Origin of the sequence: Leptolyngbya cf. ectocarpi LEGE 11479 (assembly GCF_015207065.1) — a bacterium.
In the GTDB taxonomy this organism is placed as follows: domain Bacteria; phylum Cyanobacteriota; class Cyanobacteriia; order Phormidesmidales; family Phormidesmidaceae; genus Leptothoe; species Leptothoe ectocarpi.
In genome coordinates this window covers 1-48,928 of the sequence record NZ_JADEXP010000006.1, presented here as the reverse complement: position 1 = coordinate 48,928, position 48,928 = coordinate 1, and the positions used below count along the sequence as shown (strand labels likewise).

Genomic DNA, 48,928 nt, shown 5'->3' with positions numbered 1-48,928 from the left:
CGCCCTAGTCAATCATCCCAAACTGATCCTGGCCGATGAACCCACTGCGGCCCTCGATAAAAAATCAGGTCGAGACGTGGTGACCTATTTACATAATTTATCTCGTGAAGAAGGCTGTACCGTTTTAATGGTTACCCACGACAATCGCATTCTGGACGTGGCCGACCGGATCATCAACCTGGTGGACGGTCGACTGGAATCGGACAGCAGCCCCAATGCCTTCGTACAAAGCAAAACCCAAGCCCTAACAGACGTCAGCGCCGACATGTTTATTATGTAGTGCCAGGTCCCAATAATAGGCTCTGATGAATAGCTTCAACCACTTGCTCAATAAAGGTTACCGCTTCATTAACTAAGATTTCATCAATAGGCCAGCGGTTACCAATACCGTAGGTCACATCAATATCAGCCTCATGGGCAATCTTATTCCTTCGCTCCACAATAAGAGTTAATTTCTGTTTCACAATTTCGGCAGATGTATTTAACCTCGCAGCTACATTTGTCCATAGCGAAATATCCGAGATTAGTCGAATCGCATCAGCAATATTGTTAGGAGTTTGAAAACTTTTATAGCTCAGGCTCTCGCGGATTTCATCCTCCAGCCAGGGACTGCTATTGAGACGATTAGCGATACTACTTGTAACCGCAGGGAGCAACTCATTCAATCGGCAAGATTCTGCGGTGAAGTCCGACCCCATAGACTGCTGGATATCCTGCTCCAGCCAAGTGGCAATATCCAATGCAATCAGCCGCTCTTGACGAGCATTACCCAAAGATACTTTGAACCGGGAAAAGGCGGACTGAGATGTATTACGAGAAAGGGCTGGCTCTGGTCGCTGTCCCCGATGGATCTCTAACATGCCCAAGGTTGCCACCTCATGGATGTAATAATCCAGAGCACTAACGGACATCACTAAAGCAGCTCTGAGAATATCGGTTAGGTCAAGCACTGCCGTAGCTTGCGTTTGCACAGAACCATGGATGGCGATCAAATCTCGAACACGGGCAATGCTGATACGAAATTGATCAAGCGCTGACTGCATAAACAGAAGACGTAAGACCGATGATTTTATCTGCTAATTCTTCAAACGTTTGTCGAAACTCAGCTTGCTTATTTTGATTATTTTCTAAAACTTGTCCAGTTTGCTGTAATTGCTGCTGAGTTAAGGCATATACTGGCGTCGAATGTTCTTGAGATAGAGCGATCAAACTGTTAAAGTCAGGAATTTTGACAAGACAGAAGGATTCATCAATGCCATTTTCTCTATAAATCTGCCCAGACAGAGTCATCCCATTATTGTCAAGAACAGGAACTAGCTGATCAGAAACTTGATTTTCGATTTTAGTAACCCATTGTTCAAACGCAACAGTCACTCTGCCCTTTCTGACGCGATAATTCTGAACGATAATTCCCATGAAGCGCGGGCTGGTATCAGGAAACGGATAGGCTGCTTCTCGAAGAGTTGGCAGTGCGCTTGCCCTTTTTGCCCAGGCTGCCCACTTGGGCAGAATTGTACTTAAAGAATTTATTGCCATTAGAGAAAAGAAATCAGCCGCAGTAGGCACTAGGAAAAAATCGCTGGTCATCAAAAGGTTTTGATTTATAGAACCTAAGCTAGGACTCATATCAATAAGGATGTAATCTGCTTGCAGCTGCTCAGCGGTTTTCTCTAAAAGAAAATTGATGGAGCCAGGAACATTTCTAAGGGTCTGAATTGAGCCGCTCAGTTCCTGGGCAATGCCAAGAGTTACCTCATATTCAGCTAAACCAACATGCCCCGGTAGCAAAAATAATCCTGCTTGTCCTTCAACAGGAATGCAGTCTACAGCTTCAATAATCCGTGGCTGGGATTCGAAAGCTGGAGCTAAAGCGGTCTTTATATTATTAGGAAGATCGTAAAAGGATGCTAGATCTGATTGGTCATCCTCAGTGTCTGTACCCAAAACCATTCCCGTCAAATTACACTGTGGATCGGTATCTACAAGAATTACTCTTTTACCTTTTGATGCCAGCATCCAACCCAAATTAAATGTGGTGGTAGTTTTACTCACCCCACCCTTGTGATTAAAAAGAGCAATTTTCTGAACCACGGTACTGATGGCCTCTTAGAAGCTAAATCGCCTATAGTATAGCGCTGGTTTATTCGTTGAATAACAGTAGTTTAACTCTATATGAAGTTTGAAAATTCGGCTCAAGAGCTGACCTATGAGCGGGTGCAAGATTACCTGCAGAGCAGTTTGTTTAAGTCAACAGTGCGAGCTAGTGAGGAGCAGCCGTCCTTTGACTTGCTCTATCAAGACACCACGCTAATTGAGCTACAGGTACTACTCTGGAATACCCATCCTTACCCTGATCGGGAGCTGGCCATTGTGCGGGCTAGTAGCTGTGTGGCCATTGGCTGTGGTCCAGAACTAGAGCTGCTGCGGTTTTTGCTAGACGAAAACCGTAAGATGCGGTTTGGTTCATTTCAGACCGGTGAGGCAGGTACCGTATTTTTTGCTAATCGCATTCTAGGCGGCAAGCACATGGACCCGACGGAACTGGAGGTGTGTCTGCTTTCGGTGGGTGCGATCTCAACCCGCTACAGTGACATCATCATTGACAAATTCGCAGGGCAGCGTGCCCTCAACACCCCACAAGCCTCTAAACTATAAAAGTAAAAAACGAACGTCGCCCCATGGAAGACCTCTCAGCTTACGACGGCATTTTTGCAGTGCTCGCCATTATCATCTTGATCAGTGGCTTCATTATGCTGTTTGGCAATCTCATCGGCGTCAATAACAACTGGAAATAGCTTAGTCGAAGCAGATGCTGGCAAATGTGTTGGCCGTAATTATTGGGGCAGGCAGTTTAGCCTTTTATTTGGTCGCCTTTATTCTGCCAGAGGTGCATCGCCGCTCAGATTTTTTCTGGAGCGGTGTTGGTATGTTTTATGCCGTGGTGCTGTGGTACTGCGCCAGACAAATGAACGGTGCCGTGCTGCTGGGGCAAACCGCCTCGGTGGGACTGTTGCTGTGGCTAGGGTATCAAACCCTGCTGCTGCGGCGAGAAACTACCCCGGCGGCTCAGCAAACCCCGATTCGATTGGGTAAGTCTGAACGCGATCGCACCGCCAGCCGTCCCATCGCTAAGGACTATGAATTTGTAGAAGACGGCGTGGAAGATGCGCTGGATCAAGACCCAGATCCCGACAGCCCCATCTTGCTCAAGTCGGCGGATGAGTTTGCCCCCACAATGGTCGTTCCAGCAGCGATGCCGACACCCACGGCTGAAAAAGACGAGCCAGAAAAGTCACCCCCTGAAGATATACCAGCAGAGATACCAGCCCCCCTCCAACCCTCTGAGTCCCGTGAACAGCCCAATCCCCTCGCGGCTGTTGGCATTTTTGTCGGCTGGCTCAAGGATGTGATCACTCCTCAAAAGAAGGAGCCCAAGCCGATGATTGAGCTACCACCCAGACCACCGTCCATTCCCAAACCAGATACCGCACCTAAATCAGATACGACCAATGCCGCAGACAGCACCGCCAAAATTTCCGATGAACCACCAGAGATCGCGGTAGAAAAGTCAAAGGTGTCAGCAGCAAACGTCAGTATATCGTCTGCCAAAGAACCATCGCCCACTAAAGATCCAGCACCTAATACCGCTCCCGAGGCTGTCCACACGCCCTCACCAGCTGTCGCCCAGAAGGATGAAGATAGCAACTGGCCTGACGATGAATTTTGGGATTAATTAGGACTAACCCATGTGCCATTTCCCTACACTGGTGGCTGCCAATGCGGCCAAGTCCGGATTAAGCAACACCCCACATCTGAGGAGTCTGTGGAGATGTGTAGGAAATTTAAGAAGACGCCGTAAAGTCTCTTAAAGAAATCTAGTGGTCTATAAAACTTGATGAACCGTCAGAGAAAAATACGCCTATACGCGTATTTTTTGTTTAAGGAAACTTAAATGCGGACACTCACTGGGTTTTTGTGACCTAATATACAAGTTGTTTGTAAGCGTTGTTTGTAAGCACAATTAGCGAGTAAGTCAATTGCAAACAATAGGAGCCATGAGAGCTGAAGTTGCCACGTCAAATGTACTGATTTCTGAACTGGATCAAAGGATCCAGTTTGCTAAGCAGAAACAGCTGACAGGCATTCTAGCGATCAAAAGTGGCCTGATTCATCAGTGGCGCTTATATTTTTTGGCAGGGCAGCTGGTATGGGCCAATACGCACACCCATACGAGACGTCGCTGGTATCGTCACCTCCTACAACATCGGTCTGACTTACTTAAGCATGGTCTGAGTGCCTATTCTGACTTGACCTATAATCGACTGGCTCGGTTGGTTATCTGTAAGCAGTTTAGTCGACAATTATTCTCAGATATCGTGACCGGGTGTATCTCAGAAGTATTGTTTGATCTGCAGCGACAGGGGACCCTAAGCTTCCAAGAAACCGGGCAGGGATTAACTTATCGCATTAAGTCTCAAAAAGCCTGTGATTCTTCCTACATAAATTTACAAAATATTCGACTATGGGCCCAGGCTAAGCATGAGTGGCAAGCTTGGGAAAACGCTGAGCTAGCCCAGGTGAACCCTAACGATGCTCTGGTGATAAAAGATTTAGCATCTCTAGAAGATTTGGCCTATCCACGTCTCTTCAAATTGTTGAGTGCGCTGGTCGATGGTGACCAAACCCTGCGAGATCTGGCATTAAAGATCAACCAGCCGCTGATTCCATTTGTGAGGTCGGTTTTACCCCATATCCACAGTCAGGCGCTGCAGCTGAAGCCTGTAGAAGATAAGGTAACTAAATCGGTCATCACAGCTCAAAATGACATAGTGGTTAAGCTAGCGCAGGCAACAATCCCTAAGGATGCCAGGATTGTTTATGTGAATGACAGTCTGGCTGATAATCATAAAATGGCAACAATTATTGAAGCGGCAGGCTATCGCTATAGCAACATTGCCGATCCGCTTGAGGTGTTGAAACAGTTAGCTCAGCTAAAGCCGAAGCTAATCTTTTTGAATTTAATGATGCCTGTGGTCAATGGCTATGAGCTGTGTGCCCAAATTCGGCGGATGTCGGATTTTAAGAAAACACCCATTGTCATGGTGGCTGGTAGCAACAGTGTTACCGAAAGGATGCGCGCCAAGATGGTAGGTGCATCGGAATTTGTGAGTAAGCCCATCAAACCGAAAAACGTGCTCAAGACATTGATTTTGCTAGGTATGATTTGAGCAGTCATTTTATTTTGTTGCTCCCAACTAATGCCTAGAGCCCCGATTATCCAACCCGATCAGTCCTATAGCTTTGCCGACTATTTCAAACTCAACTTTGCCCCCCAAGATATCTTGGCCTACTTCGATGTTTCCCTGCAGCGTCGTTCTCTAAACCTTCCACATCATGCTTGCGCTCTCGATCGCCTCAACGATCTCAAAACTCGTATTGAAGAGAGTTTGCCCCGCCTCAGTCTCACGAGTGAAATGGCTCGTCGTGAATTTCTTATTGCCCCGGTGCTTACCGATGTGCTGCATTACACTCAGGCTACCCTCAATGTTGAATACCCCGTTGCTGTTAATCATCAGCTCAAAGGTTCCCTGGATTATCTTTTACAAAACCAACAAATATTTTTGGTTATAGAGGCTAAAAACGAAGATCTGGAGCGGGGATTTATACAGCTTGCCATTGAACTCATTGCCCTAGACCAGTGGATTGAATCCGATCAGCCTGTTTTACCAGGGGCCATTTCCACTGGCAATATTTGGCAGTTTGGCCAATTTCATCGCCAAAACAGAGCCGTTACACAAGATCTAGATCTATACCGAGTACCTGCCGATCTCGAAGATTTGCTGCGAATTTTAGTGAAAACCTTGGCCCCGTGATCGAGTGTACCTAGATAGTAAAAAAGCTAAAACTATTGAACCGATAGGAACTTCTAAGGCAGAATGACGGGAGCGTAGTAAATTCCCATACTTTTCCCCTGCACCGTGACTGACCCCAAGAACGCCGACGCCAAGAGCTATAAGGACACCGTCCTGCTGCCCAAGACCGACTTTAGTATGCGGGCCAACGCGGTCAAGCGTGAGCCAGAGCTGCAGGCATTCTGGGACGACAGCAAGATTTATGAAACGCTTTCCCAAGAAAATTCGGGGGATGTGTTTGTGCTCCACGACGGGCCGCCCTATGCCAATGGCAACCTCCACATGGGCCATGCCATGAATAAGGTGCTCAAGGACATTATTAATAAGTATCAGCTGCTGCGCGATCGCAAAGTTCGCTACGTTCCCGGTTGGGACTGCCATGGTCTACCCATTGAGCTGAAGGTACTCCAAACCATTGACCGCAAAAAGCGAGCTAACCTCACACCGCTGGAGCTGCGCCAAAAAGCCAAAGAATTTGCCCTGGAGACCGTTGAGAACCAGGCCAAAGGCTTTCGCCGCTTTGGCGTCTGGGGCGATTGGGAAAAACCCTACATGACCCTGCAGCCCGAGTACGAGGCCGCTCAGCTCGACGTATTTGGTCAGATGGTGCTCAAGGGCTACATCTACCGAGGGCTGAAGTCCGTCCACTGGAGCCCCTCATCCCAGACGGCCCTGGCCGAAGCTGAGCTGGAATACCCCGAAGGTCACACCTCCCCCAGTATCTATGTAGGCTTCCCCATGGTGAGCGCATCGGATACCGCTAAAGCGGCCTTAGCACCCTACATGGATAACCTGGGTGTCGCCATCTGGACCACGACGCCCTGGACCATTCCCGCCAATGTGGCCGTCGCCGTCAATTCAGACCTCACCTATACCGTTGTAGAAGTTGCCTCTGGTGCCTCCTACAAATATCTGATTGTTGGTAAGGACCTGATTAAAACCCTGGCCGCCTCCTTTGACACTGAACTTACCCCCAAAGTGGATATCAAGGGTGCGGACTTAGCAGGCTCCACCTATCACCATCCGCTCCATAAAAAAGAAGACACCTTTAACCGCGAAAGCCCCATTGTCATCGGCGGTGACTACATCACCACCGAGTCGGGTACTGGCCTGGTACACACCGCCCCTGGTCATGGTATAGAAGACTTTGGCGTCGGTCAGAAGTATGGGTTACCCATCCTCTGTCCCGTAGATGCAAGGGGTTACTTTACCGCCGAAGCAGGCAGTTTTGAAGGTCTAAACGTTCTAAAAACGGCTAATGAAGAGCTGATCAAGGCCCTGACCGAAGCTAATACCCTACTTAAGCACGAACCCTATCAGCACAAGTATCCCTACGACTGGCGTACTAAAAAGCCCACTATCTTCCGTGCCACTGAACAGTGGTTTGCCTCAGTCGAAGGCTTCCGTGATGAAGCCCTCAAGGCGATCTCCGATGTGCAATGGATTCCGGCCCAGGGAGAAAACCGTATCACCCCCATGGTGGGTGACCGCTCTGACTGGTGTATTTCCCGTCAGCGCAACTGGGGTGTACCCATCCCGGCCTTCTATGACGAAGAGACCGGCGAGGTTCTCATGAATCAGGAGACCATCGCCCACGTGCGCGATATCTTTGCCGAGCACGGTTCCGATGCCTGGTGGAGCATGTCTGTAGAAGAACTGCTGTCCGAGACCTATCACAACAATGGCAAAACCTACGTTAGAGGCTTTGACACCATGGACGTATGGTTCGACTCTGGCTCCTCTTGGGCGGCAGTGGCCGACCAGCGCGACGCTCTCAAGTATCCGGTGGATCTGTATCTAGAAGGTTCAGACCAACACCGAGGCTGGTTCCAGTCCAGTTTATTAACTAGTGTCGCTACCCACGGCTGTGCCCCTTACAAAACTGTTCTCACCCATGGGTTTGCCCTGGATGAAAAGGGACGCAAGATGAGTAAGTCCATCGGTAACGTGGTGGACCCCTACGAGATTATTGAGGGGGGTAAAAACAAAAAACAGAAACCGCCCTATGGCGCGGATGTATTACGTCTGTGGGTCTCGTCGGTGGACTATTCGTCTGATGTACCCATCGGTGACAACATTCTCAAACAGCTGGCGGATGTGTATCGCAAGATTCGCAACACATCGCGATTTTTGTTGGGTAATCTCTATGACTTTGATCCAAAAGAGAACGCTGTGCCCTACGAGCAAATGCCCTCGCTGGATCAGTACATGCTGCATCGCATGACAGAAATCTTTGCTGAGGTAGAGTCCGCATTTGATACCTATCAGTTCTTCCGGTTCTTCCAGACGGTGCAAAACTTCTGTGTGGTGGATCTGTCGAACTTTTATCTAGATATTGCTAAAGATCGTTTGTACATCAGCGACGCCGACTCTTTTCGCCGACGCAGCTGTCAAACTGTGCTGGCGGTTGCCCTGGAGAACCTGGCTAAATCTGTTGCACCGGTACTGTGCCACATGGCCGAAGATATCTGGCAGTTTATGCCCTACGACACCGGCACCAAGTCAGTGTTTGAGGCGGGCTGGCTAACGATCGATTCGCAGTGGGCAAAGCCGGAACTGGCGGATACTTGGAATCAGCTGCGGGAGCTGCGGGATGAGGTGAACCAGGTGCTGGAGCAGGCCCGCTCGGCCAAGGATATTGGCTCGTCGCTGCAGGCAAAGGCGTTGATCTATGTGGCGGATGCTCAGCTACGAGACCAACTTAAGGCGATGAATCCGGACGATGCTGTGGCGGCTGGGTCTAGCCATGTGGATGAGGTGCGGTATTTGCTGCTGGTGTCCCAGGTAGAGATTTTGGACAGTGCCAACGGACTGAAGGATATCAAGTATCGCAGCGAGTCCGACGCCTTTGGTATCGGCATTGTGGATGCAGATGGGAAAAAGTGCGATCGCTGTTGGAACTATTCCACCCATGTGGGCGAGTCAGCAGAGCATGAAACCATTTGCGAGCGGTGCGTAGATGCCTTGAATAGCAAGTTCTAACAGACGACCGGCTGATTACAGAAGATCATCAATGCCTATACGGGAGGCGGTATTTTCCAACGGGGGCTGGCCAAACAATTCGGAGTGGCTAAGAGTTTTATCCAAAAACTGCTCAAGCAGTACCGAGAGACCGGTTCGATAGCGCCCAAGGTTAGAGCGGACTATAGCTTGATGGGGGCAACCGATGGACTGACCTTTGAAGCCTTCATTAGTCAAAAACTGGTCCCACAGTTGTGGAAGGGCACTTGTGTGCTTATGGATAATTGTTCGGTCCATCTGGGCGAGACCGTCCGCGAACTGATTGAGGCTGCGGGGGCTCGGTTAATTTACTTACCTCCGTACTCACCAGATTTCTCGCCTATTGAGAATTGTTGGTCTAAAATCAAGAGTCGTCTCAAGAGCATCGGTGCAAGGACCTACCCTGACTTGGTCAAGGCGATTGAATATACCTTCTCAGAAGTCTCTCTTGACGATATTCGGTCTTGGTTTACGCACTGCTGCTACTGTGCCTCAGAAGACTAGAAAACGCTGTACTACATTCGCTAATGGTATGGGTAAGGATCTAATTCTCACCTAGCTAGCATATAAGCTTTAGCCATTCTTAACCTCGACAGTGTCGAAAGTTCTGCCCTTATTTTACTACGCTGCCCATGATGAACTCCTACGCCAAGATAATTGGGTAATCGATGGATTTGGCTCTCTGGATACGGTATGGGAACGGTTATATACCGCTGATACTCTGGTGTATCTTGATCTGCCTGTGGTACGCCATGATTGGTGGGTGACGAAGCGATTTCTCAAAGGAGCAACCCTCGCTGGCTGGCCAGACAATAGCCCCCTAATAAAAGGAACGCTAAACTCCTGTAACACAGTCTGGCTGTGCCATACAAAACTGACACCTAAGTACCGGGAGTACGTGGAGCAGGCTAGGGGAACGAAACGGGTTTATCATTTGAGATCGCTCCAGGAAGTCAACCATTTTCTGCGCATGATTACATCAGAATTCAAGGATAAACAACCATGATCCTAGAACTCGATCACGTTTTTATATTGGTTGAGCCAGAAGCGAAGGTAGCCGATCGGCTGGTTGCACAAGGCTTTCAGGAGGGACCAAGAAATACCCATCCCGGTCAAGGTACCGCCAATCGTCGGTTTTACTTTGCCAATGGCATGCTGGAATTCCTATGGGTGCAGGATGCTGATGAGGCCAGAAATGGACCAGGTCGGGATCTGCGCTTTTCTGAGCGAGATGCAAACCCTACGGCCTCTCCTTTCGGCGTCATTTTTCTACCGCACAAAGATAATGCCAGTCTAGACATGCCTTTCCCTGGCTGGCATTATCAACCAGCCTACTTTCCACCACCTAACGGCTTCCATGTGGGCGCAAATTCTCACAATATAGCTGAACCGCTCTGTTTCTATTTCCCGTTCCAGACGCCAGGAGTTCCTAAGCGTCAGCCCGTCCCCCGCAACCCCCAGACGATTAGTAATGTCACCATTTTTACGCCATCGACGGATACCAAAGGGGTATTGGAACTCGTTTCTCAGGCCGATCGGTTCTCTGTGCAATTAGGTCGCGAACATCTCATGAAAATCACGTTGGATAATCATGCCCTGGGACGCCTTGAAGATTTTCGCCCCGCCATGCCGCTAATCTTATATTGGTAGGTATCAAACGCTTTTTGCTATTCACCAATGACAAAACGACCGGCCAACAACTACGAGCAGTACCACGCCCATGTCTATTTTGATGAAAACTCCGTGGCCAAAGCATTCTCTATATGTCAGGAAGCGGGGAAGCTGTTCGGGGTAAAGGTGGGCCGAGTTCATCAGAAGCTAGTGGGGCCACACCCTCGCTGGAGCTGTCAGCTGGCCTTTGATAAAACACAGTTTGATGGGCTGATCCCATGGCTTGATAACCAGCGGGAAAATTTGACGGTGCTTGTACATGCGCTGACAGGCAGCGATCTTGAAGACCATACCGAACATGCCTCCTGGCTTGGAGATCCCATCCCGCTCAAATTGTCAGTTTTCGGGGAGAACCCATAGTCCCTGCAGTGGATCCCCTGCCCAATCAGTTCAACTCCAAGCCCCCAAACCCTTAAGATTGAGGGCTTGGGGGCAAACAGTGAGACGTTAATCAGCTTATGTGTAGCTTACAAACGATTGAGTTGGCTTACTGAGCATCGCAGCAGTGACTCCAATCAGCTAGCGCACTAGACGTAGGTAAACTGGTTGGTGTCAGCCAAGTTTAGGCTGGCGGCGTTCACGTTTTGGACGATGCCGATGAGGTCACCCCCGAAGCGAATACCGGCCCCAGCAACGCCATTGACCGAGACATTGCCCAGGGTGTAGAAAGCCGCACTGCCGATCAGCTGGATTCTATCAGCAACATCTCCTACGAAGTTGTGAACATCAAAGTCGCGGATAACAGCATGGTCAGTATTACCCTGGTCGTTGTAGAACACACGACCGTTTTCTCCGAGGATAAAGGTGTCGCGGTCACTCATGCTGCCACTGCGGAGAATATCGCGCTCACCGGTTCCCTGCGCAGCGTGAGTAGTACCATTGAGCCGGTCGTTACCCAGACCGCCGACAATACTGTCATTACCACGGCCACCGAGAAGATAGTCGTTACCGTCGTTGCCGTAGATGCGGTCATTGCCGGACCCACCGTAAACGGTGTCTATGCCAGCCCCTGCGGAAATAAAGTCGTTGCCACCCAGAGCAGAAATAAAGTCATTACCACCGTTGGTATAAATCCGGTTAGCGCCATTGGTGCCAATTACAATATCGGCCCCGTTGCCTGTGCGGATGTTCTCAAAGTTGCGAATCTCTTCATTGTAGTATCCAGAGAAGCTAGCAACCTCGGTGGAGAGATTGTAGCTACCACCGCCATTCCAGTGACGATAATCGACGGTATCAATACCGCTGCCGCCATCCATAAAGTCATCACCACTGCCGCCGCTGATAAAGTCATTGCCAGAACCACCCCAGATCCAATCGCGACCGCTACCACCATGGAGAGAATCATTGCCAGCACCGCCCACAATGATGTCGTTACCAGCGTAGCCGTAGATGCGGTCGTTGCCACCGTTGCCTCGCAGATAGTTGTTGGCACTGTTGCCGTAGATGCGGTCGTTGCCGGACCCACCGTAGGCATTTTCAATCAACGAACGGGTATCGCCGTTGTACTGGAGGGCGTTAAATACATGGCCGCGAGCATAGTTACCATCGCCAAGATAGGCCCGCTGGTCATTGCCGCCCACATCGAGATCGCTCCAGCTACCGGGAGCCAGATTTACATTGAGATTGTTACTGTAGTTAGAAAAGTCGTAGGTATCGATGCCATTACCATCCCAGATGGTGCGGAAAATATTGTTTCCACCGGGTTGCCCCTGACCGACGCCATTAACAAACATTTCACCCGTGGTGGTAGAAAAGCGGTAGGTGGTGTTGCCAGAGTTATGGTTAAAGTTAGCCCCATACATTTGTTGAATGGCTCTGATGTCATACATCATTAGAGACTGGGCATATCCCCAAGTTTCATTGCTATAGCCACCAACGAGCGGGTCGCCCTCGTAGGAACGATAGGTCATGATGGAAAATTCCATCGAGTCCCGGTTCGCATTCATGGCGACATTGCGAACTCCACCGGTTTCATGACCGTGCTCTAGACCCAGGGCATGGCCGATTTCGTGGCCAAAGGTGTGAAAGGCGTAGTTACCCATCTGGGGGCTGTTGTAGCTGGTTCTGTTAAAGAAAATATCGCCAGCTTGAACAGACCCACCAGGAAGATAGGCATAGGCGGTGCGAGGGTGGCTAGACTCCGCCATCCGCATGGTGGCATGGCGATCGCTAGCGCCAGAAAGCTCAATCATATTGAGGCCAGAGACACTCTCATACATGGCCATCCAATCACGGGTGGCTGAGCGCTGAGCGGCATTGAGTGGGGAGAATGTCGCGTTGTGGACACCGCTGTTGGGGTAGCCGGATTCGTCTTCGTAGTCGTTGCGAAAGTTGCTAGTAAAGCTGTAGGTGACGTTTCTCGATCTCCAACGTCGGTTAGCCACTAGGCTGTCGATATTATTGTTGCCGGTTGAAGTGTTATTAGTTGTGCTAGTGCCAAATCCGTAGGCCATGATTCAGACTCCAATTTTGGGGATAGGGGGCATCATCCACAGGAGACAATGCTGAAATGGTGAGCAGTGTAAAGCGTCGCGGGATGACCGCGTTGGGGCGCTTGTAAACAGTGTGAAAATACTGTTGAGTAGGTAAACCGGAGAGGACGTTAGGTTGTTTGTTTTTTGTCCTTTCAGTGGGTACTCATGAAGAAAGCTGGGCTTTTATGCAAAAGCTGGATCTTTCTAATGCAACTCAAGCCCAAGCTCAGCCTTGCCGACCATTTCAAGGGTATCGAAGACCCCAGGATAGAGCGTAGCAAAGATCACTTGCTGATTGATATCCTGACCATCGCCATCTTGGCTGTTATCTGCGGGGCCGATGGCTGGGTCGGTATTGTCACGTATGGGAAGGCAAAACATACGTGGCTGAAGACGTTTCTTGCCTTGCCCAATGGGATTCCGAGTCATGATACGTTTGCTCGAGTCTTTGCCCGTTTAGAGCCTGAGCAATTACAAGGATGTTTTCTAAGTTGGGTGCGGTCGGTGAGTCACCTAACGGAAGGTGAAGTGATTGCGATTGATGGCAAGACTGTGCGTCGTTCCTATGATGAAGGTAAAGAGAAAGGGGCCATTCACATGGTGAGTGCATTGGGTTTTGGATGTGGCCTTCCGCGAAGATGAGTGTCGAATTCGCTCGGGACACGCCCCTGAGAATTTTACTCTGCTCAGACATCTGGCGCTAAGTGCCTTAAACCAGGAGAAAACGGCGACGGTGGAGTTAAAAACAAGCGTCTACGGGCTGGATGGGATGATGACTACCTACTCAAGGTGTTGGCTGGTTAAGATGCGATTGCCCTAGCGATTCAGCCTTGAGCAGCGTGCCCTTTATTTGGCCTAAATTTAGGTAGTCACATAACAGCACATCGATCTTGTCGCCGTCTAATAACTTACAGAGAGTAGAGCGAGCGCCTCATAGATTGTATCGATAGGCTCTAATCTCAAATTGGTCAAGCTTCATGGTGCCGGTCAGAAACGTTTGCTCGGTGAGCAGGTAGTTGGGTTCTAAGGCGGCTTGGGCATCTCGATACAATGCCTGAGCGATGTCATCGGTTTTTGGAGTATCCCAGACAGGGTAACGGGTATTGGCAAATAAGATGCGGTCGTAGTTGCCAGTATCAACGGCGATTTCCAGGTCGGCAGCGAGGTCTGCGGGACTACGCATCAAGATATCGACTGGTTTTTGGCTGCCATCAATGTGATACGCCAGGCGACTGACATTGCCCCAGGCGTTGGAGTTGATGACGATCAGCGTACTTTGTCCGGGTTCGATCAGGGTGTCTAGGGTGCGGAAAATGTTGCGATCGCGACCCACAAAACTGCCTACACCCATAACCAAATACAGCGACAACACGCCAGCAATGACCGGCTGCTGCCACCGTTGCAGCGTCATCAGCCAGCTGGCAATCAGCAACAAACATCCCGGCAGGGCCACGATGGTGGACCGGCCCCAGCCAAATCCCACCGTAAATTTGTTGGTCAGAATATCCAAACCTAACGCCACCAGCAATGGGATTAGCCCTAGCACTACCCCAGTTGCTAAAATGCGTCGCTCTCGCCGCAGCTGCCAGAGAATAAACACGAGAAAAATAATCACGCCTACACCCACGGCAACAGCGGCAGGTTTAATACTCTCCCCATAGGGCTTCAACCCAGTGGTCCAGTGCCCTAGCAATAGGTGGTTAGCCAGCGTGTGGGCAATGTCTTGAAAATGTCGCCAGGCGATCTCTGCAGGGCTGCCCTCCACCGAGATTTGATTTAACACATCGGCGCGGTTGTTGGCCTGCTGCCGCGTTCCCCACAGCACCCACGGCAGCGACAGCAAGACGCCCATCCCCAGGGCGCTACCGCACCGCAGCCAGTGTCTTCGCCCCAGCACCAATACCGTAATTCCGAGACTAATCAAACAGTAGGCATAGAGATACTGGGTGAGCAGTCCGCCCGCAACAGCTGCTGCTAGACCTAGCCAGAGAGGTCGCCAGGGCCGTTTCTGTTGATCATAAGCTAATAACAACAGTAACAACCACTGGCTCAGGACAGCCCAAAACGTCAGCAGCGCATACATCCGCAGGTTGAGCGAGTGGGCAAGAAAAAAGGGATTTGTGGCTAACAACGCTGCTAAAATTAAGCCACCGCGAGCCCCCAAGACCAATCGCCCCAGCCCATAACCACAGCCGATGGTGCCAATACCGGTGAGCACCACCAGACTGCGCTGAGCGGCAATCCCGGCCCCAAACAGCCGCATCCAAACATGCTGACTCAGATAAAACAAGGGAGGATGGGCATCGCCCAAAATGCCTTTGAGAATATTTTTAATGGTTTCAATAGTGTCGCCCAGGCCCTGCTCCATTGGTATTTGCAGCAGCTGACTATACTCTTTTAAGGCGATGGGTGCCGCCCCCGGTGCTTGATAAGACAGCCTTTGCCCCGATGACAGCAGCATGCTCAGGGCTTCGTCGTACCAGAGTTCGTGGCGGGTAAGCAGGAAAAAGCGCAGTGCGATCGCAACACCAATCACCCCCATCAAGGCAGGTTCCAATGGCAAAGAAAATGATGGCTCAGAACGTTTCATGGGTAAATTATTGTCTGTTCTCTGGCGGCTCCGAATGCTCTTTTGTGAGAGCCTTTGGCAAAGCTCGCCGTCGTCGATACCAGGTGGCACCTCCCACCAGCAGGCCTATCAAGGTTAACGCTACCACAAGCGGCAACAGGTCTCCCGTTTGGGACAGCGTTAGTCCAGAGCTACCCAACAGAACAAACGGTAACACCCCTGGTAATGTGCCCAACGCTGTTCCTAGCACGTAGTCCTTCCAGCTAATGGAGGTGAGCCCCGCCGCAAAATTGACCAATCCATAGGGAATCACCGGCAGTAGCCGAATGGAGAACATATAAAAAAGCCCCCCATGGCGAATCTCCGCATCAAGGGTTTGCCAGTAGCCGGCCAGTCGTTTTTCGACTAATTCTCGCCCGATAGTGCGGGTAAACCCAAACGCGACCATGGCGGCGACGAGGGCACCAATCGTAGTCCAAAGCGAACCCAGCCATGGTCCAAATAGGGCTCCCCCAGCCAGGTTGAGCACCGTAGACGGGAGTACCAGGACCGTGGCCACCGTGTAGATCACGATGTAGATAATCGGTCCCCAAATACCGGCTTGCTTCAGGGTGGCTTGCAACCAATCAGCATCAATACCCCCCAGGGAGACCATGGCAGCCCCGGTGGCAATAATGCACAGGAGAGCAATGATTAGAACCAGGCGTTTGATATTATCCATTGATTGTCCATACCCCTAATCCATTGTGGGGAGGTTCCATGGAACCTCCCCACAATGGATCATCGGATGTTCACCATCAATCATTTTGCCTTTCCTCCATAAAACTCTCGTACCAGATACAATGGTCGCTGCTTCACTTCCTCATATACGCGCCCCAAATATTCTCCGATAATTCCCAAGCTCACCAGCTGCACACCGCCTAAAAATAGAATGGCCACCATCAATGAGGCATAGCCAGGTACGTCAATCCCCAGTAGCAAAGTACGAATGATTAAAAATGACGCGTATATAAAGGAGATCACAGAAATCATCACCCCCAGATAGCCCCAAACCCTTAGGGGGGTAGAACTAAAGGAGACAATGCCATCAATGGCGAAATTCCAAAGCTTCCAGTAGTTCCACTTGGTATTGCCGCTGTGGCGAGCATCGCGGTCATAAATGATAAAGGTTTGCTTGTAGCCCACCCAGGCGAATAGCCCTTTCATAAATCGGGTGCGCTCTGGCAGCTGTTTGAGGGCATCCACCACCCGACGGTCCATCAGCCGAAAGTCACCCGTATCCTGGGGGATGGGCACCTGGCTCATACTGCCGATGACACGATAAAATCCATTGGCGGAAAATTTCTTCAGCCAGGTTTCACCAGAGCGGGTACGACGTTTGGCATACACCACGTCATAACCCTCACGCCATTTTTCTAGCAATTGCTGGATGCACTCGGGCGGGTCTTGCAGGTCGGCATCGATCGGCACCACGGCCTGTCCCTGGCTATAGTCAATGCCAGCGGTGAGGGCCAGTTCTTTCCCAAAATTGCGGGCCAGGGCCACTACCTTAATGGCCGGGTTGCGTCTGTGGTGTTTAATCAGCTGCAGCAGCGTCGTATCCTGGCTACCGTCATCGACACAGACGATTTCGTAGGTCACGCCCAAATCACAGGCTACGGTTTCTAAACGCTTAAACAAAGGGTCAACGTTGGACTCTTCGCAGTAGAGCGGGACAATGATCGAGAGTTCAGGCGATGGCTCAGACAGTGGCTCAGGAGATAACTCGTCAGTCATGGACTGTATCGGTACTGATGCACTCTGAATAGGCGTCATGGAAACAGCAGCAGTGGCATAGGAGCCAGTATAGATCTCAGGCCGGGCTCTGCCATCAGCTTGCCCAATGACCGATAAAAATCAATCTATTGCTGTTTCAAAGCACCCAATTTAAAGCGCACTATAGCGCTGCTTAATGGCCGTTAACCCATCATATAGTCCACGGGTATCGGGCCAGCCGACAAAGCCTGCAAAGCGACAGCGGTTTTGCTCGTCAGCTAAAAATACATGGTGAATACTCAGGGGATGACGCCAGGTGCAGATGGTAAACCCATGATCAAGATTGGCCCAGGGAAGTGCTCGATCAAAATCGCGGCGGTGGGCGTCGGTCATACCAGGAATAGACTGTAAAGCGGCGATTATGGTGTCTTCTACCGGATCTTCTAGGGTCTTGGCCAGAGCAGTAGGGGCGGCCCAAAAATCCTGAATGGCCGTGATCACAGCTGGATGGTCTTTGGTGTTGTCGTGGCGGATGCCGCTGAGCTGGGTGTAGCGGGCATGGCGAAACTGGGAGCATTGAATCGGTACGGTGCCATCGCTGCCGCCATCGTAGTCGCTGGCGATGGTTTGTATGGGCATATGTTGGGCCAGCTGCTCAGCTATTTGGCGACGGTCGGTGCCTAAGTCTCGGGCAATGCCGATACCCCAGCGATAGGGGTCAAAGATACGGCCCAGGTCAGCGCCGCCGACGGGGGAGCTGACTAAACTGACTGAGGCGACCTGGGGCCACCAGTCGGGGTGACGCTGCAGTAGCTCCAGCCAAATTAGGCCGCCCATGGAGTGACCGACAATGCGCCAGGGGCGATCGGGATGGCGCTGTTGGGCTGCGATCGCAACCCGCTCCACTTCTGCCACCAAAGGTTCCATCCGCCACCAGGTTTTAATCAACCCCAAATTGGGCGCAATCACCTCTGTCTGAGCATCCGCCAGGGAGTGTCCCAGCCGATGGACGCGTCGATTGGTATCGTGCCAGCCATGCTGCACAAAAAGAATATAGGGAGACTGAGAATTCACCATGGCTCCAGTAACTATCGATCCCCAAGGATATTTCTATCCCTTAAGGCCTAATTCAGACAACACTCAGGTTGAACTTCTATCCCTGCGGTATGCTAAATGCGGAGCATTTCTTAACATCTCTGGACGTGGTTTTTAACCTGTCCAAAACGCAACTCAGCAACGCTCTACTACCTTTGAGGACGTCTACGTGTTACGAACTTTTATTGCCGACTTTAAAGTAGTTTTTGAACGGGACCCTGCTGCCCGCAACGCTTTAGAAGTCCTAGTTTGCTATCCGGGGCTGCATGCGTTATCGCTGTATCGCATAGCCCACTCCCTATGGACCGTGGGGCTACCCTTTTTACCCCGGTTTATTTCCCATGTAGCCCGGCTGATCACGGGGATCGAAATTCACCCAGGTGCCACCATCGGTCAAGGGGTATTTATTGACCATGGGATGGGAGTAGTCATTGGGGAGACCGCTATTGTCGGCGATTTTTCCTTGATTTATCAGGGCGTGACCTTGGGGGGAACTGGCAAAGAAACGGGTAAACGTCACCCCACCGTGGGGACTCAGGTAGTTGTGGGTGCTGGGGCCAAAGTTCTCGGTAATATTCAAATTGGCAACAACGTTCGCATTGGAGCTGGCTCCGTTGTCCTTAGAGACGTTCCCTCCGACTGCACCGTAGTGGGAGTACCCGGTCGTGTGGTACATCGCTCTAGTCGTTCGGGTCCCCTTGAGCATGGCCAACTACCTGACTCCGAGGCTGCTGTTATTCGCACCCTATTAGATCGGATTGAAACCCTAGAGCAGCAGGTTGCCCAGCTGCAGTCTCCTCCTCCTGTTCCTGTTGGGATCTCATCAGCTGTTGTTAAAGACCATGACGAGGGTAGCTGTTGTCGATTGCAAGATCGGGCAATTGAAGAATTTTTAGACGGGTGCTCCTCAATTTCCGACTAAGTCCGACTAAGGATTAACAGCGTTAACCCCCCATTCTCCAGACCTGTACTCATAAATGTATCGATCTTGGGGAGTCCCCTTAAGCATCAGGTGATCTACACGATCAGCCTCTAGCAAGAGTACATAAAAGCTATCGGGTGGTCCCTGCGTTGACAGAACAACTGGCTCAAAGGCGGTTATGTCCGCTTTGGGTTGTCCTGGGTGGGGCCAATAAAATTGTTGGCGGGCATTGGCTGACATTGCCTGCCAGGCATTCATACGAATAGGGTCATTCTCCTGTGCCACCACCGTTAATTTGCCACTAATGCGAAATTGTTCGCGGGTAACAGTGAAGTACCAGCACGCCTCTGCCCAAGGTTGGGCCTGTATGTGCTGAACTTTCTGGCTGCGACCATCGGTGACGATTTGCAGCGCCGTGCCAACAAACCCTCGAAAAACCACGGTACGATTAGAGGGTCTCCCACTGGCATTGATAGTCGCTAGCTGTAGATATCGACAGTAGGCTCGGGCACGGTTACGATGCAGGGCACGAGCTAGGATAGGTCGCCATGGGGCTAACGTCATAAATCAAGCAGAATAAGGAACGTATGAAAGGAGATCGCCTGTAAGGCCATGACTGCCACTGTATTTCTTTTGCTGGGGATAGTTTTCCTGGTCGTTGGAGCCGATTTCCTCGTGCGCGGGGCCTCCAATTTAGCAGCCATGGCACGCATCTCCCCGTTGGTGATCGGTCTAACGGTAGTTGCCTTTGGTACCAGTGCCCCTGAGTTGGCTGTGAGTTTGCATGCTGCATTTAACAATCAGGCAGACCTGGCCGTTGGCAACGTTGTTGGCAGTAACATCTGTAACGTACTGCTGATTTTGGGTGTTTCTGCCTTAGTCGCGCCGTTGGTTGTGGCCCAGCAGCTAGTCCGGTTAGATGTCCCCATTATGATTGGGGTATCTGGGTTGGTTTTTCTCTTTAGCCTGGATGGCCGAATTGATACGTCTGACGGTGTCATCTTATTTCTGGGCGGCCTCAGCTATACCTTCTTTCTGCTGTTCCAAAGTCGCCGCGAGACTAACCCTGAGGTACAAAGCGAATATGCTCAAGAGTATGGTCCTAAGGAATTTTCTTGGTCTCGAGTGAGCGTCGAAGTCCTGGCTTTCCTGGGCGGTATGGCCTGTTTGGTGATTGGCTCACAGCTCTTGGTAGAGGGGGCGGTGACCATTGCTAATGCATTGCAGATCAACCCCTTAATTATTGGTTTAACCGTCGTGGCTTTGGGTACATCCCTGCCTGAATTAGCCACATCCATTGTGGCGAGTTTACGGGGGGAGCGAGATATTGCCGTTGGCAATGTGGTGGGCAGTAATATTTTTAATATTTTGGTCGTGCTGGGGATGACCAGTGCCCTCTCCCCCAGTGGTATTGCGATTGATCCGTCGGTGTTGGCATTTGATATCCCGGTGATGATTGGGGTAGCGATTATGTGTTTACCAATTTGTCTTAACGACAATTTGGTGAGTCGGTGGGAAGGGCTAATGCTGCTGGTGTACTATGCAGCGTACACTTTGTACTTGATTATGAAAACGACCGACCATGACAGTACGGTGATGTACGGGGCTGCTCTCAAGTATGTAATTGTGCCGCTGACAATTTTGGGATTGACGATGATTATGTTGAGATCGCGCCAATCCAAACGCACGTAGGGTGGGCACTGCCCACCATCCGAATTCGCCGCATTTAGATTTAATCTATGGCTTGGCACACTTGTTCAAACAAGCCGCCAACGCCGAATTTAAACAACGGGCCAGCTCCCGTGGATCTACCCCCAGCACCGTCCGTCGCTGGTGGGCATATATCCCCGCTTGGGCATGCCACCAAACTGCTCCTAGAACGGCATCGATCATCGCCTGCTCAGCATCCTGGGCAAGCCGCTGCGCCATCAGTCCCCCCATTAGACCCGTTAGCACATCGCCACTTCCCCCTCGAGCCAAGGCTGGAGTACTTTCAGGATTGAGCCACAGACCCTCAGGCGTGGCCATGGCTACCTTGGCTCCTTTAAGCACCACCGTGGCTCCGGTCAACTGAGCCGCCTTAAGGGCTCCCTCATGCCCCACCGTCAGCTCTGGAAATAATCGTCGGAACTCTCCTGGGTGGGGCGTGATCACCGTTGATCCCTGACGCTCGGTCAGCTGCTGGGCCGTAATACCATTGAGGCCGTCAGCGTCTAGCAGTAGCGGTGCGGCACTCGCTAAGACTTCAGGCAGCCAGTCTACCTGGGCTAATCCTGGACCGCAGGCAATGGCATTGTATCGATCGAGCGGCGGCAGGGCCGCAATGGTCCCTGCTGGTGTTTCTTGAGCGCCGATGACTAAGGCCCCTGGCAGCATGGTCACGATGTGCGATCGCAAACTCTCAGGCACCACCAACGTGACCATACCCACCCCGCTGGCCACGGCTCCATAGCCTGTCAGTAGGGCCGCTCCCACATATTGCCTGGAGCCTGCGATCACCAAAAGCTGTCCCACCGTATATTTGTGAGCCACCGGGGAGCGTTTCAGCGGTAGTGCCTGTAGCGCCCGTTCGTGGGTCAGCCGCTGTACCTTGGGCCGAGCACCCACCACCGCGTCGATATTGGCCAGTGGAATATCAAAGTCAATCAGACGAGCGGCGCCTAAATAAGGCTGAGCTGCTTCCTGTAAACAGGCCCGTTTCCATAGACCTAGACAGAGGGTGGTCTGGGCTCTGATGGCTGTGCCGAGCGGTTCGCCGCTATCGGTGTGGATCCCCGAGGGCAGGTCGATACTGACCACAGGCACCGAACTCTGATTAATGGCGGTGACCGCTGCCGCCACCTCTCCTGTCAGGGGGCGACTTAAACCAAAGCCAAATAAACCATCCACCACCAGCGCACATCGGTCCAAAACAGATTCCAGCTCAGCCCAGCTGCTATACCAGGGAATACCCAAGCTGCGGCAGTAGCGGCCATGGTCGGCTGTCAAAGGCTTACACCGCTCAAAGGGGGCATAGATCACCACGTCGTAGCCCTGGAGATACAGCTCACGGGCGATGACTAAGGCGTCGCCGCCGTTGTGACCTGGACCGACTAACACCCCTACAGGTTGCGATCGCTCCCAGTGTTCCAACCCATAGTCCACAATCCGCCCTGCCACCTTTTCCATCAGAGCCGCGATGGGAAATCCTGAGTCAAAAAGCTGCGTCTCAATGGCCTGCATTTCGGCAGCACTGACACAAAAATTCTGAATGCTAGATCTAGGTCTTCGATTGGCCATGGGATATAGATCCAATATCAAAAGTAGCTATGAGCAATCACGGTTTTGTAGTTGGAGTGTTAGCCTAAGTATTGGCATTTTGATACGTGCAGTTATGGGCAAGGTTGTTGTAGGTCTTTCTGGGGGAGTAGATAGTTCGGTAGCCGCGGCGACCTTACACCAGCAGGGGCATGATGTCATTGGTCTCACACTGTGGCTCATGAAGGGCAAAGGACAATGCTGTTCTGAGGGTATGGTAGATGCCGCCCAGCTATGTGAAGAGCTGAATATTCCGTATCACGTGGTGGATACCCGTGAACTCTTCGAAGAAAAAATAGTTAACTACCTGGTGGAAGGCTACAGCCAAGGTATCACCCCGCTACCCTGCTCCCAGTGCAACCGCAGTGTGAAGTTTGGCCCCATGCTGGAGTATGCCCGTCAGGAATTTGGCGTACAGACCATTGCGACGGGGCACTATGCCCGCATTGCCCACAATCCCCAAACAGGGCGCTATGAGCTGCGCCGCGCCGTTGATCGATCCAAAGATCAGTCCTATTTTCTCTACGATCTTACCCAGGAACAGCTAGGGGTGACTCAGTTTCCGCTGGGTGAGCAAACCAAGGTACAGACGAGAGCCATGGCAGCTCAGCTCGGTCTGCACACCGCCGAAAAGCCCGAAAGTCAGGATCTTTGCCTGATTGAGCAGCATGGTTCTATGCAGGCGTTTTTAGATAAATATTTGGCCTCTAAACCTGGCGACATTGTCAATGCCGACGGTCAGGTATTGGGACAGCATACCGGTATTCATCATTACACCATTGGTCAGCGTAAAGGGTTGGGTATTGCCGCTCCAGCCCCCCTCTACGTCGTGGCTTTAGACGTTGCTCGCAACCAAGTGGTTGTGGGTGAACGGGACAGTGTTCATCAGCCTCAGTGCATCATTGATCGGGTCAATTGGGTGTCCATTGAGGCGCCCAATGCTCCGATTGCGACGACGGTTCAAATTCGTTATCGCTCCCCTGCGGTGGATGCCACGGTGGTTCCCTTACTCGATGGTTCCGTAAAACTTGTTTTTACAGAGCCTCAGTTTAGTGTTTCTCCAGGGCAGGCCGCCGTATGGTACGACAGTGACGATCGGGTGCTCGGCGGCGGTATTATTCGACCGTTCGCTTAACTGATGACTCTTGACGCAGTTTCTATAGAAGAAAAGAGGGACTTTTGACATTAACTATTGATGGGATCGCTGCCCACGGCGGCACGCTTATTAACCGCTTAGCATCCGATGAGCAAAAAGCAGAGTTTTTAAGTAAAGCTGATTTCTTACCTCAGGTCACCCTAGACGACCGGGCCTTGTCAGATTTGGTCATGATTGCCATCGGTGGCTTTAGCCCGCTGAGCGGCTTTATGGGCCAGGCTGATTACGAGCCTGTCGTGACTGATATGCGCCTCGCTAGCGGTCTCCCCTGGTCGGTACCCGTGACGCTATCGGTGACCGAAGAGATTGCGGCTCCTTTAAATGAGGGTATGCTCATTCGCCTGAACGACAGCACCGGGCGCTATGTGGGGGTGCTTGAACTGGCTGAGAAATATACCTACGACAAGCAAAAAGAAGCGGTGAATGTTTATCGTACGGATGAAGATAAACATCCGGGGGTAAAAGTTGTTTATGACCAGGGACCGATCAATCTAGCTGGCCCCGTATGGCTGCTAGAGCGTGACGATCATCCCCTATTTCCTAAGTATCAAATTGATCCTGCCGCTTCTCGCGCTATGTTTCGTGAGCGTGGCTGGAAAACGGTTGTGGGTTTCCAAACCCGTAATCCCATTCATCGCGCCCATGAGTACATCCAGAAGTGTGCCCTAGAGACGGTGGATGGCCTATTTCTGCACCCGCTGGTAGGGGCCACAAAAAAAGATGACATCCCCGCTGATGTGCGCATGCGGTGTTATGAAATCATGATGGATCGCTACTTTCCTCAAGATCGGGTAATTTTGGCGATTAATCCATCGGCTATGCGCTACGCTGGTCCTCGCGAGGCAATTTTCCACGCTCTTATTCGTAAGAACTATGGCTGCACTCACTTTATTGTGGGTCGAGACCATGCCGGTGTGGGTGACTACTATGGCACTTACGATGCCCAGCATATCTTTGATCAGTTTGAACCTGGTGAGCTGGGAATTACCCCGATGAAGTTTGAGCATGCGTTCTACTGCACCCGTACCGGGACCATGGCTACTAGTAAGACTAGTCCCAGCAGTAAAGAAGAGCGGATCCACCTATCGGGTACAAAAGTGCGTGAAATGCTGCGTCGTGGCGAGCTACCTCCACCGGAGTTTTCTCGTCCAGAAGTGGCTGCCGAGCTATCTCGCGCCATGCAGGCCTAAAGCTAATGGAGTAGTTGGGTAGTGAAGCGACGGGAGTTTTTGTCAGCGACAGGGGCTATTGTAGGGGGATTGGGATTGAGCCAGTCCCGGCTGCTAGGCTGGCAGCAGGCCTTGGCAGATCCCTCCCGTCGTAAGCTGGCTCTGCTCATCGGGATTAATCAGTATCCCAATGCGACCCTGGGGCAAGGATTAAAATCGCTCCAGGGCTGTCTGACGGATATTGAACTCCAGCGCCAGTTGCTGCTCCATCGATTTGGGTTTGATGCTAGTAATTTGGTGACTTTAGTGGATGGCCAGGCCACCCAGTCTGCCATTTTAGAGGCGCTCTATCAGCTCACCCAAACGGCGAGCGCCAATGATTGTGTGGTGGTGCACTTTAGTGGTTATGGCGGCCAGGTAGAGATCGCGGGTAAACGGATTAAAACCTGGGTGCCGGTGGATGGCTATTTGCCAACGGCGACTGAGTCGATGTCCAGGGATGTGCCAGTATCGTGGGTCAAACAGATTCTGGCTAGGTTAAAGACAAAGCAGTTATTTACGGTGATAGACGCCGGGTATAGTCGGCCCGATGTGCCGTTATCTAGCGGCTATAATTCTCGGGCTCGCTGGCATATGCCGGTGGTGGAAGCCTTCCATTTTCCTGATGTATCTGATGCTCTAGCTGCAGACGTGAGCAAGGTACAAACGTCGACGGAACCTGCATTTTTCCCAGGTGATTTACTGATGGCGGCCCGTGATGGTCAGCCGGTCATCGAGCGGCAGTGGACTGATTTTGGGGCTGGATTATTTACCTATGGGTTGACCCGCTATCTCTGGGCTGCCCAGTTACCGACTAAGCTATCGGCGGCGATGCGCGGTGCCCAGGAGTCGCTTTTGCCCATAGTTCCCAATCAAACCCCTAGCTGGACGACCCAAACCGCTGATGAACATACGCTCTATGGAGACACTGATTTACCCTGTCTAGATGCGGTACTTACCTCAGTGGAGGGCCGCTCGGCTAATTTGTGGCTAGGGGGACTGCCTGCTGATGTGGTGCAGTATAGTGAGCGATTTAGTTTTGGGCGACAGCCTGACGGTGATGCATCACCTGTGGTGATGCGATCGCAATCGGGGCTAACTGGACGGTTCAAGCTACCCGACGGTGAAACCTGGCCCGTGGGTCAGCCCCTGTATGAGGTGATGCGAGTTTTACCCAAGACCCTGCCCCTGACCGTTTCTATAGACTCAAACCTAGAAAGAATTGAGCGGGTTGATGCCACCAGCGCCCTAGCGGCACTGTCGTTTGTGGAATCGACCGATGATTCGCGCCCAGCTGACTGTATGTTGGGCAAATTCCAGACGGACGAGGCTTCAGATTCAGACACACCAACGGCAACCCAGGTTTACGGTCTGTTTACCCCCACTCGGGCTCTGATTTCCGGCTCCTTAGCCAAACAAGACGAAGCGGTGAAGATGGCGGTCAGCCGTCTATCGCCCAAGCTGGAAACTATACTGGCGATGAAGCTGTTGCGGTTGAGTGAAAACCAAGCCTCGTCCCACTTGGCCATACGTCTCAATCTGCTGGTCGTGGGGGAGACTGAAAAGCTGGCGGTGCAGCAGGAGACTCGACGAGCGACCGGTCAAGCGTCAAAAAGTCGTTTGGCTGATGCGGTTAGCCGTCAAAATTATCCGGTTGAATTTTCAAAAGGTGTCCAGGTGCGCTATCAGGCCCTAAACTTTGGGGCTGATCCTGTATATGTCATGCTGCTGGGGTTTGATGCTCGCGATCGCATGCTGGCCTTTTTCCCCCCCAGCGACGGTCAACCCTATTCTATGGAGTCATTACAGGCTGCGATGACATTAGCCCCTGGCACAGCCCTAAGCCTGCCTAACCAGAATACCTGGGTGGTCGATGACACTGAAGGCCGCGTCGAAACCTATCTGGTTTGCAGCACCAGCCCTCTGCTCAACTGCTGGCAAGAGCTCCTATCGGTTGCAAATTCCGCCAGCAATCAGCGGGTAACCTTAGGGGAAAATGCTCTACCACTGGTACAGGCGCTACTCAAAGACTTGAGCAGCCACGCCGCCGCCGATGACGCCGGTAGCTATACCCTGCATACCGCCCACTGGGCAACCCTGGGATGCCACTATCGGATTGCCTAGGACCGCTATTTTGATAGGCTGACCGCTAGTAGTCCAGGATCGTTAACCTAGCCTGTAGCTTCAGCCTGTTCCACCTCTGGCGCAGCGATTTCCTGGTTTGAAAAGCTAAAGGCACGAAAATGCTTGGCCTGTTCCTCAATGCGGCTGGCAATGCGATCGCACACCAAACTGCATAGCTGAAAACTTAAATCGTCAGCTACCCGATAAAACGAAGATGTGCCCTCGGTACGACGGAGAAGAATACCGGCCTGCAGCATCACTTTAAGGTGCTTGGACACATTGGCTTGACTAGTTTCAGTAACTTCCACCAGCTCCTGCACACATTTCTCACCATTCCCTAAAAGATTCAGAAGTTTGAGCCGCATGGGCTCGCTCAGAACACTGAAATAATCGGCCACTTGCTGAATTACTTCAGCAGAGATAGGTTCCATCGCGGGACCTCCAGAACCCTAAGGAAATGAATACAGCTACTATGAGCAAAACCTGTTGGGTATTCTAACAATATATTCATCAATAGCAATAGAGTGATTTAGTTTTTTCACTAAAAAACTAAGTTCAGCCCCATGACAAGCATCATTGTGAAAGAAATATGGGGTTTCACCCTCAACTTGAAATACCAGGGCTAGGATGATACCACCTTCAATGGCTTAACCCAAATATACTTTTTCTCTCAGAAATTCCTTAGATATTGACGCTTTTAGGGTCACCTATGAAAGCAGCTCATTCTGGTTAATCACAACGGCAACTTACGGCATTCAACTATTTATGAATCGTATAAAAATATAAGATTATTTTTAGTTGCACAGAATGTTTCTTAGCCATGGTAACTAAGAATGTCAGACCAATTCTTTAAAGGCAAATGCTGGTTTTATCGTTAAGGAATTGAGTGGCCTCTCATGCCAATGGTATCTTTCTTATGCTTGCCAAACGTCTGATCTATTAGTGGCTACCTTTGCTTAACGATCATATTTTTTGAGCAAACTAAGCTTACTGTTTTTTGAACATAGGATCCAATGAATAAATAAAATAAATGATTAAACCAAAGACATGACAATAACAGTCAATACTAATACCCCCGTGAGAAACATCATCATGGGTATCCCTATTTCGTCTATTTTGTGGCCAGGTCCAAGTTTTTCATCCCAAAAGATGTCAAATAGAGATATTAAATAGCTATGTCTAGCTTCTCTTCAGCTTTAGAATATCAAAGCGTTCCGCGTCATGTTTTTGAACAGTTGCGCAGAAGTCTCCTAGGCTTGCTGGCAGGAGCGATTTCTCATCTTTCTGAGCAGGAGCTAGACGATGGCCAGCTGTTATCTACAGAAGCCAATATTGAGAAATTTTCGCTGTTATCAACAGGCCAAACGAGCTTGTTGTTACTAGCCCAGCCGGACGGTGTTGGTAGCTATTTGGTTTGCCTCTGCACCAACCCACTGGTCATTATTCAGTTTTTGTCTTCGCCTTGGTTGCGCAAGAGCTTGAGTGCCAGTAGTCGGTCCACCTGGGCTCAGTTACAAAAGCAGATGACCGTTGTTGACTCATTCACTGAAAAATCCTCCCAAGAGGTAGCTTTGGACAACCACAATCTGATCAAACTGATCCAGCAGCTAGTTTTGGAGGCTAACGGTTTAGAGATGTTGGCATCAGTGCCAACATCTCTGCCACCAGCGGCCACTATTTTGCAGCATGTGGTTGCTCGCCTACAGCACTCAGCGCCGCTATCATCTGTCATCCAACCAACATTGGATGAAGTTTGTGAATGGTTGTGTCTTGATCGGTTGTTTATCTATCAGATTGTTAATCCTCCCGCCTTGGTCAGTCAATCGCATGGGGAACAACAACAGTCTGAAGAACAGTCTGGAGATAGGAGATGCCCCCATGTTACCTACGAAGCTAGGGGCCATCCGTCTATTGACTCCATCCTACATCACGCCGATGCCCATTGTTTGAACCACAAGCCTTGGCATCAACGCTATCAGAATTTATCAGCCCCAAGATACTATGCCATTGAAAATATAGCGACTTACTACCAGCAGCATGCTTGCTTAGTCACTCAGCTACAGCAGGCCCATGTCATCTCTCAGCTGGTGGTGCCCATATGGTTGGAAGGAAACGTATGGGGCTTATTAATTGGTCACCACTGCCGCCAGCAGAATACAACCATTAAGCCACGCCAGTGGCAGCCTTGGGAAGGTAATTTTTTGGCTCAAATTGCAGAGCATCTGGCCATTGCGGTGCGCCAATCAGATTTACAGGAACAGCTACAGTATCAAAAGTTATGCCTTAAGACCAAGGTGGAAGATCGCACCCAGAATCTCAAAGATGCGCTGATGGCAGCAGAGGCGGCCAACAAAACTAAAAGTGAGTTTCTGGCGACGATGAGCCATGAGCTGCGAACGCCCTTGACCTATATTATCGGCATGTCAGCAACATTGTTGCGATGGTCGTTTGGCGATTTAAGTCCCCGTCAGCGAGACTATCTCAACACTATTCACAGCAGTGGAGAACAGTTGCTAGACATTATCAATGACATTTTAGAAGTTGCTAAAATTGAAGCGGGACGGACAGTCCTGGAAATCAATGATTTTTCGCTATCAAATCTAGCCCGCAGTAGCTTAGAGAGTTTTCGAGAAGAAGCCCAGGCGAAGGGCGTTGATTTACGAATAAATTTACGATTATCGGATACCGATGATAGCTTTAGAGCCGATCCGCGACGTATCCGTCAAATATTGGCTAATTTATTGAGTAACGCGGTTAAATTTACCGATAAAGATGGACGTATTAGCCTACGGGTTTGGCGCGATCCACAGAATGTCATGTTTCAGGTGGAGGATACTGGTATTGGTATTCCTGAGACTCAGCGAGCTAGTTTATTTGAGACATTCAAACAGTTAGAAACGACTCGTCAACGTCAGTATCCAGGCACGGGCTTAGGGTTGGCCCTCACCAAACAGCTGGTTGAGTTGCACAATGGTTCTATTCAGGTGGTTTCCACACCGGGAAAAGGATCTATGTTTACGGTGCGCATTCCCCTGCAGCACTCAGATAGTGTACCGACGTCATTTCAGAGCGTTGAACCGGTTACCGGTCGGATTATTTTGTTGGAAGACGACGAGAATAGTGCCAGCCTGATTTGTGATTTGCTAACGGCTGCCAACTATCAGGTTATTTGGGTGATTGAGGGGTCGCGTATTGTGCACCAGGTGGAAATCTTACAGCCTGTAGCGATTATTCTTAATCACCATCTTGTCAGTGGCAATAGTCACTATATTGTGGATGATCTAAAACGCTATGTGGCCATATCAGGTATTAAGGTGATTTCCTTGATGGATGCTGAAGATCTAGAAGAATTTGACGATGAATCTGCTATGGAAGGGTTTGATGATTGCCTGGTGAAACCGATTGACCCGCCGACTTTGTTAAATACGATTCAGGTACTGGCTCAAGGCTAGTATGGCGTCAAGCTCAAAGTTTTAGATAAGACGGGGAGTAGGGAATGGGGAGTAGGGATCAGCAGCGCTGGCCAGGTAAACTAAACTAGCAATAACGTGGGTCCCATGGTTCAGAACGGCGAATGCTAGGCCAGGTTCTTAAGGAACGCTATCAATTAATCCGGATGCTGGGGTCGGGAGGCTTTGGGCAGACCTATGTGGCTAGGGATTTGTTTCAGCCTCAAACACCTGAGTGTGTGGTGAAACAGTTAAAACCGGCCAGTACCGATGCGACATTTCTTAAGGTGGCGCGACGGCTATTTGAGACTGAGGTGACCACCCTTAGCCGTTTGGGCACCCATAGCTGTATTCCAAAGCTGCTGGATTCATTTGAGGAGCAAACGGAGTTTTATCTGGTTCAGGAGCTGATTGATGGAGAGTCCCTGGGGGATGAACTGCGTCGCCTAGGGCAATTGAACGAGACTCAGGTGATTGCTCTACTGCGAGAGACTTTACGTATTCTCAAGTTTGTCCATGATAATCGGGTGATCCACCGTGATTTAAAGCCTGATAATTTGATTCGACGGCAGCATGATGGCAAACTTTGTCTGATTGATTTTGGGGCGGTCAAGGAAATCCGGACTCAGCTGGTGGATAGTGAACTGACCAGTTTGACGGTGGGGATTGGCACCCAGGGGTACACCCCCAGTGAACAACTAGCGGGGAAGCCTCGGTTTAGTAGTGATATTTTTGCCCTGGGGATGACGGCCATCCATGGGTTAACGGGGCGAAAACCTACGGATTTACCGGAAGATATGTCGTCGCTGGAGCTGCGCTGGGAGGAGTATGTCAATATCAGTCCTGGGTTACGATATTTGCTCAGAAAGATGGTGCGCCATTATTTCTATCAGCGTTATCAAACGGCGGCTGATGTGCTCCATGATTTAGAGCATTTAGATGAGCTGGCGGACAAAGTGGATCAGCTAACCATGGCTGAAACAGTTTTGCCCCAGGCCACAGTGTGGCAACCAACACGAAAGGAAAGTATGCGGGCGGTTGCGATCGCAACCGCCCTAGCTAGCACCCTGACCCTGGGTGTCCGACAGATTGGCGGATTTATGCCATTAGAACTCAGTGTGTACGATGGCTTAGTGGCCTATCAACGGGATCTAGGTCCCGATCCCCGCATTCTGTTAGTGGGTATTAACGAGCAAGACCTCAACAATCAGCAACGTGAAAGCCCGTCTGACCAGTCCATTGCCGACGCCATTGACATTATCCAAAGCCATAACCCCAGCACTATCGGCCTTGATCTGCACCGCAATATTCCCCAGGGAGAAGGGCGTGCGGCCCTGGCCCGTAGCCTGGCTGCCGATAATATCATTGGCATTACAAAGCTAGGAGACTTGGATGGGGAGAGTATTCCACCGCCTCCGGAGCTAAATCCGGAGCAAGTGGGTTTTAATGATATTCCCCTCGACCCAGACGATAAAATTCGTCGTAATCTCTTTTTTGCCAGTTTAGAGAACGAAGCCGATACGACGGTTTATACCTCCTTTGGGCTGCTGGTGGCGCTGCACTATTTCTATGAACAGCATGGCCTCATATCCTCAGGAAGTGCCCTTGACCCCAACACGATGACGGTCGGTGATGTGCACTTCACGCCGATGGAGAGTACGTTTGGCGGTTATCAATCAGTGGATGCATCTGGATATCAAATTCCGATTACCTATCGCTCCCCCGACAAAATTGCCGAGCAGGTCTCCCTGACTGAAATCTTGACAGATACGGTTGATCCTGAGCTGATTACCGACAAGGTGGTGCTGATTGGCAATATGGCCTATATCAGCACCGATAAATTCTTTACCCCCTATACCCTACGCAGCGATCGCTATCAGATGTCGGGTGTGGAGGTCCATCTGCACATGATCAGTCAGTTTCTGGGGGCTGTACTGGACGGCTACCCCCTGCCCTGGGCTTGGCCTGACGGTGTGGAGATTGCCTGGATTGTTGCTTGGGCTGGCGGTGGCAGTCTGATCACCTGGCAGCTACGCCAGCGCCGATATTGGGTCATAGCCTATGGAATCGGTGTAGTTGCGATCGCCAGTACCACTGTAGTGTTCTTCTGGAGCAATGCCTGGATCCCCGTAATTGCTCCTTTAGCCGCCTTTACCCTGGCTAGCGGCAGCTTACTCATGTATCATCGCTACCGACAGCGTCACCGGCAGCGCCTCTGACGTCAGCCCTGATCTGCGCTAGGATCACCCCATAGCTGTAACCGACTTTCTGAACAAAACTATGGTGGAGAAAATTCAAAAAACAGACGCAGAATGGCAAGCACAGCTTACCCCTGAGCAATATCAAGTCACCCGCAAACACGGAACTGAGCGGGCCTTTAGCGGTAAATACCACGACAACAAAGCAGCCGGCATCTACAACTGTATCTGCTGTGGTTCAGAACTCTTTACCTCTGAGACCAAGTATGACTCGGGTACTGGCTGGCCTAGCTTTTGGGCTCCCAGCAAATCTGAGAATGTTGCGACCAAGCGAGATTTTAGTCTCTTTATGGTCCGCACCGAAGTGCTCTGCGCTGTGTGTGATGCCCATTTGGGGCATGTCTTTTCCGATGGTCCTCAGCCCACGGGAGAGCGCTATTGCATGAACTCAGCTGCGCTCGATTTTGTCCCTAAAGAAGACGCCTAGGGTTGGCCCCAATTCCCCATGGAGCTATCCATTGAGCATCAGGGTCAAGGCATGCCCATCCTGTGTCTCCACGGCCACCCAGGCACAGGCCGCTGTATGGCAGTATTCACCGACGCCCTAGCCCCTGATTTTCAAACCCTGGCCCCTGATTTGCGTGGCTATGGCCGCAGCCGGGCAAAGGCTCCTTTTACCATGGAGCAGCATTTAGAAGACTTATCAGGTCTGCTAAGTCAGCTAGACCCGCCCTGTTTAATTTTGGGTTGGTCCCTGGGGGGCATCTTGGCCATGGAACTGGCCCTCAAACATCCCGAACAAATTGCTGGTTTGATTTTAGTGGGTACCGCAGCTAGACCTGCTGGTCGGCACCCGGCCATCACCTGGCAAGATAATATGCTGACGGGCATTGCAGGTGTGATTAACTGGTTAGTTCCCGGCTGGTCCTGGAATATTTCTACGTTTGGCCAGCGGTCATTATTTCGGTATTTGGTTTCTCGGCACAGTGCCCAGGCTTACTGTCGGATTGCCCAGGAGGGGACGCCTGCCTTTGTCCAAACATCAGCTTTAGCAAACCGGGCTCTAAATACCGCCTTGAGGCAAGGCTATAACCGGTTGGAAGAGCTGCATCGTATCCATCAGCCCTGCTTGATGCTAGCGGCGGCTAACGATGTTCACATTACCCCCGAGGCTAGCCGAGAAACGGCGGTTACGCTACCCAATTGTGACTGGGTTCTGTACGACAACGTAGCCCACCTGATGCCTTGGGAAATTGGAGAACAGATATGCAGTGACATTCGTCACTGGCTGCGGAGAAATTGTTTTTTAGACGCTGGCTCTACTGTGGAGCGCAAAGGTGAGTGATAAAGCGCATGCGAGTGATAAAAGGTGTTTGACCCTAGGGTTAAACACCTTTTTCTCAACGTGATTGAGCAACTCTCTATAGAACGTTTGCTGTGGGACGTTGTCAGCCCCTAGACCGTTAGTTGTTATAAACCGGGGTCATTTTATTGCTGGGCTCAGTGTACTCGACGGTGAGCAGAGCTGGCTCAGCACAGCACTTGACCGTAACATCGATCTGTTGAGCCCCTTCCTGTTCTAAATCTTCGATATAGCCCTCTTGATGCTGAATAGCCTCAAGTTCACTATCAAAAGGACCAAAATAGTAAAGGCATCGAGGTTGGGATGTGGAAATCTCAACCCACCAGGGTTTTGAAAATGAGCTGAAAAGATTACTCAAAAAGTTTTTCATAAAATATGTGCCGGTAGTTGTTAAAAGTCTGAACTTATGAGCAGCCTAAAATCGCGCCTATAACATTTATACAGCGTGATTTTGATCCCCGCCAAGCTTAATGGTCGGTAATTTTTCTAACCACCGTTGTCGATAAATTTCATACAACACCATACCGGTTGCAACAGAAGCGTTGAGACTGGGCGTTTTACCCGCTAAGGGAATAGATACTAAGACATCACAAAGATTTTGAATCGATAAACTCAGCCCGGATCCCTCAGCTCCGATCACCAATACGATGGGACGGTCAAACTGAGTAGTATGGACGGTTTGACCAGACTCAGAGGCTGTCCCATAGATCCAAAAGCCATCTTCTTTAAGTTGTTCTAGGGCTCGTCCCAAATTAACCACGCGGGCAACCGATAATGTCTCTAAGGCTCCAGCGGCAACTTTGGCGACAGTAGGAGTGATCCCCACGGCTCTGCGCTGAGGAATAACAACTCCTTGGGCTCCCAATGCTTCGGCGGTGCGGATAATCGCCCCCAAATTATGGGGATCGGTAATGCTGTCGGCGGCAATAATTACGGGCTGACGGCAGGCGGCTTTAGCCGTTGTGACTAAATCAGCTAGTTCCACATAGTCATGGGAGGCGATTTGGGCCACGATCCCCTGATGGTTGGCTCCCTGAGTTAGCTGGTTGAGCCGTTGCGTATTGACTTCATCAATTACGGCTCCATTGGCTTTGGCATCCAATATTAAGGGGCGAAACCGGGCGTCAAACACAAGTCGTGCATTGACCCATAGACGATTAATGGGGCGCTGATTTGCGATCGCAGCCTCCACCGAATGGCGACCATAGACCAGGTCCGGGCGTTCCTCTTGGAGGGCAGCCTCTGGACTGATGGGCTGGGGTTTGATGATATTTTTCTGCGGTCTGCCAGGGCGGCTGGAGTAGGCCGAATCTTTGGCAGGCCAACGTTTTTTGAAAGGCTTTCTGGGCGTCTGTTTGGACGGTGGCTTGGGTTTGCCCTTGCGTTGAGGGTGGGATTTTCCCTTAGCCGGACGTGGCCGATCAGAGGAGGGTTTAACCATGATCAAGAGTAGGAGCGGAGTGGAGTCACATCATACCGCTTAGATGCAAACGCTTTCGGTATGTTTTTAGGATTGTCAGAGTATTGCCAGAATTGTCAGATCGACGGTGAAATGGCCAACCTGTTTAATAATTCCAAGAGGCGGCTTTGATTGGTGATGTAGAGATAGCCCACCAAAGTTTCAAAGGCCGTTGCCTGTCGATATATCTTTGCCGATAAACGTTTTGGAGATTTAGACGTTGCGTTGCGTCCCCGACGCACAATGTCAGCTTCTGCAGGCTCCAAATAGGACATCAGCTGACTTAGATAATCAGCCTGCTGCTCAGCCTTAACCTGACTAACGACCTGCTGATGAAATTGCTGAATCCGCTGGGGAGGCCACAAAAATTTCATGCGGATATAGAGTTCAAACACCGCATCTCCGATATAGGCCAGCGAAATGGGGGAAACAGCCTCTATAGACTGAACCTGCAGATGTCCTAAGGAAAATGCCTGAGATATCTGCTCAGCAGACCATTGGACACCGGTTGCATCACCGCTGTTGATATTATCCACAGCAAAACCCTACGCTTGAGCACCCTGACAAGCAAGCGTACCATTGACCTGCGGGATTCCCCGTCCAGCCCATAGGTGCCTTCAAGAATCCTTTAGATTCTCAAGGGCGGCATCAACGGTGGGCTGGAGTGAAAGAAACTGTTCTAGACGGACTAACTTGACCGTTTGGGTAACCCGAGCGTTAGTGACCACTTGAACACTACCGCTTTCACCCTTTGCTTTTTTAACTAGCTGCACCAGGGCACCTAGCCCCGAGCTATCGACAAAATCGATGGCCGATAAGTCGAGAATAATGTGGGTGGGGCCTTCTTCAATATATCGGTTCAAAACCTTACGGAATGTAGGCTCTGAAAATGCATCCAATAGGCCAGTGAGGCGGAATATTTGACATTTCCCCCTAACATCACGGGTGCCTCTTAAACTTACGGTTAGGGTCAGCGACTCAGCGATAATAACCTCCCGAAGGCAATAGATACGGCAAAAATCAGACGTTTAATTTTAGGTCAGGATCCTTCTGACTGCAAGGGAAATAAGCGAAACGTAAATGCATCTAGCCAGGGCTGATTTGGGTCTCGTTCAAAGTTTATCTGGGGTTTGATTGTCACTTACATAGCCCTTAATCACGTAATGGGAACCATAGACTGCCCACGTTATGTACCTCGATGATCACGCATTAGAGTAACGAACTTCTCAAATAGGTAGTCCGCATCATGGGGACCAGGGCTGGCCTCTGGATGGTACTGCACCGAAAACACGGGTAGTGTTTTATGCTGCAAACCGGCGACTGTGCGATCATTGAGATTGAAATGGGTTACCTCGACGTCCGTAGAGGGAATTGTATCAGCGTCGATGGCAAATCCATGATTTTGGCTGGTAATTTCTACCTCCTGAGTGAGACCGCAGGGATGATTTAGCCCCCGATGCCCAAACTTTAGTTTGAAGGTTTTGGCCCCCATGGATAGGCCCAAAATTTGATGCCCCATGCATATACCAAAGGTGGGAATTTGACTATCCAACAGAGCCTTCACCAACTTTGGGGCGGCTTCGACAGCGGCGGGATCGCCGGGGCCATTAGACAGAAAAATACCATCCGGTTTGTAGCTCAAGATGTCATCAGGGGAGGTATCCACTGGAACGACAATTACCCGGCAGCCATAGCTGACTAACCGACGTAAGATATTCCGTTTAATCCCAAAATCGATCGCAACCACGCTCAGAGATTCCTGAGACTGGCTGTGGAGCGCTGGTGCGAATTCCCAGTGAGTACTGGTCGGCTCTGACCACTCATAGGCATTGGCAGTGGTCACCTCTTTCACCAGATTTAACCCTTCCATACTGGGCATCAGGTCTAATTGCTGACGCAGCTGCTCCGGGTCTAGAATTTCACTGGAGATGGCCCCGTTCATGGCCCCCGTTGTTCGTAGTTTGCGGGTTAATTGGCGGGTATCGATGCCATAGATGCCTGGAATATTGTGCTGTTTGAGGTAGTCCGGTAGTGAGGTGGTGGAGCGCCAGTTACTAGGCTGCTCACAAATGTTCTTTGCGATCGCACCGTTAACCTGGGGCGCACCGGACTCTTCATCTTCGTCATTAACGCCAGTATTGCCCAGTTCAGGGTAGGTAAAGGTGACAATTTGCCCCCGATAGCTGGGGTCGGTTAGTACTTCTTGGTAACCGGTCATACCGGTATTAAAGACAATTTCACCCACGACTGTACCCCTGGCACCAAAGGACCACCCCCGGAACACCGACCCGTCGGCCAAGACCAACAAGGCTGGTTGGGAATTAGTGGAAAAAATAGACATGGGGTACAACAGAGAAGACAGAGAGCATCCCCCGCAAATACCTTTTACTCAAAGACGTTTCAGAGGGACCGGTACTATCCTAGAGGCCATGGGTAACATTTGGACGATATTTGCAAAAAAAAGAGTTAAATTGGTTCAGGTTTTATGCCTGGGAGTACTGTCAGCTTGTCAGGCTGGCCCCATGCAAACTGAGCGTTCAGAGAAGTCTGGGTCAGGAGCCATAGCTGCTGGCACAGAAAGTCTGACAGCCCCCCTATCTAACCTTGACTCCTCTGCACCACAGCCTCCCAGTCAGCCGCCATCAACAGCCTATCGAGACGCCATCAACCTAGCCTCTGGGGCGGTTACCCTGGGACAGCAAGCAACCTCCCTAGATGATTGGGCGTTGATTGTGGGGCGCTGGGAGCAGTCTATTGAAAAGCTTCAGGATGTGCCAGAAGACGACCAGCACTATGCCACCGCCCAGACTAAGCTTCAGGACTATGGGCGTCACTTGGCGCAGGCTCAGCAGCGACTAGAAACGCTAAAGCAGCCCCCACCAGAGATTAATCTGGCGTCCCCAGCAGTGGCTGCTCCGGCTGCTCCGAGGGCTCCAATTACTCCAACCGCCCGTACCGCCCGTACGGTACCCATTATTGGACGCCATGGGGGTACCCCAGTCATTACCGTCACGTTGAATGGCAAACAATACCCCATGATTTTAGATACGGGGGCCAGCCATACCCACATTACGCGTACCATGGCCAATGAGCTAGGCGTTCAGGTGGTAGGGCAAGCGTCGGTTGCCACCGCTAGCAGCAATGCCACCACGGTTGATGTGGCCTATGTGCAATCCATTCGTGTGGGGGATATCAGCCGAACTAATCTCCCCGTTAGCATCGGTGATGCCGTGCCCATTGGCCTTTTAGGCAATGATGTTTATCAGAATCATGATGTGATTTTGCAGGTCAACTCGGTGGAATTTCGGGCTCGCTGATAGATTTAAGATCCGGCCACTGCCAATCTTTAAGAAAAGATCGGGTCTAACGTCTGGTCAGAGCTGAGATACTCTTGAGGTAGATATACGTAATAACTGCCCTATAAGCCCCCTAGTTCTATCGTTGGGTCTCTGCACCCTAGATAAAGTCAGTCAATCAAATAGTTTTTACGTATTTTCCCCGCGCTGCCATGTCCGAGCTTCGCATCGTTTCCCTAATTCCCAGCGCTACAGAAATTGTCATTCAACTTGGGTTTGGCGAGTCCTTGGTGGGCCGTTCCCATTCGTGTGATTTTCCACCAGCGGTGCAAACGTTACCGGTGTGTACCTCCCCTAGCTTTGATCCCGTCGGTCAGAGTAAGGAGATTCATGATCGTGTCAGTGAACTGCTGCACCGTGGTCTTAGTGTCTATGACGTCAATGTGGAGCGATTACAGGAGCTTCGCCCCACCCATATTTTGACCCAGGACCAGTGTGACGTCTGTGCCGCCAGTTTGGCCGATGTGCAAAAGGCGGTGGCTCAGATGATTGATCCCCAGCCTGTCGTGATCTCATTAAAGCCTCAGGTACTAGCCGATCTGTGGGATGATCTGCGCCGGGTAGCTACGGCCCTGGATGATGTGAATGGGGCTGCGATCGCAGATCTGACCATTGCCCAACTCCAGGGTCGACTCCAGAACTGTCTTAGCAAAGTGCCAACCAAACTCCCCCAGCCCACCGTGGCCTGTTTAGAATGGACCGATCCGCTGATGGGGGCCGGTAATTGGATCCCCGAACTGGTTTCCATGGCTGGCGGCCATCCTCTGTTTGGTCATGTGGGGCGTCATTCCCCCTGGTTACCGTGGGAAGACCTGAATGCGGCTGAACCCGATGTGGTGGTGGTGATGCCCTGTGGTTACGATTTACAGCAGGGCCGTGAGTCTATTAATCAACTGACTCAAATGCCCTCCTGGCAACGTCTTAAAGCCGTTAAAGACGGTCGCATTTTTTTAGTTGATGGCAACCAATATTTCAATCGTCCCGGCCCCCGTCTGGTGGATTCCCTAGAGATTTTGGCCGAGATTTTACATCCGGACGAGTGCGAATTTGGGTATGCGATGAAGGCGTGGAAGATCTATTGAAGAACGTCACAAGAGCTGTATAAAAACGCTAGCAAAAATGCTGATATCCCAGCCCTTGGTCTAAGGGGATATCAGCCCCATGGGTGACATCATCAATCAGACGAACGGTGGGTTCCAAGATGGTTTGACCGACAATCTGGCTGCTAGGTAGCTGCTCCACAAATGCCTGTGCCATGGCTGGGGGCAGACTCAAGACCAGTTCAAAATCTTCACCACCGTATAGGGTCCAGTTCTCGGCTGTAGCAACACCGACTGTGTCGACCAGCCCCGGTGGAATCGGTAGCCGGGAGCGCTGGAGGGTGGCCCCCACATGGCTCTGATGACAGATTTGAATCACAGCATCGGCGAGACCGTCGCTGGTGTCCATCACGGCGATGGTCTCAGGAATAGTTTTAGACCGGCCTGGGAGGGCGCGCAACGTAGCGATCGCATCAAATCTGGGGACGGGTCGCTGATGGGCCTGAATCCATAGATGAGTGTGCTCGTCTGGTTGACCGCACTGAAAATCCCTGGGTGGCTCATCTAGGAGTAGGGCTAAACCAGCTCGCGAGGCTCCGTGGATGCCAGTGGCGACCAGGACTTGACCCGCCTGGGCACGGCTGCGATAAAGCGCCTGGTGCAGTGGAACAGCCCCCAGGGCTGTGATCGCCAAGCTGCGTTGGTCCCCTCGACAGAGATCGCCACCGATGATGGCCCCGCCATAGTGTGCCAAGCAGTCGGCCATACCTTGATATAACGCCTCTAGCCACGGCCAGGGAGTGCTAGCTGGCAGTGTAAGCCCCACCGTCAGCCCGATGGATCTAGCCCCCATGGCAGCTAGATCCGATAGGTTGATGGCAGCTGCTCGCCAGCCGAGGTCACGGGGGGGAAGGGTGCGATCGCAAAAATGCACCCCATCTATTAACACATCAGTACTCACCACCAGCTGCTCGCCCGCAGGCAGAGACTGGACTGCCCCATCATCTCCGACGACATCAGCGCAAAACCGGCGCAATCGTCTGAGCACATTATGTTCACCTAGCTCGGCCAGGTTGGGACCAGGGTGACTCACGCTCCCGGCGTTACAAAATTATCCAATCCGTCAATCACCTGGGCTGAGATAATTTTGCCCCCCTGACGGCCCATCTTATCCAGGGCCTCTTTTCCTGAGATCGTGTAGCCAAACACGGCATAACGACCATCCAGCAGGTTTAATCCAGCAGGTGTTAGTTCCGGCTCAAACAAAAAGAAAAAGAACTGAGATGAACCACCATCTGGCTCCGATTCAGGACGGGCCATTGCCAGCGCACCAAAAGAGTTAAACGGAAGCACAGGCTTCTCTAGAAAACGTCCCAGCTCTTCTAATGTGGCCCCATAGGTGGGGGCTTTATCACCCTCTACCAAAATCTCCAGGGGAATAGCCCGATACTTTTTAGTCTTGGGGTCAATAAACCCAGTTTCAGGCCCCGCCGGATCGCCAGTTTGCAGCACATAGTTTTCCTCAGCCCGGTCAAACGTCATACCGTCATAAAAACCTCGCTGCACCAAGTCCACAAAGTTACCGGCTGTAACTGGGGCACTATAGCCATCAACCACAACCGTCACCGGGCCTTCATTCGTTGTCATCTCAATGGTGGCCCGCCCCTTCAACTGAGGTAGATTGTCATAGTCCTCAGGCACTTCATAAGGAAAGCCTTTCACCATTAGATACTCCAGTTCGCCAATGGTGCCCAGGGTGGCACGACGTCCAGTCCAGAGATTTTCTAGCTCCTTGTTTTGCAACGCCGTCTGCATGGCCTCAAGCTGAGTATCAATTTTCTCCAGCAAGGGCTCAGCTAGGGAGCGACGCTCCTCTGGAATCGCCTCTAGGATTGCTGTACGCTTACGACTAATCAGCTTTGCAGATTTGTTGATTTCTCGCTTTGCCCGTCCCCACTGCTTGGTGCGCAGGGCATAGTTAAGGCCTTCTAACTTATCCTGAACATCACGAATTTCCGGACTATCAACGGGTAGGGCATAACGCAACAGGGCTTGGGGGTCAGTAATCGCATCCCCGGGGGGTAAATAAGCCACCGGTAGCGTAAGCATTGGCGCTGCCTGGGCTGATGGCACTAAAAACCAGCCCAGACCGACTATAAGACTAAGACTAACGCTCAAGAAACCCGCAAAGGCGGCTGAAAAGCTGTATTGAAAACGAGCCATAGCTGGAGAATAACGAAAACGGCGTGATAAACCTTCATGATCTTGCCACAGTCTGGCTCGTCTCAGATAGTTCTGTTGACCCGCGATCAATGTCTTGTATCGCTGACGGCATTGGTCGGCATCATGTCACCATCAGGGAAACCATACGGCTAAATGGCCGCTGAGCTGTACAATAAGGGCCGACTGTTAACCGCCGACTATCACTCTACTGTCTGTTAGCACCATGATCTCTAGCAACGATTTTCGTACCGGCACTAGCATTGAAATCGATGGCTCCGTGTGGCGGGTTGTGGAGTTTCTCCATGTCAAACCTGGAAAAGGGGCGGCATTCGTGCGGACTAAGCTAAAAAATGTTCAGTCCGGTAGTGTCGTTGAGCGGACCTTTCGAGCTGGAGAAACGTTGCCCCAAGCGATCCTAGAAAAGAGCGTGATGCAGCACACCTATCGAGATGGTGAGCAGTATGTGTTTATGGACATGGAAACCTATGATGAAGCTCAACTCTCGGCGGAGCAAATTGGGACCCAGGTGAAATACCTCAAAGAGGAAATGGAGGTCACCGTTCTTCGCTGGAATGGTCAAGTTCTAGAAGTTGACTTACCTAACTCAGTTGTTTTAGAAGTGACAGAAACTGACCCTGGAGTTAAGGGAGACACCGCTACTGGTGGCACTAAGCCTGCCAAGGTTGAAACCGGCGCCCAGGTGATGGTGCCCTTATTTATATCCATCGGCGAAAGAATCAAGATCGACACCCGTAACGATTCCTATCTTGGTCGAGAATAGTTTTTGAATACCTTGGCTTAGATAAGATATTTCATTGTTCATTTGGAGTTGTAGACAGTGGATTTGGATTTTAGTGAGCTTCGCCAGTTAGTCGCCGCGCTTGACCAAACGGATATTGCCGAGCTGACGCTTAAAAATCCTCAGTTTGAGCTCACACTGCGCAAAGCTACAGCTCCGAGTCAGGCAGTGGTAGTGGCTTCGGAGAGTGCCACCGCATCCACTGTGATGCAGCCGATGGCGACAGCAGCGGTGCCCGCTCCCCCTGCAGCCGTAGAGGCCGCTCCCCCTCCGGCTGCTAGTACGTCTGATCTCTATGAGATTACTTCTCCGATGGTGGGTACGTTTTATCGTTCACCCGCTCCTGATGAACCTCCATTTGTGGATACAGGTGATCGGATCAAAGTTGGCCAACCTGTGTGTATTATCGAAGCGATGAAGCTCATGAATGAGCTAGAGGCTGAAGTGTCTGGTGAGATTGTAGAGATTTTGGTGCAAAATGCTGAACCTGTAGAGTTTGGTCAGCCATTAATGCGAGTAAAGCAGAGTTAGTTTACCGCTAGCACATTTATATTTATATAAGGTATGGGAACCCATTGCCTAGGTGTCATTACCTACTAGTCTAGGTTGGTATAGTGTAGACTACCTAGAAAGGTGAAGCCTTGGGTGAAGTTGGGCACTCTGTACAGGAGTGTTCATCATGATGGGGTTTGGTTAAACCCCTCAACAAACCGCTAGACTAGCTCTAATTAGTCGATTTCTTATTCGGTCTTTAGTTAAGGAGGTGTCCCTTCGGTAGAGATATGCCAGATGTCCAGCTCTAGAACCGCTTGCTTGGGTAGATTAACAATCGTTGTTAAACAAGCGGCATTGTGTACGACATTGTGTATTCACCAAAAGGAGAGAAGCATGCAAAATACCCCTCGACCGCTCATTCAGCATGAATCCGAGTCCCCCGCCTGCAAAGCTCCAAGACGAACACGACTCTACAAACGCTTAGAAGAAGCTCTCCATACCGGTAGTGAAGTTTGGTTTCGTATGCCAGGAACAAGGCTAGTTGGTATTCCTATTTATTTGGATAACGACTATGTGGAAGTAGTTGATGTAGATGTGGCCGAAGGTTACGAAGATGATGAACTACCGGATGATCCATACCAGCGCACAGTGTGGCTAATTCGATTGGCTGAGATCAGTGCCATCTCCTATGCAACAGATCGTTGGTCCAAGGATCGGTTTGAGCGCTTATTGGATCAAAGCGATTCGGATAGCAACTCTAGAAGTGCTTAGGGTCCTATTTTCAAGCCAGTCCTGAACAACACTTGTTAGAGTAGTCGCCTAATTTGATCAAGCTGATGTAGAAACAGCTTGATCGTTTTTGTCTTTTTGGGGTTGGTTAAGGCTGCGGAAATAACGATTGCCAATGACTAACCAAAACAGGCCATAGGCTAGAATTTGTACCAGATAGATGCGATCGCGATACCCCAGCAATATCTTCAAAATCACTCCTGGAAACTGTTTGTCTGGCATAAAGCGGCTGGCATCCCAGATCATAGGACCGAGTACACAAGACTGACCAAACCCGAGGCATAGGTCCAGGCTATTGAATTTGCTGAAGGCTGCAAATGTAATATCCATGTTGCGACAAACCGAAATCACTAACCCTGAAATGATCAGCAGCAGTAACACCCCCATCACTTGAAAAAATAATTTCAAGTTAATGCGAATTCCCCATTTGAACAGACCAAACCCGATCAGTACGGCTCCCAACAGACCGATAACAACCCCGCCCAGGCTAACCGCTAACGTTTGCGTCTGAGTGAAGAGAAATAAAACAGTTTCAAACCCCTCTCGCAGAACTGCAATACAGACCAAACTAAAGATACTCATGCCAGCTGCCTCGCTGGTAATCGCCGTATTGACGGTCTGTCCGATGTCTGTTTTAAGGGACCTCGCCTGATGGGTCATCCACAGGAGCATCCAGCTCAGCATGATAATGGCAATGCTGCCAAACAAAATACCTAATATCGGCTTGAAAAGAGCTTGGGCATTGGGCATGACATGCTGCAGCTGCTGCAGGCCCAGACCTAAAAATGACCCAATTAAAATGCTGCCCAGCACACCAGCGGCCACCCCACCTAGAGCCCACTGATTTAGCTCCGTTTTCTCTGCTTTATTTAAGCAGGCTAAGACGATGCCCACCACCAGCGCTGCTTCCACCCCCTCTCGCAGGGTGACAATGGCCATAGGTAAAGCAGGTGCAATATTCATGGAAGTGAGTTGAGTGGTGCTGTCTATTATGCCGTGTTACTGCCCCAACGCATGTAAATCCCAACGCCCCTTTACGCTAATCCAATCTCCTGAAGCCGTTGCTGTAGATATTGTCCGGCAGTTTGAGATGGAAACTTAAGTTGCCCACCTGTGCGCTCTACACAGTTGGGCAGCGGGGTGAGATCAAAGTCTGGTCGAGGATGCATAAAGAACGGCAAGGAAAATCTGCGCGTATTCTGGAGATCGCCATTGACCACTCGATGGGTGGTGCTTTTAAATACACCGTTACTGAGAGCCTGCAGCATATCTCCTGTATCAACAATAATCTGACCGGGCAACGATTCGATAGCTAGCCAACTGCCGTCTGTTTGCTGCAGCTCCAGACCAGGGCCTGTGGATTCGCACAGCAAGGTAATTAGATTAATATCCTCGTGGGGAGCCGCCCTGAGTCCTCCGCCTTGTTCAGACTCCAGTAAAGGGGGGTAGTGCAGTACTCGCAGAATACTTTTGCCCTGGGTAGCTTCCTCGTCAAACGTATTCTCTGGTAGATCTAGATATAGGGCACAGGCTCTGAGTAATTGAGCAGCGCACGTTTCCAGCTGTGTGTACAGTTGCGACATTGCCCACTGAAACTGGGGAACTTCTCTAGGCCAGGGATTAATCAACTCCTTTTCTCGACCGACATGCCAAAACTCTTTTAGGTCAGGGGCCTGATTATCTTTGGCATGCTCTTGACCAAAGCGGGTAAAGCCACGCTGCCGATGAATTTCTGGCCGTTCGTAGGTCTGTTTAGTAGCTGCTGGTAGGGTAAAAAAATCGGCAGCAGCCCCATAGGCTAACTGAATGAGATCGGCGTCAATGTCGTGATGTTCTAGAGCGAAGAATCCGACTGTTTCTAGGGCTTCTCCTAGGGTGCGGACAAAGTGTTGTTGTTGAATAGGGGACCCGTGGAGAAAGGTTTGAAGATTTAGAATAGGAAGGGCAGCGATAGGCATGGCAAGGTTAGCGGGATTGATATCAATAACATTAACGACAACCTAACATTAGGTAAAATAATTTATTTTCTACAGGAGAAAATCGCTGACCTAACAACAATTTTTAACTCAACAACAAGATACGCTAGATACCTGTCTAGAGGCATGAGATCCATGGTGACACCAGGGTAGAAGTATGAAGGAAAATTCGCAAAATCGCATTAAGCTGTCCCAACTAAAAATATTAGTGGCGGTGGCGGAACAGCAGAGTTTTAGCGAGGCTGCGTTAGATCTGGGTATTTCGCAGTCAGCGGTTAGTCATGCGATCGCATCCCTAGAAGAGTATTTAGGCGTGATCATCTTCTTTAGAGGTCGCTATGGCGCTAGACTCACCCCTGTCGGTAGTCGTATCATCAGCCATGCCCAAATCATCGGTGAGCACACCGGATACATCCTACGAGAAGCCACATTTGCCAAGGGCCTAGAAAAAGGAGAGGTGCACATCACCACCTTTCGTAGCATTGCCACCCATATTCTGCCAAAGGCAATCATGCAGTTCCAGAAGCGATTTCCGGGCATCAAAGTAAAACTCACCGAACACGACGACTACTTGCAAGTTGAACAGGCTATTAGAGCAGGCCGTGCCGATATCGGCATCACCTTTATGCCCACAGGCAAGGGGCTGACTACTTGGGAGTTCCTCAAAGATGAATTTATAGTCCTATTACCGCCCAACGTGCAGCCAAACCAAAAGCAGCTCACATGGCAGTGGCTATCAACCCAGCCCTTAATTATGCCCCCGGTTGATTCCATCATGATGCGCCCCCTCTATGACCACATCAATGGTTTGGGCTATCGTCTCAACATCCTGAATGAAGTCAAAACCGATGCCGCTATCGTCAGCCTTGTGGCCCAAGGTTTGGGAGGCACGATTTTGCCACGTCTGGCTGCAGAACCGATTCCCCACACTGTCAATGTTTATTCATTACCCGTTCCCCTAGAACGCCAAGTAGGAATTGCCATTCTGGCCAATGCTCTCCAGCCGCCCACGGTATACGCTTTACTTGAGATATTAATCGGCCCACTTGGAACAGTCGCAACATCCCACGCCCCGAGCGAATAGCCCACAACAAGCATTTCAGTCATCGGGGTGATCAACGTTTCACTGTACTATTAGCTCAAGACTATTAGCTCGAGCCGAAAAGCGATAGACTAATATCTATGAAAAATGTTTTCAAATAGAATTTGCTCTATAGCCAGCCATTCAGCATTGGTTGAATAGTGCTACTGAAATCGTTAGAGCTGATCAACTTCTACAACCTTTGTTTATCCCGTAGTTAACTGTGCAAATTACCAATCAAATTCACTTTCGAAATTTGCGGGGTGATCTCTTCGGTGGTGCTACCGCCGCTGTTATTGCCCTACCCATGGCTCTTGCCTTTGGTGTTGCTTCCGGAGCCGGTCCGGTCGCGGGTCTTTGGGGTGCTGTTTTAGTTGGATTTTTCGCCGCTCTATTTGGGGGAACACCCACCCTCATTTCTGAACCTACCGGTCCGATGACGGTGGTAATGACGGCTGTAATTGCCAACCTGACAGCAGCTGATCCTGATAATGGAATGGCGATGGCCTTCACGGTGGTGATGATGGCCGGTCTGTTTCAAATCATTTTTGGGACTTTGCGGCTGGGCAAATATGTGACGATGATGCCCTATACCGTGATTTCAGGCTTTATGTCTGGCATCGGTATCATTCTTGTCATCCTGCAGTTAGCACCATTTTTAGGGCAGGCCAGTCCTGCCGGTGGTGTGGTCGGTACACTGCAATCTATCCCCGAATTGTTGAGCAATATTCAGCTCCCTGAAACCATTCTGGCGGCGGTAACCGTGGCTATCATTTGGTTTATGCCAGCACGGTTTAGCAAGGTGGTTCCACCCCAGCTGATTGCGCTGATTGCGGGTACTGTTTTGTCTTTAGTGGTATTCTCTGGCGTGGATATCCGACGAATCGGTGAAATTCCCATGGGTTTGCCGAGTATGCAGGTGCCCACCTTCAGTCCCGATCAGTTGCAGCTCATGGTTGTTGACGCGGCTGTCCTCGGCATGTTGGGCTGTATTGATGCCCTGTTGACTTCGGTAGTAGCCGACAGTTTGACCCGAACGGAGCATAACTCTAACAAAGAACTTATCGGCCAGGGTATTGGTAACATCGTTTCTGGCCTGTTTGGTGGCATCGCTGGTGCGGGTGCAACCATGGGTACCGTGGTCAATATTCAATCCGGTGCCCGCACCGCATTGTCAGGCTTGACTCGAGCTGGTGTTCTACTCGTAGTTATTCTGGGAGCAGCTAACCTGGCTGCCGTTATTCCCCTAGCGGTTCTAGCGGGTATCGCCCTCAAGGTTGGTATCGACATTATCGACTGGAGCTTTCTGAAAAGAGCGCATCAGGTGTCCCGCAAGGGGGCACTGATCATGTATCTCGTGATTGTGTTGACCGTTTTGGTAGACCTGATTGTTGCGGTGGGTGTCGGTGTCTTTATCGCCAATATTTTAACCATTGAGCGTATGAGTCAGATGCAGGCAAAATCTGTCATGACCATCAGCGACTCGGACGACAGGATTATTTTGAACACCAATGAAA

Annotated in this window: 44 protein-coding genes and 2 pseudogenes; 27 read left to right on the top strand and 19 right to left on the bottom strand. The window is 50.7% G+C overall.

The annotated features are described in order from the left end of the window. Nucleotides 1–280, top strand: a pseudogene (locus tag IQ260_RS01830) (ABC transporter ATP-binding protein); the annotation flags it as partial. Here the strand turns inward: IQ260_RS01830 and IQ260_RS01825 are convergent. Then, nucleotides 273–1,043, bottom strand: a complete 771-nt coding sequence (locus tag IQ260_RS01825) for a HEPN domain-containing protein (protein WP_193990306.1) — start codon at nucleotides 1,041–1,043, stop codon at nucleotides 273–275. The pseudogene IQ260_RS01830 and the gene IQ260_RS01825 sit on opposite strands and share 8 nt — an antisense overlap. Continuing rightward, nucleotides 1,027–2,091 carry a ParA family protein gene (locus IQ260_RS01820; RefSeq protein ID WP_193990304.1) on the bottom strand — a complete coding sequence of 355 codons (1,065 nt, stop codon included), beginning with the start codon at nucleotides 2,089–2,091 and terminating at the stop codon, nucleotides 1,027–1,029. Before IQ260_RS01820 ends, IQ260_RS01825 begins: the two co-directional genes overlap by 17 nt. 81 nt (nucleotides 2,092–2,172) lie before the next feature. Here IQ260_RS01820 and IQ260_RS01815 point away from each other — a divergent pair, with 81 nt between their 5' ends. The 9 genes from IQ260_RS01815 to IQ260_RS01775 all read left to right on the top strand — a co-directional run bounded on the left by IQ260_RS01815 (nucleotide 2,173) and on the right by IQ260_RS01775 (nucleotide 10,943). After that, nucleotides 2,173–2,655: a type III secretion system chaperone family protein gene (locus IQ260_RS01815; RefSeq protein ID WP_193990302.1), complete on the top strand. Its 483-nt coding sequence runs from the start codon at nucleotides 2,173–2,175 to the stop codon at nucleotides 2,653–2,655. Nucleotides 2,656–2,809: 154 nt separating this feature from the next. Beyond that, nucleotides 2,810–3,733: a Ycf66 family protein gene (locus tag IQ260_RS01810; RefSeq protein WP_193990300.1), complete on the top strand. Its 924-nt coding sequence runs from the start codon at nucleotides 2,810–2,812 to the stop codon at nucleotides 3,731–3,733. Nucleotides 3,734–4,055: 322 nt separating this feature from the next. Then, nucleotides 4,056–5,228 carry a response regulator gene (locus tag IQ260_RS01805; protein WP_193990298.1) on the top strand — a complete coding sequence of 391 codons (1,173 nt, stop codon included), beginning with the start codon at nucleotides 4,056–4,058 and terminating at the stop codon, nucleotides 5,226–5,228. Nucleotides 5,229–5,258: 30 nt separating this feature from the next. Next, nucleotides 5,259–5,873, top strand: a complete 615-nt coding sequence (locus IQ260_RS01800; protein ID WP_193990295.1) for a hypothetical protein — start codon at nucleotides 5,259–5,261, stop codon at nucleotides 5,871–5,873. A 105-nt stretch (nucleotides 5,874–5,978) separates the two neighbouring features. Continuing rightward, nucleotides 5,979–8,894, top strand: coding sequence for an isoleucine--tRNA ligase (ileS, locus tag IQ260_RS01795; protein WP_193990293.1), 2,916 nt, complete (start codon nucleotides 5,979–5,981; stop codon nucleotides 8,892–8,894). An 84-nt stretch (nucleotides 8,895–8,978) separates the two neighbouring features. Further along, a complete protein-coding gene (locus IQ260_RS01790) occupies nucleotides 8,979–9,416 on the top strand; it encodes a transposase (protein ID WP_322744873.1) in 438 nt (145 codons plus the stop codon). 91 nt (nucleotides 9,417–9,507) lie between these two features. Then, nucleotides 9,508–9,918: a P-loop NTPase family protein gene (locus IQ260_RS01785; RefSeq protein WP_193990291.1), complete on the top strand. Its 411-nt coding sequence runs from the start codon at nucleotides 9,508–9,510 to the stop codon at nucleotides 9,916–9,918. Then, entirely contained in the window at nucleotides 9,915–10,562 is a 648-nt protein-coding gene (locus IQ260_RS01780) for a VOC family protein (RefSeq protein WP_193990289.1), read from the top strand. The genes IQ260_RS01785 and IQ260_RS01780 overlap by 4 nt, the downstream gene beginning before the upstream one ends. Nucleotides 10,563–10,589: 27 nt before the next feature. Then, nucleotides 10,590–10,943: a DOPA 4,5-dioxygenase family protein gene (locus IQ260_RS01775; protein ID WP_193990287.1), complete on the top strand. Its 354-nt coding sequence runs from the start codon at nucleotides 10,590–10,592 to the stop codon at nucleotides 10,941–10,943. A gap of 167 nt (nucleotides 10,944–11,110) precedes the next feature. Here IQ260_RS01775 and IQ260_RS01770 read toward each other — a convergent pair whose 3' ends face one another. Next, complete coding sequence (locus tag IQ260_RS01770) at nucleotides 11,111–13,036, bottom strand: M10 family metallopeptidase (protein WP_193990285.1); 1,926 nt, start codon at nucleotides 13,034–13,036, stop codon at nucleotides 11,111–11,113. A gap of 228 nt (nucleotides 13,037–13,264) precedes the next feature. Between IQ260_RS01770 and IQ260_RS01765 the strand changes: the two are divergent. Then, nucleotides 13,265–13,666, top strand: a pseudogene (locus IQ260_RS01765) (ISAs1 family transposase); the annotation flags it as partial. A 322-nt stretch (nucleotides 13,667–13,988) separates the two neighbouring features. On the opposite strand, the gene IQ260_RS01760 reads toward IQ260_RS01765, so the two are convergent. The 4 genes from IQ260_RS01760 to IQ260_RS01745 all read right to left on the bottom strand — a co-directional run bounded on the left by IQ260_RS01760 (nucleotide 13,989) and on the right by IQ260_RS01745 (nucleotide 18,458). Further along, nucleotides 13,989–15,647 carry a glycosyltransferase family 39 protein gene (locus IQ260_RS01760; protein WP_193990283.1) on the bottom strand — a complete coding sequence of 553 codons (1,659 nt, stop codon included), beginning with the start codon at nucleotides 15,645–15,647 and terminating at the stop codon, nucleotides 13,989–13,991. Between the two features lie 7 nt (nucleotides 15,648–15,654). Beyond that, nucleotides 15,655–16,347, bottom strand: coding sequence for a TVP38/TMEM64 family protein (locus IQ260_RS01755; RefSeq protein ID WP_193990281.1), 693 nt, complete (start codon nucleotides 16,345–16,347; stop codon nucleotides 15,655–15,657). A gap of 80 nt (nucleotides 16,348–16,427) precedes the next feature. Further along, the gene (locus IQ260_RS01750) at nucleotides 16,428–17,402 is read right to left on the bottom strand and encodes a glycosyltransferase family 2 protein (protein ID WP_193990279.1); all 975 of its coding nucleotides are present in this window, start codon (nucleotides 17,400–17,402) and stop codon (nucleotides 16,428–16,430) included. 150 nt (nucleotides 17,403–17,552) lie between these two features. Beyond that, nucleotides 17,553–18,458, bottom strand: coding sequence for an alpha/beta hydrolase (locus IQ260_RS01745; RefSeq protein WP_193990277.1), 906 nt, complete (start codon nucleotides 18,456–18,458; stop codon nucleotides 17,553–17,555). Nucleotides 18,459–18,645: 187 nt separating this feature from the next. On the opposite strand from IQ260_RS01745, the gene cysE reads away from it, so the two are divergent. Next, complete coding sequence (gene cysE, locus IQ260_RS01740) at nucleotides 18,646–19,398, top strand: serine O-acetyltransferase (protein ID WP_193990275.1); 753 nt, start codon at nucleotides 18,646–18,648, stop codon at nucleotides 19,396–19,398. A gap of 6 nt (nucleotides 19,399–19,404) precedes the next feature. Here the strand turns inward: cysE and IQ260_RS01735 are convergent, their stop codons facing one another. Continuing rightward, nucleotides 19,405–19,962: an Npun_F5749 family FMN-dependent PPOX-type flavoprotein gene (locus IQ260_RS01735; protein WP_193990273.1), complete on the bottom strand. Its 558-nt coding sequence runs from the start codon at nucleotides 19,960–19,962 to the stop codon at nucleotides 19,405–19,407. Nucleotides 19,963–20,010: 48 nt separating this feature from the next. Here IQ260_RS01735 and IQ260_RS01730 point away from each other — a divergent pair, with 48 nt between their 5' ends. After that, the gene (locus IQ260_RS01730) at nucleotides 20,011–21,090 is read left to right on the top strand and encodes a calcium/sodium antiporter (RefSeq protein WP_193990271.1); all 1,080 of its coding nucleotides are present in this window, start codon (nucleotides 20,011–20,013) and stop codon (nucleotides 21,088–21,090) included. A 45-nt stretch (nucleotides 21,091–21,135) separates the two neighbouring features. Here the strand turns inward: IQ260_RS01730 and IQ260_RS01725 are convergent, their stop codons facing one another. Then, complete coding sequence (locus IQ260_RS01725) at nucleotides 21,136–22,677, bottom strand: NAD(P)H-hydrate dehydratase (protein ID WP_193990269.1); 1,542 nt, start codon at nucleotides 22,675–22,677, stop codon at nucleotides 21,136–21,138. Nucleotides 22,678–22,771: 94 nt separating this feature from the next. On the opposite strand from IQ260_RS01725, the gene mnmA reads away from it, so the two are divergent. From mnmA to IQ260_RS01710, 3 genes are read left to right on the top strand one after another with little or no spacing between them, the layout of a single operon-like run. Further along, nucleotides 22,772–23,830 (top strand): tRNA 2-thiouridine(34) synthase MnmA, encoded by a 1,059-nt coding sequence (mnmA, locus tag IQ260_RS01720; protein WP_193990267.1) that lies wholly within the window; start codon nucleotides 22,772–22,774, stop codon nucleotides 23,828–23,830. A 44-nt stretch (nucleotides 23,831–23,874) separates the two neighbouring features. Further along, nucleotides 23,875–25,041, top strand: a complete 1,167-nt coding sequence (gene sat / locus IQ260_RS01715) for a sulfate adenylyltransferase (protein ID WP_193990265.1) — start codon at nucleotides 23,875–23,877, stop codon at nucleotides 25,039–25,041. Nucleotides 25,042–25,062: 21 nt separating this feature from the next. Then, nucleotides 25,063–27,183 carry a caspase family protein gene (locus IQ260_RS01710; RefSeq protein ID WP_193990263.1) on the top strand — a complete coding sequence of 707 codons (2,121 nt, stop codon included), beginning with the start codon at nucleotides 25,063–25,065 and terminating at the stop codon, nucleotides 27,181–27,183. A gap of 47 nt (nucleotides 27,184–27,230) precedes the next feature. Here IQ260_RS01710 and IQ260_RS01705 read toward each other — a convergent pair whose 3' ends face one another. Further along, nucleotides 27,231–27,614, bottom strand: a complete 384-nt coding sequence (locus tag IQ260_RS01705) for an ArsR/SmtB family transcription factor (protein ID WP_193990262.1) — start codon at nucleotides 27,612–27,614, stop codon at nucleotides 27,231–27,233. Nucleotides 27,615–28,358: 744 nt separating this feature from the next. Here IQ260_RS01705 and IQ260_RS01700 point away from each other — a divergent pair. The 4 genes from IQ260_RS01700 (at nucleotide 28,359) to IQ260_RS01685 (ending at nucleotide 34,175) form a co-directional block, all read left to right on the top strand. Further along, nucleotides 28,359–30,635: a GAF domain-containing hybrid sensor histidine kinase/response regulator gene (locus tag IQ260_RS01700; RefSeq protein ID WP_193990260.1), complete on the top strand. Its 2,277-nt coding sequence runs from the start codon at nucleotides 28,359–28,361 to the stop codon at nucleotides 30,633–30,635. Nucleotides 30,636–30,757: 122 nt separating this feature from the next. Further along, the gene (locus IQ260_RS01695; protein WP_193990257.1) at nucleotides 30,758–32,851 is read left to right on the top strand and encodes a CHASE2 domain-containing protein; all 2,094 of its coding nucleotides are present in this window, start codon (nucleotides 30,758–30,760) and stop codon (nucleotides 32,849–32,851) included. A gap of 61 nt (nucleotides 32,852–32,912) precedes the next feature. Next, complete coding sequence (gene msrB / locus IQ260_RS01690) at nucleotides 32,913–33,317, top strand: peptide-methionine (R)-S-oxide reductase MsrB (protein WP_193990255.1); 405 nt, start codon at nucleotides 32,913–32,915, stop codon at nucleotides 33,315–33,317. An 18-nt stretch (nucleotides 33,318–33,335) separates the two neighbouring features. Next, nucleotides 33,336–34,175: an alpha/beta fold hydrolase gene (locus IQ260_RS01685; RefSeq protein ID WP_193990253.1), complete on the top strand. Its 840-nt coding sequence runs from the start codon at nucleotides 33,336–33,338 to the stop codon at nucleotides 34,173–34,175. A gap of 118 nt (nucleotides 34,176–34,293) precedes the next feature. Here IQ260_RS01685 and IQ260_RS01680 read toward each other — a convergent pair whose 3' ends face one another. The 5 genes from IQ260_RS01680 to carA form a co-directional block, all read right to left on the bottom strand. Further along, the gene (locus IQ260_RS01680; protein WP_193990251.1) at nucleotides 34,294–34,563 is read right to left on the bottom strand and encodes a DUF1816 domain-containing protein; all 270 of its coding nucleotides are present in this window, start codon (nucleotides 34,561–34,563) and stop codon (nucleotides 34,294–34,296) included. Between the two features lie 66 nt (nucleotides 34,564–34,629). Further along, complete coding sequence (rlmB, locus tag IQ260_RS01675; protein WP_193990249.1) at nucleotides 34,630–35,634, bottom strand: 23S rRNA (guanosine(2251)-2'-O)-methyltransferase RlmB; 1,005 nt, start codon at nucleotides 35,632–35,634, stop codon at nucleotides 34,630–34,632. A 95-nt stretch (nucleotides 35,635–35,729) separates the two neighbouring features. Beyond that, nucleotides 35,730–36,188, bottom strand: a complete 459-nt coding sequence (locus tag IQ260_RS01670) for a Mini-ribonuclease 3 (RefSeq protein ID WP_193990247.1) — start codon at nucleotides 36,186–36,188, stop codon at nucleotides 35,730–35,732. An 81-nt stretch (nucleotides 36,189–36,269) separates the two neighbouring features. Then, nucleotides 36,270–36,626, bottom strand: a complete 357-nt coding sequence (locus tag IQ260_RS01665) for an STAS domain-containing protein (protein ID WP_228015375.1) — start codon at nucleotides 36,624–36,626, stop codon at nucleotides 36,270–36,272. Nucleotides 36,627–36,838: 212 nt separating this feature from the next. Beyond that, nucleotides 36,839–37,993 (bottom strand): glutamine-hydrolyzing carbamoyl-phosphate synthase small subunit, encoded by a 1,155-nt coding sequence (carA, locus tag IQ260_RS01660; protein WP_193990245.1) that lies wholly within the window; start codon nucleotides 37,991–37,993, stop codon nucleotides 36,839–36,841. A 181-nt stretch (nucleotides 37,994–38,174) separates the two neighbouring features. On the opposite strand from carA, the gene IQ260_RS01655 reads away from it, so the two are divergent. Next, nucleotides 38,175–38,969: a retropepsin-like aspartic protease family protein gene (locus IQ260_RS01655; protein ID WP_193990243.1), complete on the top strand. Its 795-nt coding sequence runs from the start codon at nucleotides 38,175–38,177 to the stop codon at nucleotides 38,967–38,969. Nucleotides 38,970–39,160: 191 nt separating this feature from the next. Beyond that, entirely contained in the window at nucleotides 39,161–40,090 is a 930-nt protein-coding gene (locus IQ260_RS01650) for a cobalamin-binding protein (RefSeq protein ID WP_193990241.1), read from the top strand. A gap of 28 nt (nucleotides 40,091–40,118) precedes the next feature. Here the strand turns inward: IQ260_RS01650 and thiL are convergent, their stop codons facing one another. Together thiL and IQ260_RS01640 are read right to left on the bottom strand one after the other, a co-directional pair. Then, nucleotides 40,119–41,141, bottom strand: a complete 1,023-nt coding sequence (gene thiL / locus IQ260_RS01645) for a thiamine-phosphate kinase (protein WP_193990240.1) — start codon at nucleotides 41,139–41,141, stop codon at nucleotides 40,119–40,121. After that, nucleotides 41,138–42,271, bottom strand: coding sequence for a peptidylprolyl isomerase (locus tag IQ260_RS01640; RefSeq protein WP_193990238.1), 1,134 nt, complete (start codon nucleotides 42,269–42,271; stop codon nucleotides 41,138–41,140). Before IQ260_RS01640 ends, thiL begins: the two co-directional genes overlap by 4 nt. Before the next feature lie 223 nt (nucleotides 42,272–42,494). Between IQ260_RS01640 and efp the strand changes: the two genes are divergently transcribed. From efp to IQ260_RS01625, 3 genes are all read left to right on the top strand, one after another. Further along, nucleotides 42,495–43,052, top strand: coding sequence for an elongation factor P (gene efp, locus IQ260_RS01635; RefSeq protein WP_193990236.1), 558 nt, complete (start codon nucleotides 42,495–42,497; stop codon nucleotides 43,050–43,052). A 57-nt stretch (nucleotides 43,053–43,109) separates the two neighbouring features. Next, complete coding sequence (gene accB / locus IQ260_RS01630) at nucleotides 43,110–43,601, top strand: acetyl-CoA carboxylase biotin carboxyl carrier protein (RefSeq protein ID WP_193990234.1); 492 nt, start codon at nucleotides 43,110–43,112, stop codon at nucleotides 43,599–43,601. Nucleotides 43,602–43,958: 357 nt separating this feature from the next. After that, nucleotides 43,959–44,336, top strand: a complete 378-nt coding sequence (locus IQ260_RS01625) for a hypothetical protein (RefSeq protein WP_193990232.1) — start codon at nucleotides 43,959–43,961, stop codon at nucleotides 44,334–44,336. A 57-nt stretch (nucleotides 44,337–44,393) separates the two neighbouring features. Here IQ260_RS01625 and IQ260_RS01620 read toward each other — a convergent pair whose 3' ends face one another. Both IQ260_RS01620 and IQ260_RS01615 read right to left on the bottom strand, forming a co-directional pair. Next, on the bottom strand, nucleotides 44,394–45,317 hold the full coding sequence (locus IQ260_RS01620) for an FTR1 family iron permease (RefSeq protein ID WP_193990230.1): 924 nt from the start codon (nucleotides 45,315–45,317) through the stop codon (nucleotides 44,394–44,396). A 71-nt stretch (nucleotides 45,318–45,388) separates the two neighbouring features. Continuing rightward, entirely contained in the window at nucleotides 45,389–46,312 is a 924-nt protein-coding gene (locus tag IQ260_RS01615; protein ID WP_193990228.1) for an isopenicillin N synthase family dioxygenase, read from the bottom strand. A gap of 175 nt (nucleotides 46,313–46,487) precedes the next feature. Between IQ260_RS01615 and IQ260_RS01610 the strand changes: the two genes are divergently transcribed. Then, complete coding sequence (locus tag IQ260_RS01610; protein ID WP_193990226.1) at nucleotides 46,488–47,414, top strand: LysR family transcriptional regulator; 927 nt, start codon at nucleotides 46,488–46,490, stop codon at nucleotides 47,412–47,414. A gap of 220 nt (nucleotides 47,415–47,634) precedes the next feature. Next, nucleotides 47,635–48,928 (top strand): SulP family inorganic anion transporter (locus tag IQ260_RS01605; protein ID WP_193990224.1); only part of this gene is annotated, 1,294 nt, incomplete at its 3' end.

Excerpts from the sequence above, each read along its gene's own strand:
- carA (WP_193990245.1), bottom strand. The coding sequence starts at position 37,993 with ATGTCTATTTTTTCCACTAATTCCCAACCAGCCTTGTTGGTCTTGGCC.
- IQ260_RS01695 (WP_193990257.1), top strand. The coding sequence starts at position 30,758 with ATGCTAGGCCAGGTTCTTAAGGAACGCTATCAATTAATCCGGATGCTG.
- rlmB (WP_193990249.1), bottom strand. The coding sequence starts at position 35,634 with ATGGTTAAACCCTCCTCTGATCGGCCACGTCCGGCTAAGGGAAAATCC.
- IQ260_RS01705 (WP_193990262.1), bottom strand. The coding sequence starts at position 27,614 with ATGGAACCTATCTCTGCTGAAGTAATTCAGCAAGTGGCCGATTATTTC.
- IQ260_RS01700 (WP_193990260.1), top strand. The coding sequence starts at position 28,359 with ATGTCTAGCTTCTCTTCAGCTTTAGAATATCAAAGCGTTCCGCGTCAT.
- IQ260_RS01750 (WP_193990279.1), bottom strand. The coding sequence starts at position 17,402 with ATGACTGACGAGTTATCTCCTGAGCCACTGTCTGAGCCATCGCCTGAA.
- mnmA (WP_193990267.1), top strand. The coding sequence starts at position 22,772 with ATGGGCAAGGTTGTTGTAGGTCTTTCTGGGGGAGTAGATAGTTCGGTA.
- IQ260_RS01610 (WP_193990226.1), top strand. The coding sequence starts at position 46,488 with ATGAAGGAAAATTCGCAAAATCGCATTAAGCTGTCCCAACTAAAAATA.
- IQ260_RS01800 (WP_193990295.1), top strand. The coding sequence starts at position 5,259 with ATGCCTAGAGCCCCGATTATCCAACCCGATCAGTCCTATAGCTTTGCC.
- efp (WP_193990236.1), top strand. The coding sequence starts at position 42,495 with ATGATCTCTAGCAACGATTTTCGTACCGGCACTAGCATTGAAATCGAT.
- IQ260_RS01655 (WP_193990243.1), top strand. The coding sequence starts at position 38,175 with ATGCAAACTGAGCGTTCAGAGAAGTCTGGGTCAGGAGCCATAGCTGCT.
- IQ260_RS01755 (WP_193990281.1), bottom strand. The coding sequence starts at position 16,347 with ATGGATAATATCAAACGCCTGGTTCTAATCATTGCTCTCCTGTGCATT.
- IQ260_RS01775 (WP_193990287.1), top strand. The coding sequence starts at position 10,590 with ATGACAAAACGACCGGCCAACAACTACGAGCAGTACCACGCCCATGTC.
- IQ260_RS01815 (WP_193990302.1), top strand. The coding sequence starts at position 2,173 with ATGAAGTTTGAAAATTCGGCTCAAGAGCTGACCTATGAGCGGGTGCAA.
- IQ260_RS01770 (WP_193990285.1), bottom strand. The coding sequence starts at position 13,036 with ATGGCCTACGGATTTGGCACTAGCACAACTAATAACACTTCAACCGGC.
- IQ260_RS01680 (WP_193990251.1), bottom strand. The coding sequence starts at position 34,563 with ATGAAAAACTTTTTGAGTAATCTTTTCAGCTCATTTTCAAAACCCTGG.
- IQ260_RS01685 (WP_193990253.1), top strand. The coding sequence starts at position 33,336 with ATGGAGCTATCCATTGAGCATCAGGGTCAAGGCATGCCCATCCTGTGT.
- IQ260_RS01760 (WP_193990283.1), bottom strand. The coding sequence starts at position 15,647 with ATGAAACGTTCTGAGCCATCATTTTCTTTGCCATTGGAACCTGCCTTG.
- IQ260_RS01725 (WP_193990269.1), bottom strand. The coding sequence starts at position 22,677 with ATGGCCAATCGAAGACCTAGATCTAGCATTCAGAATTTTTGTGTCAGT.
- IQ260_RS01615 (WP_193990228.1), bottom strand. The coding sequence starts at position 46,312 with ATGCCTATCGCTGCCCTTCCTATTCTAAATCTTCAAACCTTTCTCCAC.
- IQ260_RS01825 (WP_193990306.1), bottom strand. The coding sequence starts at position 1,043 with ATGCAGTCAGCGCTTGATCAATTTCGTATCAGCATTGCCCGTGTTCGA.
- IQ260_RS01745 (WP_193990277.1), bottom strand. The coding sequence starts at position 18,458 with ATGGTGAATTCTCAGTCTCCCTATATTCTTTTTGTGCAGCATGGCTGG.
- msrB (WP_193990255.1), top strand. The coding sequence starts at position 32,913 with ATGGTGGAGAAAATTCAAAAAACAGACGCAGAATGGCAAGCACAGCTT.
- IQ260_RS01780 (WP_193990289.1), top strand. The coding sequence starts at position 9,915 with ATGATCCTAGAACTCGATCACGTTTTTATATTGGTTGAGCCAGAAGCG.
- IQ260_RS01730 (WP_193990271.1), top strand. The coding sequence starts at position 20,011 with ATGACTGCCACTGTATTTCTTTTGCTGGGGATAGTTTTCCTGGTCGTT.
- IQ260_RS01640 (WP_193990238.1), bottom strand. The coding sequence starts at position 42,271 with ATGGCTCGTTTTCAATACAGCTTTTCAGCCGCCTTTGCGGGTTTCTTG.
- IQ260_RS01810 (WP_193990300.1), top strand. The coding sequence starts at position 2,810 with ATGCTGGCAAATGTGTTGGCCGTAATTATTGGGGCAGGCAGTTTAGCC.
- IQ260_RS01735 (WP_193990273.1), bottom strand. The coding sequence starts at position 19,962 with ATGACGTTAGCCCCATGGCGACCTATCCTAGCTCGTGCCCTGCATCGT.
- IQ260_RS01805 (WP_193990298.1), top strand. The coding sequence starts at position 4,056 with ATGAGAGCTGAAGTTGCCACGTCAAATGTACTGATTTCTGAACTGGAT.
- IQ260_RS01625 (WP_193990232.1), top strand. The coding sequence starts at position 43,959 with ATGCAAAATACCCCTCGACCGCTCATTCAGCATGAATCCGAGTCCCCC.
- IQ260_RS01650 (WP_193990241.1), top strand. The coding sequence starts at position 39,161 with ATGTCCGAGCTTCGCATCGTTTCCCTAATTCCCAGCGCTACAGAAATT.
- IQ260_RS01620 (WP_193990230.1), bottom strand. The coding sequence starts at position 45,317 with ATGAATATTGCACCTGCTTTACCTATGGCCATTGTCACCCTGCGAGAG.